This is a genomic window from Bradyrhizobium erythrophlei (genome assembly GCF_042430365.1).
GTDB classification, from domain to species: Bacteria; Pseudomonadota; Alphaproteobacteria; order Rhizobiales; family Xanthobacteraceae; genus Bradyrhizobium; species Bradyrhizobium erythrophlei.
Genome location: NZ_JBHMET010000270.1, coordinates 54127 through 111598, shown reverse-complemented (window position 1 = coordinate 111598; position 57472 = coordinate 54127). Strand labels below are relative to the sequence as shown.

The 57472-nt window shown below is 64.6% G+C and carries 54 protein-coding genes (1 of these 54 cut by a window edge); 15 read left to right on the top strand and 39 right to left on the bottom strand.

The window, feature by feature from the left end:
* From ACFFWD_RS41745 to dnaK, 15 genes are all read right to left on the bottom strand, one after another.
* Positions 1-770, bottom strand: the 5' end (the start) of a protein-coding gene (locus ACFFWD_RS41745) for an FGGY-family carbohydrate kinase (protein ID WP_376975226.1). 886 nt of this gene lie to the left of the window's left edge; only the first 770 of its 1656 coding nucleotides appear in the window; the start codon lies at positions 768-770; the stop codon falls past the left edge of the window.
* A gap of 86 nt (positions 771-856) precedes the next feature.
* Positions 857-1630: an SDR family NAD(P)-dependent oxidoreductase gene (locus ACFFWD_RS41740; RefSeq protein ID WP_376975225.1), complete on the bottom strand. Its 774-nt coding sequence runs from the start codon at positions 1628-1630 to the stop codon at positions 857-859.
* A gap of 86 nt (positions 1631-1716) precedes the next feature.
* Positions 1717-2721, bottom strand: a complete 1005-nt coding sequence (locus ACFFWD_RS41735) for an ABC transporter ATP-binding protein (RefSeq protein WP_376975224.1) — start codon at positions 2719-2721, stop codon at positions 1717-1719.
* 17 nt (positions 2722-2738) lie between these two features.
* The gene (locus tag ACFFWD_RS41730) at positions 2739-3569 is read right to left on the bottom strand and encodes a carbohydrate ABC transporter permease (protein WP_376975223.1); all 831 of its coding nucleotides are present in this window, start codon (positions 3567-3569) and stop codon (positions 2739-2741) included.
* A 4-nt stretch (positions 3570-3573) separates the two neighbouring features.
* Complete coding sequence (locus ACFFWD_RS41725) at positions 3574-4446, bottom strand: carbohydrate ABC transporter permease (protein WP_376975222.1); 873 nt, start codon at positions 4444-4446, stop codon at positions 3574-3576.
* 93 nt (positions 4447-4539) lie between these two features.
* Positions 4540-5853 carry an ABC transporter substrate-binding protein gene (locus ACFFWD_RS41720; protein WP_376975221.1) on the bottom strand — a complete coding sequence of 438 codons (1314 nt, stop codon included), beginning with the start codon at positions 5851-5853 and terminating at the stop codon, positions 4540-4542.
* Positions 5854-6009: 156 nt separating this feature from the next.
* Positions 6010-6963, bottom strand: coding sequence for a sugar-binding transcriptional regulator (locus ACFFWD_RS41715; protein ID WP_376975220.1), 954 nt, complete (start codon positions 6961-6963; stop codon positions 6010-6012).
* A gap of 10 nt (positions 6964-6973) precedes the next feature.
* A complete protein-coding gene (locus ACFFWD_RS41710) occupies positions 6974-7639 on the bottom strand; it encodes an HAD family hydrolase (RefSeq protein WP_376975219.1) in 666 nt (221 codons plus the stop codon).
* Positions 7640-7696: 57 nt separating this feature from the next.
* Entirely contained in the window at positions 7697-8107 is a 411-nt protein-coding gene (locus ACFFWD_RS41705; RefSeq protein ID WP_376975218.1) for a thioesterase family protein, read from the bottom strand.
* Positions 8108-8137: 30 nt separating this feature from the next.
* The gene (locus ACFFWD_RS41700; protein ID WP_376975217.1) at positions 8138-8371 is read right to left on the bottom strand and encodes a hypothetical protein; all 234 of its coding nucleotides are present in this window, start codon (positions 8369-8371) and stop codon (positions 8138-8140) included.
* 157 nt (positions 8372-8528) lie between these two features.
* A complete protein-coding gene (locus ACFFWD_RS41695; protein ID WP_376975216.1) occupies positions 8529-8804 on the bottom strand; it encodes a chaperone modulator CbpM in 276 nt (91 codons plus the stop codon).
* The gene (locus tag ACFFWD_RS41690) at positions 8801-9703 is read right to left on the bottom strand and encodes a DnaJ C-terminal domain-containing protein (protein ID WP_376975215.1); all 903 of its coding nucleotides are present in this window, start codon (positions 9701-9703) and stop codon (positions 8801-8803) included. The genes ACFFWD_RS41695 and ACFFWD_RS41690 overlap by 4 nt, the downstream gene beginning before the upstream one ends.
* 360 nt (positions 9704-10063) lie before the next feature.
* Complete coding sequence (locus ACFFWD_RS41685; RefSeq protein ID WP_376975214.1) at positions 10064-10462, bottom strand: DUF992 domain-containing protein; 399 nt, start codon at positions 10460-10462, stop codon at positions 10064-10066.
* Positions 10463-10578: 116 nt separating this feature from the next.
* Entirely contained in the window at positions 10579-11271 is a 693-nt protein-coding gene (locus ACFFWD_RS41680) for a CDGSH iron-sulfur domain-containing protein (RefSeq protein WP_376975213.1), read from the bottom strand.
* Between the two features lie 127 nt (positions 11272-11398).
* Positions 11399-13291 carry a molecular chaperone DnaK gene (gene dnaK / locus ACFFWD_RS41675; RefSeq protein WP_376975212.1) on the bottom strand — a complete coding sequence of 631 codons (1893 nt, stop codon included), beginning with the start codon at positions 13289-13291 and terminating at the stop codon, positions 11399-11401.
* A 650-nt stretch (positions 13292-13941) separates the two neighbouring features.
* Between dnaK and clpB the strand changes: the two genes are divergently transcribed.
* The 5 genes from clpB (at position 13942) to ACFFWD_RS41650 (ending at position 19109) form a co-directional block, all read left to right on the top strand.
* The gene (clpB, locus tag ACFFWD_RS41670; protein ID WP_376975211.1) at positions 13942-16554 is read left to right on the top strand and encodes an ATP-dependent chaperone ClpB; all 2613 of its coding nucleotides are present in this window, start codon (positions 13942-13944) and stop codon (positions 16552-16554) included.
* A gap of 81 nt (positions 16555-16635) precedes the next feature.
* Positions 16636-16908: a DUF2171 domain-containing protein gene (locus ACFFWD_RS41665; RefSeq protein WP_376975210.1), complete on the top strand. Its 273-nt coding sequence runs from the start codon at positions 16636-16638 to the stop codon at positions 16906-16908.
* Between the two features lie 123 nt (positions 16909-17031).
* A complete protein-coding gene (locus ACFFWD_RS41660; protein ID WP_376975209.1) occupies positions 17032-18087 on the top strand; it encodes a Dyp-type peroxidase in 1056 nt (351 codons plus the stop codon).
* A complete protein-coding gene (locus tag ACFFWD_RS41655; RefSeq protein ID WP_376975208.1) occupies positions 18080-18898 on the top strand; it encodes a family 1 encapsulin nanocompartment shell protein in 819 nt (272 codons plus the stop codon). Before ACFFWD_RS41660 ends, ACFFWD_RS41655 begins: the two co-directional genes overlap by 8 nt.
* Before the next feature lie 16 nt (positions 18899-18914).
* On the top strand, positions 18915-19109 hold the full coding sequence (locus ACFFWD_RS41650; RefSeq protein ID WP_376975207.1) for a hypothetical protein: 195 nt from the start codon (positions 18915-18917) through the stop codon (positions 19107-19109).
* Between the two features lie 81 nt (positions 19110-19190).
* On the opposite strand, the gene ACFFWD_RS41645 is transcribed toward ACFFWD_RS41650, so the two are convergent.
* Positions 19191-19646 (bottom strand): SgcJ/EcaC family oxidoreductase, encoded by a 456-nt coding sequence (locus ACFFWD_RS41645; RefSeq protein WP_376975206.1) that lies wholly within the window; start codon positions 19644-19646, stop codon positions 19191-19193.
* A gap of 379 nt (positions 19647-20025) precedes the next feature.
* Between ACFFWD_RS41645 and ACFFWD_RS41640 the strand changes: the two genes are divergently transcribed.
* Entirely contained in the window at positions 20026-20592 is a 567-nt protein-coding gene (locus ACFFWD_RS41640; RefSeq protein ID WP_376975205.1) for a LabA-like NYN domain-containing protein, read from the top strand.
* A 4-nt stretch (positions 20593-20596) separates the two neighbouring features.
* Here the strand turns inward: ACFFWD_RS41640 and ACFFWD_RS41635 are convergent, their stop codons facing one another.
* On the bottom strand, positions 20597-20932 hold the full coding sequence (locus tag ACFFWD_RS41635) for a DUF1905 domain-containing protein (RefSeq protein ID WP_376975204.1): 336 nt from the start codon (positions 20930-20932) through the stop codon (positions 20597-20599).
* A gap of 43 nt (positions 20933-20975) precedes the next feature.
* Complete coding sequence (locus ACFFWD_RS41630) at positions 20976-21266, bottom strand: hypothetical protein (protein WP_376975203.1); 291 nt, start codon at positions 21264-21266, stop codon at positions 20976-20978.
* Positions 21267-21294: 28 nt separating this feature from the next.
* Between ACFFWD_RS41630 and ACFFWD_RS41625 the strand changes: the two genes are divergently transcribed.
* Complete coding sequence (locus ACFFWD_RS41625; RefSeq protein WP_376975202.1) at positions 21295-21531, top strand: hypothetical protein; 237 nt, start codon at positions 21295-21297, stop codon at positions 21529-21531.
* Here ACFFWD_RS41625 and ACFFWD_RS41620 read toward each other — a convergent pair.
* The gene (locus ACFFWD_RS41620; RefSeq protein ID WP_376975201.1) at positions 21523-22503 is read right to left on the bottom strand and encodes a helix-turn-helix domain-containing protein; all 981 of its coding nucleotides are present in this window, start codon (positions 22501-22503) and stop codon (positions 21523-21525) included. The genes ACFFWD_RS41625 and ACFFWD_RS41620 overlap by 9 nt on opposite strands.
* A 179-nt stretch (positions 22504-22682) precedes the next feature.
* Between ACFFWD_RS41620 and ACFFWD_RS41615 the strand changes: the two genes are divergently transcribed.
* Positions 22683-22964 (top strand): GntR family transcriptional regulator, encoded by a 282-nt coding sequence (locus tag ACFFWD_RS41615; RefSeq protein ID WP_376975200.1) that lies wholly within the window; start codon positions 22683-22685, stop codon positions 22962-22964.
* A complete protein-coding gene (locus tag ACFFWD_RS41610) occupies positions 22961-24259 on the top strand; it encodes an aminotransferase-like domain-containing protein (protein WP_376975199.1) in 1299 nt (432 codons plus the stop codon). Before ACFFWD_RS41615 ends, ACFFWD_RS41610 begins: the two co-directional genes overlap by 4 nt.
* 288 nt (positions 24260-24547) lie before the next feature.
* On the opposite strand, the gene ACFFWD_RS41605 is transcribed toward ACFFWD_RS41610, so the two are convergent.
* A complete protein-coding gene (locus ACFFWD_RS41605) occupies positions 24548-24799 on the bottom strand; it encodes a hypothetical protein (protein ID WP_376975198.1) in 252 nt (83 codons plus the stop codon).
* A gap of 20 nt (positions 24800-24819) precedes the next feature.
* Here ACFFWD_RS41605 and ACFFWD_RS41600 point away from each other — a divergent pair, with 20 nt between their 5' ends.
* The 3 genes from ACFFWD_RS41600 to lon all read left to right on the top strand — a co-directional run bounded on the left by ACFFWD_RS41600 (position 24820) and on the right by lon (position 28665).
* A complete protein-coding gene (locus ACFFWD_RS41600) occupies positions 24820-25563 on the top strand; it encodes an AraC family transcriptional regulator (RefSeq protein ID WP_376975254.1) in 744 nt (247 codons plus the stop codon).
* 319 nt (positions 25564-25882) lie between these two features.
* Positions 25883-26281: an Hsp20/alpha crystallin family protein gene (locus ACFFWD_RS41595; RefSeq protein WP_376975197.1), complete on the top strand. Its 399-nt coding sequence runs from the start codon at positions 25883-25885 to the stop codon at positions 26279-26281.
* Between the two features lie 8 nt (positions 26282-26289).
* On the top strand, positions 26290-28665 hold the full coding sequence (gene lon / locus ACFFWD_RS41590; RefSeq protein WP_376975196.1) for an endopeptidase La: 2376 nt from the start codon (positions 26290-26292) through the stop codon (positions 28663-28665).
* A gap of 958 nt (positions 28666-29623) precedes the next feature.
* Here lon and ACFFWD_RS41585 read toward each other — a convergent pair.
* Both ACFFWD_RS41585 and ACFFWD_RS41580 read right to left on the bottom strand, forming a co-directional pair.
* Positions 29624-30871: a CaiB/BaiF CoA transferase family protein gene (locus tag ACFFWD_RS41585; RefSeq protein ID WP_376975195.1), complete on the bottom strand. Its 1248-nt coding sequence runs from the start codon at positions 30869-30871 to the stop codon at positions 29624-29626.
* Positions 30858-31559, bottom strand: coding sequence for a haloacid dehalogenase type II (locus ACFFWD_RS41580; protein WP_376975194.1), 702 nt, complete (start codon positions 31557-31559; stop codon positions 30858-30860). Before ACFFWD_RS41580 ends, ACFFWD_RS41585 begins: the two co-directional genes overlap by 14 nt.
* Positions 31560-31671: 112 nt before the next feature.
* Here ACFFWD_RS41580 and ACFFWD_RS41575 point away from each other — a divergent pair, with 112 nt between their 5' ends.
* The gene (locus tag ACFFWD_RS41575) at positions 31672-32574 is read left to right on the top strand and encodes a LysR family transcriptional regulator (RefSeq protein ID WP_376975193.1); all 903 of its coding nucleotides are present in this window, start codon (positions 31672-31674) and stop codon (positions 32572-32574) included.
* On the opposite strand, the gene ACFFWD_RS41570 is transcribed toward ACFFWD_RS41575, so the two are convergent.
* The 16 genes from ACFFWD_RS41570 to ACFFWD_RS41495 all read right to left on the bottom strand — a co-directional run bounded on the left by ACFFWD_RS41570 (position 32571) and on the right by ACFFWD_RS41495 (position 52553).
* Positions 32571-33992, bottom strand: a complete 1422-nt coding sequence (locus ACFFWD_RS41570) for an MFS transporter (protein ID WP_376975192.1) — start codon at positions 33990-33992, stop codon at positions 32571-32573. The genes ACFFWD_RS41575 and ACFFWD_RS41570 overlap by 4 nt on opposite strands.
* Positions 33993-34118: 126 nt before the next feature.
* On the bottom strand, positions 34119-34841 hold the full coding sequence (locus ACFFWD_RS41565; RefSeq protein WP_376975253.1) for a cysteine hydrolase family protein: 723 nt from the start codon (positions 34839-34841) through the stop codon (positions 34119-34121).
* 153 nt (positions 34842-34994) lie between these two features.
* Positions 34995-35918 (bottom strand): ABC transporter permease, encoded by a 924-nt coding sequence (locus ACFFWD_RS41560; RefSeq protein ID WP_376975191.1) that lies wholly within the window; start codon positions 35916-35918, stop codon positions 34995-34997.
* Positions 35915-37024, bottom strand: coding sequence for an ABC transporter permease (locus ACFFWD_RS41555; RefSeq protein WP_376975190.1), 1110 nt, complete (start codon positions 37022-37024; stop codon positions 35915-35917). Before ACFFWD_RS41555 ends, ACFFWD_RS41560 begins: the two co-directional genes overlap by 4 nt.
* Positions 37017-38573: an ABC transporter ATP-binding protein gene (locus ACFFWD_RS41550; RefSeq protein ID WP_376975189.1), complete on the bottom strand. Its 1557-nt coding sequence runs from the start codon at positions 38571-38573 to the stop codon at positions 37017-37019. Before ACFFWD_RS41550 ends, ACFFWD_RS41555 begins: the two co-directional genes overlap by 8 nt.
* A gap of 2 nt (positions 38574-38575) precedes the next feature.
* On the bottom strand, positions 38576-39565 hold the full coding sequence (locus ACFFWD_RS41545) for a BMP family protein (RefSeq protein ID WP_376975188.1): 990 nt from the start codon (positions 39563-39565) through the stop codon (positions 38576-38578).
* 112 nt (positions 39566-39677) lie between these two features.
* Positions 39678-41123, bottom strand: a complete 1446-nt coding sequence (locus ACFFWD_RS41540; protein WP_376975187.1) for a YlbE family protein — start codon at positions 41121-41123, stop codon at positions 39678-39680.
* Positions 41120-42718, bottom strand: coding sequence for an acyl-CoA synthetase FdrA (gene fdrA / locus ACFFWD_RS41535; RefSeq protein WP_376975186.1), 1599 nt, complete (start codon positions 42716-42718; stop codon positions 41120-41122). Before fdrA (ACFFWD_RS41535) ends, ACFFWD_RS41540 begins: the two co-directional genes overlap by 4 nt.
* A 211-nt stretch (positions 42719-42929) precedes the next feature.
* Positions 42930-43889: a carbamate kinase gene (gene arcC, locus ACFFWD_RS41530; protein ID WP_376975185.1), complete on the bottom strand. Its 960-nt coding sequence runs from the start codon at positions 43887-43889 to the stop codon at positions 42930-42932.
* 4 nt (positions 43890-43893) lie between these two features.
* Positions 43894-45405 (bottom strand): acyl-CoA synthetase FdrA, encoded by a 1512-nt coding sequence (gene fdrA / locus ACFFWD_RS41525; RefSeq protein WP_376975184.1) that lies wholly within the window; start codon positions 45403-45405, stop codon positions 43894-43896.
* Complete coding sequence (locus ACFFWD_RS41520) at positions 45402-46652, bottom strand: YlbE family protein (RefSeq protein ID WP_376975183.1); 1251 nt, start codon at positions 46650-46652, stop codon at positions 45402-45404. Before ACFFWD_RS41520 ends, fdrA (ACFFWD_RS41525) begins: the two co-directional genes overlap by 4 nt.
* Before the next feature lie 7 nt (positions 46653-46659).
* Positions 46660-46848 (bottom strand): hypothetical protein, encoded by a 189-nt coding sequence (locus tag ACFFWD_RS41515; protein ID WP_376975182.1) that lies wholly within the window; start codon positions 46846-46848, stop codon positions 46660-46662.
* Between the two features lie 191 nt (positions 46849-47039).
* Complete coding sequence (locus ACFFWD_RS41510; RefSeq protein ID WP_376975181.1) at positions 47040-47975, bottom strand: oxamate carbamoyltransferase subunit AllH family protein; 936 nt, start codon at positions 47973-47975, stop codon at positions 47040-47042.
* 15 nt (positions 47976-47990) lie between these two features.
* Complete coding sequence (locus ACFFWD_RS41505) at positions 47991-50525, bottom strand: branched-chain amino acid ABC transporter ATP-binding protein/permease (RefSeq protein ID WP_376975180.1); 2535 nt, start codon at positions 50523-50525, stop codon at positions 47991-47993.
* A complete protein-coding gene (locus ACFFWD_RS41500) occupies positions 50522-51397 on the bottom strand; it encodes a branched-chain amino acid ABC transporter permease (RefSeq protein ID WP_376975179.1) in 876 nt (291 codons plus the stop codon). Before ACFFWD_RS41500 ends, ACFFWD_RS41505 begins: the two co-directional genes overlap by 4 nt.
* A 40-nt stretch (positions 51398-51437) precedes the next feature.
* Positions 51438-52553, bottom strand: a complete 1116-nt coding sequence (locus ACFFWD_RS41495; RefSeq protein WP_376975252.1) for an ABC transporter substrate-binding protein — start codon at positions 52551-52553, stop codon at positions 51438-51440.
* A 351-nt stretch (positions 52554-52904) separates the two neighbouring features.
* On the opposite strand from ACFFWD_RS41495, the gene ACFFWD_RS41490 reads away from it, so the two are divergent.
* Complete coding sequence (locus ACFFWD_RS41490; protein WP_376975178.1) at positions 52905-54116, top strand: amidohydrolase family protein; 1212 nt, start codon at positions 52905-52907, stop codon at positions 54114-54116.
* Positions 54117-54245: 129 nt separating this feature from the next.
* Positions 54246-54986 carry a TetR/AcrR family transcriptional regulator gene (locus ACFFWD_RS41485; protein ID WP_376975177.1) on the top strand — a complete coding sequence of 247 codons (741 nt, stop codon included), beginning with the start codon at positions 54246-54248 and terminating at the stop codon, positions 54984-54986.
* A gap of 279 nt (positions 54987-55265) precedes the next feature.
* On the opposite strand, the gene ACFFWD_RS41480 is transcribed toward ACFFWD_RS41485, so the two are convergent.
* Positions 55266-56858 carry a gamma-glutamyltransferase family protein gene (locus tag ACFFWD_RS41480; RefSeq protein WP_376975176.1) on the bottom strand — a complete coding sequence of 531 codons (1593 nt, stop codon included), beginning with the start codon at positions 56856-56858 and terminating at the stop codon, positions 55266-55268.
* Between the last annotated feature and the right edge of the window lie 614 nt (positions 56859-57472).

Sequence of the window (57472 nt, the reverse complement as noted above, 5' to 3'; positions counted from 1 at the left end):
TGGGCATCGATCAGCGAGGCGCCGACCGCTGTCCCCGGCGTCAAGCCGAGATCGAGCGCGGCGATATCAGACAATCCGCGGCCGAGCGGCGAGCCGGGCGGCACGATCTCGGTGCCGATCCGCGCATAGCGCTCGGTTGCGAAGTCATCCAGCCCGACGCGATTGAAGAAGCGCTCGCTCCAGCCGCCCTCGCCGGCCACATAGGTCCATTTGCAGGTGACGGTGCAGGTCGAGCGCGCCAGTGACCCCGTGGCACGGAACGAGAGATAGTCAGCGAGGTCAAAGAAATGTCCGGCGGCATCGAAGCTCGGGCGCAGGTGCCGCTTCAGCCAGAGGAGCTTCGGGATCTCCATCTCCGGCGAGATCAGGCCGCCGACGTAACGCAGCACGCCGTCGCCGGTCGCGTTGACGAACTGCGTTTCCTCCATCGCGCGGTGGTCCATCCAGACCACGACATTGCGCGCGTGATCGCCCGACGTGCTGACCGTGAGCGGCCGCCCGTCCGTGTCGAGCACCACCAGCGAGCAGGTCGCATCGAAGCCGATGCCTTTGACGTGCTCGGCCGCGACGCCCGCCTCGCGCATGGCGCCGCGCACCGAAGCCACGCAGGCCGCCCAGATATCGTCGGAGGATTGTTCGACAATGTCGCCGGCCTCATGCCAGACGCGGATCGGGTGCCGCACCGTACCAAGAAGCTTTCCGGCCTCGTCGAACACACCCGCGCGGGCGCTGGTGCTCCCGACGTCCACCCCGATATAGGCCTGCTGCATTGCCGCTCCGTCAGAGCGCGACGACGTTTCTTCGAAACGTCAGCGCGCTCCCTCTTGCTGTTTGAGCATGATCTCCCGGCGCGAGCTTACCAGCAAGTGTAGCCGCCATCGACCAAAACGATGCTTCCGGTCATCAGGCTGGCGGCTTCGGAGGCCAGGAACAGGACGACGGAGGCGATCTCGTCGACCTGCCCCATCCGCGCCATCGGGGTTCCGCCGATCCAGGCGTCGTACATCCTGGGGCTGTTCTTCACGAAGGCGTTCAGCGGGGTCTCGATATAGGTCGGCGCCACCGCATTGACGCGGACGCCGCGCGTCGCCCATTCGGCAGCGAGCGACTTGGTCAGATGGTGCACCGCAGCCTTGGACGCGTTGTAGAAGCACTGCTCCTGCGGCTTGTTGACGATGAAGCCGGACATCGAGCCGACATTGACGATGGTTCCAGACTTCGCCTGCAGCATGTGGTTGCCGAAGGCGCGGCAGCACCAGAAGGTGCCGTTCAGATTGACATCGATGACGTTGAGCCAGTGCTCGTCTGTCACGGTCTCGGCCGGCGTCTCGCTGCGCGCGATGCCGGCATTGTTGACGAGGATGTCGACCTTTCCGTACTTGCCGACAAGCTCGTCGGCGACCTCGGAGACGCGCCTGGAATCGGTGACGTCCATCAGCGCGATGTCGGCGTCAAATCCCTTGGCCTTCAGCGCCGCCTGCGCGTCGCTGGCCATTTTCGCATCGCGATCGCCGATGATGACCTTGGCGCCGGCTTCTGCAAGAGCCTCGGCACAGGCCAGTCCGATGCCCTGACCGGCGCCGGTAATGATGGCGGTCTTGCCGCCGAGCTTGAATTTCTCGAGATACATTTTCTTCTTCCTTTGCCTGTGCCCCCTCGATGAGCGGGCGCGTCGCCCCGGCCTGAGCGAGTCCAACCCAGAAGATCGTCCGCGTCTTACGCGCGGATCGCCTTTCCGCTGTCGTCGAAACGATGGATGCGCCCCGGTTCCGGGCTCAGCGACACATGGTCGCCCGGGCTCAGGCCCAGCTCGCCGATGTAGCGCGCCGTGAGCGTCCCGAGCGGTCCGGCTTCGACATAGAGGAAGGTGTCGCTGCCGAGATGCTCGGCGACCGCCACCGTGCCCTGCCAGCCCTGCCCGTTGCGCTCGACCTTGAGATGCTCGGGCCGCACGCCGATGGTTGCGGCGCCCTGCTGTTTTGCCGGAGCGCCGGTGATGAAATTCATCTTCGGCGAGCCGATGAAGCCGGCAACGAACAGGTTCGCCGGCTTCTCGTAGAGCTCGAGCGGCGAGCCGTATTGCTCGATCTTGCCGGCGTTCAGCACCACGATCTTGTCGGCCATGGTCATGGCCTCGACCTGGTCGTGGGTAACGTAGATCGCCGTGGTGCCAAGCTGCTTCTGCAGCCGCGTCACCTCGAGCCGCATCTGGACCCGCAGCGCGGCGTCGAGGTTCGACAGCGGCTCGTCGAACAAGAACGCCTTCGGCTCGCGGACGATGGCGCGCCCGATCGCGACGCGCTGCCGTTGGCCACCGGACAATTCGCGCGGCTTGCGGTCGAGATACGGCGTCAGATTGAGCGTTGCCGCGGCGGCCTCGACCTTACGGCTGATCTCGTCCTTCGGCAGTCTGGCCATCTTCAGGCCGAAGGCGATGTTGCCGCGCACGCTCATATGCGGATAGAGCGCATAGGATTGGAACACCATCGACAGCCCGCGCTTGGCCGGCGGCACGTCGACCACGTTGCGTCCATCGATCAGGATGGCGCCGCCGGTGACGTCCTCAAGCCCTGCGATCAGCCGCAAAAGCGTGGTCTTGCCGCAGCCCGACGGACCGACGAACACGACAAAGGACCCATCGGCGATGTCGAGATCGGCGCCCTTGATGATGTGGACCGGCCCGAACGATTTCTGCACACCCTGCAGCGTAATCTGACCCATGGCAAAAAGCCTTTCTGCTACTTGACCGCGCCGAAGGTCAGGCCGCGGACGAGCTGCCGCTGACTGAACCAGCCGAGCACGAGAATGGGCGCGATCGCGAGCGTCGACGCCGCCGACAGTTTGGCCCAGAACAATCCTTCCGGGCTCGAATAAGATGCGATGAACACGGTGAGCGGCGCGGCCTCGAGCGTCGACAAATTGAGCGTCCAGAACGCCTCGTTCCAGGCCAGGATCAAATTGAGCAACAGGGTCGAGGCGATCCCTGGCACCGCCATCGGCGTCAGCACATAGACGAGCTCGCGCCCGATGGTCGCGCCGTCCATCCGCGCCGCCTCGAGGATGTCCTTCGGGATCTCCTTGAAATAGGTGAACAGCATCCAGATCACGATCGGCAGATTGCCGAGGCACAGGATGAAGATCAGCCCGGTGCGACTGTCGAGCAGGCCGAATGTGCGGTAGATCAGGTAGATCGGCACCAGCACGCCGACCGGCGGCATCATCTTGGTGGACAGCATCCAGAGCAGGACGTCCTTGGTGCGCTTGGTCGGCGAAAACGCCATCGACCAGGCCGCGGGGATCGCGATCAGCATGGCGATCAGGGTCGATCCGCCGGCGATGATGATCGAGTTGATCGCGTGGTGAACGTAGTCGCTGCGCTCCTGGACCGTCGCATAGTTCTCCGTGGTCCAGTGGAAGAACAGGAACGACGGTGGGATCGCGAAGGCTTCGAGTTCGGTCTTGAAGCTTGCCAGAACCATCCAGAGGATCGGAAAGAAGATCACGAAGCCGACCAGCCAGGCGGCGAGCGTCGAGATCACCTTGCGTCGCGTCGTCACTTTCCGTGCCATGGCCTCACGCCTCCAGATTCTTGCCGACGATGCGGACCAGGAAGAAGGCGACGATATTGGCGAGCATGACCGCAACCAGGCCGCCGGCCGAGGCGCTGCCGACGTCGTACTGGATCAGCGCCTGCGAATAGATCAGGAAGGCGATGTTGGTTGTCTGCAGGCCCGGCCCGCCGCCGGTGGTGACGAAGATCTCCGCGAACACCGTCAGCAGGAAGATGGTCTCGATCAGGATCACCACCGTGATCGGCCGCGCCAAATGCGGCAGCGTGATGTAGATGAAGGTCGAGATCGCGCGCGCGCCGTCCATTTCGGCGGCCTCCTTCTGCTCCTCGTCGAGCGACTGCAGCGCGGTGAGCAGGATCAGGGTCGCAAACGGCAGCCACTGCCAGGAAATGATCAGGATCACCGAGAACAACGGAACGTCGTTGAACCAGTCGATCGCCGGGACGCCGAACAATTTAGCGATCCAGGCGAACAGCCCGGACACCGGATGCATCAGAAGGTTCTTCCACACCAGCGCGCTCACGGTCGGCATCACGAAGAACGGCGCGATCACCATCAGGCGGACGATCGAGAGCCCGACCACCTGCTGATCGAGCAACAGCGCCAGCGGCACGCCGAGCACGATTGTGATCGCGAGCACTGAGCCAACCAGCACCAGGGTGTTCTGCAGCGAGGCGAGAAAGGCGGGATCGGTGAGGAAGTAGCGGAAATTCTCCAGGCCGACGAATGATTCGGAGCCGGGGTCGAGCAGGTTGTAGTGCAGTGTCGCGAAATAGATCGTGAGCGCGAGCGGCACGATCATCCAGATGAACAGCAACGCGACGGCAGGCGTGAGCAACGTTCGCGCGAGCAGTTGGGTCTGCTGGGTCGCCATCCCCACCTCCTGTTGGGAAAGGCGACCATCCCGTTGCGGGACAGGATGGTCGCGAGCGGCCAGCTCGGGAGGGTTGAGCTGGTCGGTTGAAGCCTACTTGATATAGCCCGCGCGCTTCATTTCCCGCTCAGTCGAGGACTGCGCAGCCGAGAGCGCGGCGTCGACGGAGGTCGACCCCGAGAGCGCAGCCGAGAACTGCTGGCCCACGCTGGTACCGATGCCCTGGAACTCAGGAATCGCCGCGTACTGCACGCCCACATAGGGCACAGGCTTGACCGTCGGTTTGTTCGGATCCGCCGCATCGATCGAGGCGAGCGTCAGCTTGGCGAAGGGTGCGACCTTCAGATAGTCCGGGTTCTGGTACAGCGAGGTCCGCGTTCCCGGAGGCACGTTGGCCCAGCCTTCCTTGGATGCGACGAGCTTGGTGTAGTCCTTGCTGGTCGCCCAGGCGATGAACTTCGCGGCCGCGTCGACCTTCTTCGAGCCCGCCGGAATCGCGAGATTCCACGCCCACAGCCAGTTGGCGTTCTTGCCGAGCCCGGTATTGGGCGCGAGCGCAAAGCCGACCTTGTCGGCGACCCTGGAGTCCTTCGGGTTGGTCACGAATGAGGCGGCAACGGTCGCGTCGATCCACATCGCGCATTTGCCGGCGTTGAACAGCGCGAGGTTCTCATTGAAGCCGTTGGAGCTCGCGCCGGGAGGACCGGCCTGCTTCATCAGGTCGACATAGGTCGAGAGCGTCTTCTTCCATTCCGGCGAATTGAACTGCGGTTCCCACTTCTCGTCGAACCAGCGGGCGCCGAAGGAATTGGCCATCGCGGTCAGGAACGCCATGTTCTCGCCCCAGCCGGCCTTGCCGCGCAGGCAGATGCCATAGACGCCGGCATCCTTGTCGGTCAGCTTCTTGGCGGCATCGATCACGAAGTCCCAGGTCGGCTTTTCCGGCATGGTGAGGCCCGCCTTCTGGAACAGGTCGGTGCGATACATCACCATCGAGCTCTCGCCATAGAACGGCGCGGCATAGAGCTTGCCGTCGACCGAGACCGCGTCGCGAATCTTCGGCAGGAGGTCGCTGACGTCGTACTCGGCGCCGAGCTTGTCGAGCGGGACCAGCCAGTTCTTCTTGGCCCAGATCGGAACCTCGTAGGTGCCGATGGTGAGCACGTCGAACTGGCCGCCCTTGGTGGCGATGTCGGTCGTGACGCGCTGGCGCAGCACATTCTCCTCCAGCGTCACCCATTTGACGGTGATGTCCGGGTTCTTGGCGGTGAATTCGCTGGTGAGCCCCTGCATGCGGATCATGTCGCCGTTGTTGACGGTCGCAACCGTCAACGTCGTCTGGGCGACGGAGGGGGCGGACATCAAAAGGGCAGCCGCGCCGGTGACGGCGCAAAGGACGTTTTTCAAGGTAACCTCCCATCGTCACGTTGAGCATATGCCCACGTGTTGAGCGTATGTTCAACCTGCCTCGAATCTTTGTCAAGCGCGCGGACGCGACGGCGCACGCGATTTTCGTCGCCGTCGCATTCTGGAATGGAGTTTTTGCAGACGCGAAGAGAGCGCCTAGCGCTCGAGCACTGCCCGTGCGGTGGCTTCGTCGGTGATCAGGCCGTTGATCACGCGGCCGATCAGCGCGGCCTTGATCGCCGGCACCTTGGCCGCACCGACGGCTGCGGCAATCGTGGTGGATTCCGCCGGGATTTGCGGCGGAATGCTCGTCAGCCGCTTGTTGGTGCCGCCCTTGATGATGCGTCCCTTGACGTCATAGGCCCAGCCGGTGACCTCGCCAACCGCGCCGAGGCGCATCATTTCAAGCAGCTCCTCGCGGGTGACAAAGCCGTCGACATGCACCTGGGCCTTCTGGTCCATCTGCCCGATACCGATCAGCCTGAGGTCGGCCTTGGCCGCGACCGCCTTCACCTTCGCGATCGGCTCGATCCGAACCATGCGGTTGCGCTCGTCCTCGCTCGACATCAGGAACGGCAGCGGCATCGGATAATGGCGCGCGCCGGTGCGGTCGGCGAGCCGCCCCACGGTGTCGTAGAAGCTCGCCGAGCCGTCGGCCGAGATGTTGCCGACCAGCGAGACAATCTGGTGATCGGGCCGCTCGATCGGCGAGACCCGCTCGACCGCGGCGCGCACGGCGCGACCAGTGCCCAGCGCCACGATGACCGGCGTTTCCGAGCGCAACGTCGTCTCCAGAAGGTTCGCGCAACGCTCGGCAATACCTGCGGTCGACAGCGGCGCCGACGGATCGGTCGGAACGACCTCGCAATGGACCAGGTCGAATCGCGCCTTCAGCCTGGAGGCCAACTCCATGCAGGCCGCGATCGGATGCTCGAGACGGAAGGTGATCAGGCGCTCGGCGAGGCACAGCGAGACCAGGCGCTGCGCCGATGCGCGCGACACCTGCAGCATCCTGGCGATCTCGTCCTGGGTGTGGCCCGCGATGAAATAGAGCCAGCCGGCGCGCGCCGCATCGTCGAGACGGGACTTTTCGTTGTCGGGCGCCACCATCGTCCTATCGTCAGCCTTCCGTCCAGAATGCCGTCATCGAAGCGAAAACACGATTCGCTCCTGCCCGGCGCAGCAGACCACCACCATCACGCGAGCGATAGTGGGAGCCGCCGACAAATCCCCACACTCTCATGCCCGCCGCCCGCGCCGCCGTCACGCCGCTGACGCTGTCTTCGATCACCAGCGTCCGGCGCGGCTCCGCGCCCATCCGGCCTGCCGCATGCAAGAACAGATCGGGCGCCGGCTTGCCGTGCTTGACCATCTGCGACGTGTAGAGGCGCCGACCGAAATAATTCGCAAGGCCGGTCAGCTCCAGGGAAAACGACACCCGGTCGAGGTCGCTCGAGGACGCGACACAGTGCGGCAGGCGCAAGTCCGCGAGCAGCGCCGCAACCCCGGAGATCGGCTTGAGCTGCGCGCCGAACGTTTCCCGCACCTGCCGCGCCAGATCGGTCAGGAAGTCCGCGGGCAATTGCCGGCCAAGGTCGCGGCAATACGCGATCACGGCCGCGGTGCTGCGGCCGAGGAAAAGTTCGAGCGCCTGCTCGGTGCTCATCTCGATGCCCGCCTGCCCCAGCGCCTCGGACAGGCAGCGACAGCTCAGTTCCTCGCTGTCGACGAGCACGCCGTCGCAGTCGAAGATGACAAGGTCGATCTCGGGAAGCCGGGAGTCCATCCCCGCATGAGATCATATGCTCATGCAATGAGCAATAGTTCAGAATTTGAGACGACCTCAGGGGGCCCGCCGCGGACCCGCCTTGGCATCGAGACGCTGCATGAGGCGGCGCAGATCGATCACCATCCGCTCATGCGTCCCTCTGCCGATCTCCTCGACCTCGTCATGCGCGGTCACGGCAAAGACGATCCGCCGTCCTTCCACATGGGTGACTTCCGCCTCGGCCGTCACGCGATGCCCGACCGGCGTCGCCGCGACGTGGCGAACGTCGACCAGCGTCCCGAGCGCAGTCTCGCCCGGCTCCAGATAGCGTCTGACGGCATCGAGCGCGGCGTTCTCCATCACCAGAACCATGATCGGCGTCGCCAGCACCGGCGGCAATATCGAATGCTTGAACCGGTTCGCCAGATGTTCTGATGCGACGACCAGCGTTGCTCTTCCCTTTGCGCCCGGAGGTATCGCAAGCATGTTTCGCCTCCTGCCGCTCGCGGCGATCCGTCAAGCCGGTGTGCCGGTGCCCAGGAACACGGGAGCCAGATCTTCATGGACGATGATACCGGCCGCTTCCGGCGTCAGTTCGCTGCCGACGAGATCCAGATTCTTTGCCGCTTCGAGCAGCATCGCCCGCACGTCGTCCGGAGACAGCACGCCTTTCATGACGAGCTTGCGCACCAGCGCCTGCAGGATGAGAACGTCGATTTGGCCGTGTGCGAGCGGGGTCGGCTTGTCCATCGTTGTCGTCTCCCGGGTCGTTCGTTCCGTCTTCGGATACGGGATTGAAGGCCTAGAGCAATTTCGGCTCTGATTGAATCAGAACCGAAATTGCTCTAGATTCATTTCCGACGCGTTTTCTTCACGCGAACCGGCATCCACTTCGCTCGAAAACGGTCTAGCGCGACGGCGTCTCGATTTCCTTGTGCAATTGCTCGAACGCCCGGCGCAGGCCATGCAGTTGATCGACGAGATGGAGAATGACGTCGATACCTTCGTCGTTGACGCCGAAATCGCCTTTCAGCTCCCGGATCAGATGCGCTCGTGCGACGTCCTTATCGGAGAACGCCATGTCCGCCGACGTTTGATCGGGAATAAGCCACTGCTGCTCGATCCAGAACTCCAGCGTCTGCACCTGGACGCCCGCGCTGGTCAGGAACTGCTGCTTGTTCATGATGTGCCATCCTCACGCGGATTGAACGCCTTCCTGTCCCACTTGGAAACGAATTCCTCGAGTTCGGGATTCGGCCCCTTGGGCAACACCACTTTCAGCTTGACGAACTCGTCGCCGTTCCCGCCGCCTGGGCGCGGCGCGCCCTTGCCCTTCAGCCGCATGGTCGTGCCGGTGTTCGCCCCTTTCGGGACTGTCATCGTCACGGCACCGGTCGGCGTCGGGACGCGAATCTTTCCGCCGAGCACCGCCTCGGAGAGCGAGATCGGCAGTTCGAGCGTGATGTCGTCGCCGTCGCGCGTGAAGCGGGGATCGGGCCGGACCTCCACCTCGATCAGCGCGTCGCCTGGCCCGCCTTTGCCGGTGCCGGGCGCGCCCTTGCCGCGCAGGCGCAACACCTGCCCGTCCACCAGGCCCGGCGGAATCGTCACGTCGAGGGCGCCGCCGTCGGGCAGTGTCAGGCGCTTGTTCGCGCCCGCGATCGACTCGGCAAAGTCGATCACAAGGCTGTAGTGCAGATCGCGGCCACGCCGGTTGGCGCGCGCCTGCTCGGTGCGTCTCAAGAGCTCGGCAAACGCATCGTCCGAATCCATGTAGTCGGCGTAGCCGGACGCGCTGGCGTAAGGATGCCCCTCGTCTGACGTGGCGAAATCCCGATAGTAACGATGCTGCGGCCGCTCCGCTCCCGACGCATCGATCTCGCCGGCGTCGAAGCGCTTGCGCTTGTCGGAGTCGCCGAGCAGGTCGTAGGCGCCGGCGACTTCCTTGAACTTCTCTTCCGCCGCCTTGTCTCCGGGATTGAGATCCGGATGCAGTTTCTTCGCAAGTTTTCGGTATGCTTTCTGGATATCGACTGAAGAAGCCGTCGGGGCAACGCCGAGAATCTCGTACGGATTTCTCACAACCTACTCCGCAACCAGGTTAGTCCGCCCGGAATCATGAGGGCTCAAAACAGAAGGATTTGCAATACCGTTCGCACCGATCGACCGGTGCCGACCAGCCATGCGAGATTGAGGTCGTGTTTGCGCTACGACGTATGTCCGGGATCCAGATAGGTCGGCATGTTCTTTTCTTGCTGGGGCGTCATCCTGGCGGTGTCCGGCTTACCGGGTACGCCCCGCGGCCCGAGCAAAGCGCGCGTGATGTCATCCTCACTCAAGCGAGCCTTGCCGTCGTCGAGTTGTCCATTGCCTCCGTGACTGGGTCCCATGTCGGACCTCCTCGGCTGGACCGTCTGAAAGTACCGCACTTCGGAAAGCCGGTCACGGTGCCGCGCGGAGCTCAAGGCCTCCGAGGCCCGCGGCAATGGTGAGGCCAGCCTCGTCCTGCGAGCTCACGGGCTGCAGCGCGAACGAACCGGTCGAGCCCCCGGTCAGCACATTGCCGCGGCCGCCCGCGACGCTTTCGCCGCCGGCGTAGGTGCCGGCGAGGTCGCCGCCCCGGCGCCACGGCACCGGCGCAAAGACCTTCCAGGCCACCGCAACTTCCGTGCTGCCGATGTCGATGCCAAGCCCCTGAATGGCTGCGACGTAGCGTTCGTCCGGCACGCCATCGGCGTGCAGCACGCAGTCGAGGTTGATCACCGATCCCAGGATAAAACCCGACGCCGGCACCGCCGCGGCATTCGAGCATGCCCACCTGAACCTGCTGTGCCTGGACATCGGTAGCGCCGATGGACGCGGTGAGCGTGGCCGCGGCAATGGCGGCAGGGACAATCAAATGGCGCATTGAACCACACCCAACATTATCGTCGCCGATTCAGCGGCGTCCGCATGCGCTACTTCGCACGAAACTTGATGGCGGCATGCGTGCCATCGCAGAACGGTTTGTTCTTGGACTCGCCGCAACGGCAAAGCGTCACGCGATTGCGCACCTCATACGCCTCGCCATCGGCTGAGATGATCGCAATGCCGCCGCGCAGCCAGAGCGGCCCGCTGCAAGCCTCGGCCGGATCTTCAATCAGGCCGATCGTCGGCTCGAGGTCCGGCTCGAGCGCGGTCCCGGTCGCCTTGTCCCACGCGACCAGCCGGCCCGACGGGCAGCTGTGGACCTGTCGAACGAACGTCGCGCGCACCTCCGGATCGTCGGTCTGTGCAACCTGGCTCCAGACCTGGCCGTTCGGGTCGCAAAACCGCGCGAACGCGCACAGCTTCTCGGCGTCGAGCAGCGCCAGCGAAGGACCGTCGAACACCTTTGCCTGATCGCGGTATGGGGTCCGGTCTGCAACCTCAGTTCCGTCGAAGCCGACCGTGGCATGGGTGCCGTCGCAAAATGGCTTCTTGTTGGACTGCCCGCACCGGCACAACGCAAATTTCGGCGGAGTTTCCGGCAAGTCCTTCTCGATCCAGGCCTGCGATGATCCATCGGGGCCGGTTGCGATGATCTGCTCCGACAATTTAACACCGCCCGTCACCATGTAGGGACCGTCGCGCGTGACGGTCACACGCACCGCGCTGTCCGATTTCGTCACTGGCCCTCTCCTGACACTGGCCTGCGGATGCCGCGTCACGCCAGAGTCCCGCGCCGCGGTGGCTGTCCGGCATGGACGCGGAAAACCCTGGATGTGGCGCGACATCCGATCTTGCTCGATCGAGACGTCACGCCGACTTCTTCTTGTCTTCGTCGTCGATTTCGGTGAATTCGGCGTCGACGACATTCTCGTTGCCCGACCGAGCGGCGCCGGGCTGAGACTGTGCATAGACCGCCTCACCGAGCTTGATCGATTGCTGCTGCAAGGCGCTCGCCTTGCTCGTGATCAACGCCGCGTCATTGCCCTTCAGCGCCTCGCGCAGATCGGCCATGGCATTCTCGATGCCGCGACGGTCCGTCTCCGACAGCTTCGCGCCGTGCTCGGCCACCGTCTTCTCGGTCGCATGCAGGATCGTCTCGGCGTGATTCTTGGCCTCGACGGCTTCCTTGCGCTTCTTGTCTTCGACAGCGTGCGCTTCGGCGTCCTTGATCATCCGCTCGATGTCCGCCTCGGAGAGCCCGCCGGACGCCTGGATCTGGATGCGCTGCTCCTTGCCGGTCGCCTTGTCCTTGGCCGAGACATTGACGATACCGTTGGCATCAATATCGAACGTCACCTCGATCTGCGGCATGCCGCGCGACGCCGGCGGAATGCCCATCAGGTCGAACTGCCCGAGCATCTTGTTGTCGGCCGCCATTTCACGCTCGCCCTGGAAGACGCGGATGGTGACGGCATTCTGATTGTCTTCAGCGGTCGAGAACACCTGGCTCTTCTTCGCCGGCACCGTGGTGTTCCGCTCGATCAGGCGCGTGAAAACGCCGCCGAGCGTTTCCAGCCCGAGCGACAACGGAGTCACGTCGAGCAACAGCACGTCCTTGACGTCGCCCTGCAGCACGCCGGCCTGGATCGCCGCGCCGATGGCGACGACCTCGTCCGGGTTGACGCCCTTGTGCGGCTCCTTGCCGAACAGTTGCTTCACCACGTCCTGGACCTTCGGCATCCGGGTCATGCCGCCGACCAGCACCACCTCGCTGATTTCAGCGGCAGTGAGGCCGGCATCCTTCAGCGCCTTGCGGCAGGGCTCGATGGTCTTCTGGATCAGATCGTCAACCAGCGATTCGAACTTGGCGCGGGTCAGCTTGATCACCAGATGCTTCGGACCGCTCGCATCCGCCGTGATGAACGGCAGGTTGATCTCGGTCTGCATGGCGGTCGACAGCTCGATCTTGGCTTTCTCCGCAGCCTCCTTCAGGCGCTGCAAAGCGAGATTGTCGTTGCGCAGGTTGATGCCCTGCTCCCTCTGGAACTCGTCGGCCAGATAGTTCACGAGGCGCATGTCGAAGTCCTCGCCGCCAAGGAATGTATCGCCGTTGGTGGATTTGACCTCGAACACGCCGTCGCCAATATCGAGAATGGAGATGTCGAACGTGCCGCCGCCGAGGTCGTAGACCGCGATCTTGCTGTGCTTCTTCTTCTCGAGCCCATAGGCCAGCGCGGCGGCGGTCGGCTCATTGATGATGCGCAGGACTTCGAGGCCGGCGATCTTGCCGGCGTCCTTGGTCGCCTGTCGCTGCGCGTCGTTGAAATAGGCGGGGACCGTGATGACCGCCTGCGTCACCTTCTCGCCGAGATTGGCCTCCGCGGTGTCCTTCATCTTCTGCAGGATGAAGGCGGAGATCTGCGAGGGTGAATAGGTCTTGCCGTCGGCCTCGACCCAGGCATCGCCGTTCGAGGCCTTGACGATCTTGTAAGGAACAAGCGTTTTGTCCTTCTCGACCATCGGGTCGTCATAACGCCGGCCGATCAGCCGCTTCACGGCGAAGATCGTATTGGTGGGATTGGTCACCGCCTGCCGCCTCGCCGGCTGCCCGACCAGCCGTTCGCCATCGCTCGTGAAGGCGACGACCGACGGCGTCGTGCGCATGCCCTCGGCATTCTCGATAATGCGGGCGTTCTTGCCGTCCATGACGGCGACGCAGGAGTTCGTCGTTCCCAGGTCGATTCCAATAACTTTACCCATTGCGCACTCCCCTGATTCTGGTTTCGTTGCTGGGCCTTCCGCCAACACTTGACGCGCAGCGCCGGGATTTGGTTCCCGGGCGCTGCGATTGTCGAGCCACAAGGACAGCGGCACTCTCCCATTATGCGTGGTAACTAATGTTGGCCGATGGCTGGCTGCCGGGCACCTTGTGCGCGCCTTCGGCGTGGGCACCGCTGATTTGCGTACAATTGTAACGATCCGGGCGAGGCGCTCAGCGGTCGATCTCCCGACCCCTGCTCTTCCGGTTACCGTTCGCGTCCTTCGCGGGCCGCCCGGTTCATCCGGACAAACCGATCATCGTCACGCGCTGCTTGCGTCGTATCATCGCTAAACCGGTCGTCGCGTTTCAGAGTCCGCGATCCGCCTCATCCCCGCGCGATGACATGAGCGCTTTGCCTGTCGCCGCTCCCGACACGTCATGTCCCTGCACGCTGCTCTCGGACATTGACACTCCCTCGAAACGATCACACGATACGAGAGAGAACGGAACAGCCACGTCCGCTTGCTCGGCCGGCGTAGCCGCAAGCGAATATACCAAATGATAGATGTCATCGTTCCGCCATCCATCGACGGCGTGAATGCGTGGCACATGGACTTCTCGACGAGCGTTGTTGCCCTGAGGTGCCACGATGGACATAGAAAAATATACCGATCGCGTACGGGGTTTCATCCAGTCAGCACAATCGCTCGCGATGCGCGAGGGCAATCAGCAGTTCACACCGCTGCATATCCTGAAGGTTCTGCTCGACGACAATGAAGGCCTCGCGGCGGGCCTGATCGATCGCTCCGGAGGCAACTCCCGCGCGATCCTCAAGGCCACTGAGGAAGCCCTGGCCAAACTACCCAAGGTGAGCGGCGCCGGCTCGGGACAAATCTATCTCGCGCCGGAGACCGCGCGCGCCTTCACCGCGGCGGAGCAGGCTGCCGAGAAGGCCGGCGACAGCTTCGTGACCGTCAAGCGTTTGTTGCAAGCGCTGGCGGCCGACAAGGACAGCGACGCCGGCAAGCTGCTCGCCAAGGGCGGTGTCACCCCGCAGAACCTCAACGCCGCGATCAACGCGCTGCGCAAGGGTCGCACCGCCGACAGCGCCTCCGCCGAAAACGCCTATGACGCGCTGAAGAAATATGCCCGTGACCTCACGGCGGCCGCACGCGAAGGCAAGCTCGATCCGGTCATTGGCCGCGACGAGGAGATCCGCCGCACCATCCAGGTGCTGTCGCGCCGGACCAAGAACAATCCGGTCCTGATCGGCGAACCCGGCGTCGGCAAGACCGCGATCGTCGAAGGGCTGGCGCTGCGCATCGTCAACGGCGACGTGCCGGAGAGCCTGCAGGACAAGGCCTTGCTGGCGCTCGACCTTGGCGCCCTGATCGCCGGAGCAAAATACCGCGGCGAGTTCGAGGAGCGGCTCAAGGCCGTGCTGCAAGAGGTGACGTCGGCCGAAGGCGGCATCATCCTGTTCATCGACGAGATGCACACGCTGATCGGCGCCGGCAAGGCCGACGGCGCCATGGATGCATCGAACCTGCTGAAACCTGCGCTCGCCCGCGGCGAACTGCACTGCATCGGCGCGACCACGCTTGACGAATACCGCAAGCATGTCGAGAAGGACCCGGCGCTCGCCCGACGCTTCCAGCCGGTGTTCGTGTCGGAGCCGACGGTCGAGGACACGATTTCGATCCTGCGCGGCCTGAAGGACAAATACGAGCAGCATCACGGCGTCCGCATCGCGGACTCGGCGCTGGTCGCGGCCGCGACGCTGTCGAACCGCTACATCACCGACCGCTTCCTGCCCGACAAGGCGATCGACCTGATGGACGAGGCCGCGGCACGACTGAAGATGCAGGTCGATTCCAAGCCGGAAGAGCTCGACTCGCTTGATCGGGAGATCATCCGCCTGAAGATCGAGCAGGAGGCGCTCAAGAAGGAGACTGACCGCGGCTCCCGGAGCCGGCTGGAAACGCTGGAGAAGGATCTCGCCGATCTGGAGAAGAAATCGGCCGACCTGACGTCGAAATGGCGGGCGGAAAAGAGCAAGCTCTCGGACGCGCAGAAGATGAAGGGCGAGCTCGAGCAGCTTCGCACCGAACTCGCCAACGCGCAGCGCAAGGGCGAATTCCAGAAAGCCGGCGAGCTGGCCTATAGCCGGATTCCCGAGCTCGAGAAAAAGCTCGCCGCGGTCGAGGCCAGCGAGACCTCGTCGATGAGCGAAACGGTGACCGCCGACAACATCGCGCAGGTGGTCTCGCGCTGGACCGGCGTGCCGGTCGACAAGATGCTGGAGGGCGAGAAGGACAAGCTGCTGCGGATGGAGGAGATGCTCGGCAAGCGCGTCGTCGGCCAGGCGCAGGCCGTTCGCGCGGTGTCGACGGCAGTGCGCCGGGCGCGCGCCGGACTGCAGGACCCCAACCGGCCGATCGGCTCGTTCATGTTCTTGGGTCCCACCGGCGTCGGCAAGACCGAGCTTGCCAAGGCGCTCGCCGAATATCTGTTCGACGATGAAACCGCGATGATCCGCCTCGACATGTCCGAATACATGGAGAAGCATTCGGTGGCGCGGTTGATCGGCGCGCCTCCCGGCTATGTCGGCTATGACGAAGGCGGCGCGCTCACCGAAGCCGTGCGCCGGCGGCCGTATCAGGTGGTGCTGTTCGACGAGATCGAGAAGGCACATCCCGACGTCTTCAACGTGCTGCTTCAGGTGCTGGACGACGGGCGCCTGACCGACGGCCAGGGCCGCACCGTCGACTTCCGCAACACGCTGATCATCATGACCTCGAACATCGGCGCGGAATATCTCGTCAACCAGCCGGAGGGCCAGGATACCAGCGCGGTCGGCGAGCAGGTGATGAACATGGTGCGGGCGCACTTCCGCCCCGAATTCCTCAACCGCATCGACGAGATCATCCTGTTCCACCGCTTGCAGAAGAACGAGATGGGCCGGATCGTGGAGATCCAGTTCGCCCGCCTGCGGAAGCTGCTCGAGGATCGCAAGATCGAACTCGAGCTCGACCCGAAGGCGCGCGACTGGCTCGCCGACAAGGGCTGGGATCCCGCCTATGGCGCGCGGCCGCTGAAACGCGTGATCCAGCGCAGTATGCAGGACCCGCTGGCCGAAATGATCCTCGCCGGCGACGTGCGCGACGGCTCGGAGGTCAAGATCTCCGCGACCAAGGGAGGCCTCACCTTCAACGGCAAGAAGCCGGAGACCGCCGCGGCGGACGAGTTCGAATCGGTCTGATCGCATCGACGACGCTCAATGTCATCGCCACGTCGTCGGCCAGCATCATAGCCATGCAGGACCTCAACCAGGGAGGAAGCCATGTCGGAGCAGAGGATCAAGGAAGACATGGAGATCATCGGCGCCGATGGCGTGCATGTCGGCACCGTCGATCGCGTCGTCGGCAATCGCATCAAGCTCAAGCAGCCCGATAGTGGCGAAGGGCTTCACAAGGGTCACCATCACTATATCGAGCTCGGCTTCGTCGCGGGCGTCGAAGGCGCGAAGGTTCGCTTGTCCGCCGTTGCCGCGATCGCCGTGACGCTGGAGGAGGAGAGGTCCGGAAAGCCGACCGGTCCCGCTGCGGAAGCCTAGCCATTGGTGCTCTTGTAGAGGCAACATTTGCGTGCTCCTCTCCTTGTCGCTTGATCATCCACCGGGCGTATTGCCCTTGCTCTCTGCAGTCGTGGACTAACGGTTCTAGTTAAGGAGAGACGCGTGCCATCAGCCGTTCCGCAACCGGTCGCTGCGAAGCTGACGCGCGCCGCCATCTTTCTCGTCGTCACGATCAAGCCTGGGCCTGAACATGATGCCGTTGTGCGCTCGCTGTGCGGCGAACTGGCTGCGCTCTTGCGTGCCGTGGGCTTCCGCGATCTCGAGGGCCGGCTGTCATGCGTCATGGGGATCGGCTCCGACGCATGGGATCGCCTGTTCGGCGCGCCGAGGCCAAAGGAGTTGCATCTGTTCCGCGAGATCCACGGCATTCACCACGCCGTCGCGACGCCCGGCGATCTCATATTTCACATCCGCGCGGTAAGCATGGACCTCTGCTTCGAGCTTGCGACACAGATCATGGCCCGGCTCGGCGATGCGATCGTCTCGTCGGACGAGGTCCACGGCTTCAAATATTTCGACGAACGCGACCTGCTCGGCTTCGTCGACGGCACGGAGAATCCGGACGACCAGGCGGCCATCGACGCGACCATCATCGGCGAGGAGGATGCGGCGTTTGCCGGCGGCAGCTACGTGATCGTGCAGAAATACCTGCACGACCTGAAACGCTGGAACGAGCTGCCGGTGGAGATGCAGGAGAAGATCATCGGCCGGACCAAACTATCTGATATCGAGCTGGACGACGCGGTGAAGCCGACCTCGGCGCACAACGCGCTGACGACGATCGTGGAGAACGGCGAGGAGCTCGACATCCTGCGCGACAACATGCCGTTCGGCGACACCGGCAAGGGCGAGTTCGGCACCTATTTCATAGGCTACGCGAAGTCACCGCACCGGATCGAGCAGATGCTTCTGAACATGTTCGTCGGCCGGCCGCCGGGCAACTATGATCGCCTGCTCGACTTCAGCCGCGCCGTCACCGGCACGCTGTTCTTCGTGCCGTCGGCGACATTCCTCGAGAATGCCGCGAGCGCGGCTCCCGCGCCCGCCGAACCGTCCACCAACAATGTCGAGACCGACCAGGCGCCCACAGCAAGAATGCCGCCGTCCGACGGCTCGCTCGGGATCGGCTCACTGAAAGGAGAGGCTGGACATGAATAACCTTCATCGGGGACTCGCCCCCATCTCAGACGCGGCATGGGCCCAGATTGAAGAGGAAGCCTCCCGCACCCTGAAGCGCCATCTGGCGGCGCGGCGGCTCGTGGATGTGGATGGCCCGAAGGGGACCGATTTCTCCGCGGTCGGCACCGGTCATCAGCGGCAGATCCAGACCCCGGGCGACGGCGTCGAAGCCGCGCAGCGCGACGTCAAGGCGCTCGTCGAATTGCGCGTACCGTTCGAGCTCTCGCGCCAGGCGATCGACGATGTCGAGCGCGGCGCCAATGATTCCGACTGGGATCCGCTCAAGGACGCAGCGCGCAAGATCGCCTTCGCCGAGGATCGCGCGGTGTTCGACGGCTACGCCGCCGCCGGCATTCAGGGCATCCGCCCGGGCAGCAGCAATCCGGTGCTGACGCTGCCGCCCAGCGTGAAGAACTATCCCGCCGTGGTCGCGCAGGCGGTAAGCCAGCTCCGGCTGGCCGGCGTCAACGGCCCCTATACGCTCCTGCTCGGCACCGAGCCCTACACCGCGATCGGCGGCGCGACCGATGACGGCTATCCGGTCCTGCAACACATCCAGCGTCTGGTCGACGGCAAGATCATCTGGGCGCCGGCGATCGAGGGCGGCGTCGTGCTCTCAACCCGCGGCGGCGATTTTCAGCTCAGCGTCGGCCAGGACCTCTCGATCGGCTATCTCAGCCATTCGGCGACCAGCGTCCGCCTGTATTTTCAGGAGTCCATCACGTTCCTGTTGCTGACGTCAGAGGCGTCGGTGGTGCTCGCGCCGGAAGCGAAGAAGAAGTCAGGCTAGGAGGAGGAGGCACGCAATGCAGGAATACGATCTCTACATCAATCCGAAGAGGGCATCGGTGGGCCTCTATGTCCGCAAAGGCGCAGGCCTGCCCGATCTCGCCGATTCCAAGGACTGGGTCTTTGACGGCACCGCGGCGCAGGCCAATCTGCCGGCCGAGCTTGTGAAGCAGATCGAGGCCAACGGTCACGCCTTCCGCAACATGGATTGAGCCCGAGGCAGCGGCGCACCTGCCCGCTTGCGCGAGGCGCCGCGCCGTCCTCCGGCATCATCGTCCGGCACGCCCCGCGATTCAGAACAGAGACCAGGCGGCGCGCGCCGCGCGTGCGGTCGCCAGCACGCGGCCCTTGTCCGCGCAGAGCGTGTTGTGAAACGCGGTGATGCGCCAGCCCGCCTCGGTCTTCACCAGGATCAGCGAGGGCCGCGCCCGATAGACACCCGCGGCGGGGCCGGTCGCCACATCGAGGCGTGACTCCAGGTGCACGAGCGCAATGTCCGGCGCTAGGAACCGCAGCTGCTCGATCATCGAAACGATAACGCTGTCCCGATAGATGCCCGTGAATATCTCGCGATGACCCTCGGCGATGGCATGCCGGCCGCGCTGGTGATCGCCGTTGATGATGACCGCGTTCGCGTCATTGGTGAACAGCGCGGCATAGCCGTCAGCATCATGCGCGTTCCACTCGAGACTCATCCATTCGATGATCCCGGCGATATCGGCCCTTGCCCGTCCCGCTTCGGCAGTCAAGACACGCTCCCTGTATCGTGATCGAAGAACGTCCGGCAGGCTAGCCGCAGCACCGCGACATGTCGTTAGCTGACCGCGAAGGCGCTTGACGGCCGGCGCACACGGCCCGTCATTGTCAACTGGTGTGGCCGGCCCGCACTGAAGGCGTCGCCCTGCCGGTTTGTCGTCGGGCGAACCGGCGTTGACCGGACACGAATTCTCACGCTGATGTGAAACGCGAATTGCCGCCTGCGGCGACAGAAAACATGCGTGCCGGTGTTTACCAGCGAGACCCGTCCAGGACCCGAATCCATTCACAGACCATCATGCGGATATCTGACGAACGCGAGTTTGCCGGCTCGGATCATGCTTTGGTGAAGACGTTTGCTATGGAGTTTTCATGTCGAGTTTCGCAAGCAGGATTGCCCTGTTCATCGACGGCCCCAATCTCGAAGCCACGTCGAAGGCGCTCGGCTTCCATATCGACTATCGCAGGCTGTTGGGCGAGTTTCGCACGATCGGCACCGTCGTCAGGGCCTTCTACTACACGCCGATCTCCGACGATCCCGAGCATCGCTCGGCAAGTGCACGCGCGGACTGGCTTTCCTATAACGGCTACACCGTCGTGGCCAAGCGGGCCACCGAGTTCAGCGACGGCCCGGGCCACCGGGGGATCAAGTGCAGGATCGAGATCGATCTCGCCGTTCAGGCCATGGAGATCTGCCCGCACGTCGACGAGATCATGCTGTTCTCGGGAAACGGCAAGTTCCGCGCCCTCGTCGAGGCGATCCAGCGCCGCGGCGTCCGCGTGACCGCGGTCTCCACCATGGCGAGCCGCACGCCGATGATTGCGGACGATCTGCGTCGCCAGGTCGACGCGTTTCTCGACCTGGTCCGGCTGCAACAAAGGCTGAGCCACATGCCGGTGGCGGCAACCGATGCCGAGGTCCTGCAATATGTCGAGTGAGCCGTCAGACGTCGAGCGTCAGCATGATCCGGTCACCCGCCTTGATCCCCTCGGCCTTGAGAACCGCGCGCTTCAGCGGAAGGAGATACGATTTGCGCTTCCGGTCCGGAAACAGCGAGGTCTGCCATCTGACGTCACCGATCGTGGCCACGACCCTGATTGAGCCCCAACGCGTTGCGAGGCCCGCGGTGTGGGCCCTGATCTCCCGGGCTTCGTTCTGAGGAAGGGTGACGAAATGCCAGCCCGCCGGACCATCATGAAGCCAGATCATCGCCTTGATCTCATATCTGCGGCGGTGTCGCAGTGACTGCATCGTGCTGCCCATTTCGTACTTCTTCATGTCGTCTTGTCGACGTCCGCGATCTCGCATCCTCAAGGGACCATCAGCTCGTTTGCGTCATGTCCCCTTCAACGCATTTGCCCTCGAAGCACAAGGTCTGCAAGCCATGTCGACACGCCTGCCGCGCGCTCTCGCAATGCTTGGGTTTGGGCTTGGGCTGGTCGCGATCGGACCGCAGGCCACGGCCGAAAACATGAACGCCGCGTGTCGGCGCGCGGTCGACGTCGCGGCGCTCAAGCAGATCTCGGGGGCCGACTGGTTCTCCTCCGGGCGCGGTCGGACAACAGCCGAACGACAGGCTGAATTGCAGCTTCTTCACGTCGAAGCCGATCAACAATGCGATCGGCGCCCTCTTCATCTACGTGCGTCCGGATCCCGACCTCAAATCATGGACGATCGAAAAGGAACAGCATGCGAGCATCGCAAAGCCTGTCGCCGGGCTCGGAGACGAGTCGTTCTTCCTCGCACAAGGCAACTTTCAGCTCCTGGTTCGCGCAAACAAATCCGTCTACGCCTTCATCCTGACCCCGGTGCAGAGCGAAGCCGCGGCCAGGGACTATCTCGGCACGCTCGCGAAATCGATCCTGGCGTCATTCTAGCGGCGGCCGGTGCGCCGCGATCCATTGGCGGCGAAACTCGCTCGGTGACACACCATAGGCCTGACGGAAACGGCGGGAAAAATGCGCAACATCATTGAAGCCCCAATTGAAGGCGATCTCGGTGATCGAGGCGCCCGCGCGCCGGGGATTAGCCAGATCGCGCCTGATGGCGGCGAGGCGATGGCTCCAGATCGTCCGTTCCGGCGTCGTGCCGTGCGCCGCGAACAGCCGTGTAAGGCCGCGCAGCGACACGCCGATGCCTTCCGCGATCGCCGTTCGATCGAGCATCGGGTCCTTCAGGTTCGCCGCGATCATCGACAGGGCCTGCCGATACCGTTGCTGCGATGCGGGGCCTGGTGCGTCATCGTCGACCGCTCGTCCGAGCGCCGGTTGCATCAGCGCAAGCAGCGCCTGCTCGATGCCATCCTCCGCATCGCTCGCCGGCGCCCGGGCGGCATCGTCGAGCACCGACAGCGCGATCTGGCGCAGCACGCCGATCACGCGCGGCAACAGAAGCGAGGATTGCCGCAATGCGGCCGAGCGGGGTTCGGCATCGGACGGGAGAACAGACAGGCTCTCGCGCGAGACCTTGAAGACGACGCGATGGACCGTCGATCCGAAGTCGAACGTGTAGGGCGTGTCTGTCGCGATGGCGATGGCGGTGCCCGGAGACATCCGTCCCTCGACCATATCATTGCAATAGCCGCAGGAGCCGCACAGATGCAGCGCGACCATCATGTCGTCGCTCGGCGCACTGCTCAGGAGCGCATGATTGCGCTCGATGCGATGCGGCCCCGCCAAGACCTCGGAGATGCTCACGCTGCCGATGCGGCAGGTCCTGATCCGGGCGTGAAACGTCGCGCGTTCCCGCGCGTCACAGTCGACCGGAACGAAGGTTTTCGCGACGACATCCGCCCAGAACGGAAACCGATCGCGCTGCCGAACCAGGTGTGTCGACCATATCTGTGCCACGGGCAATGTGGGTCCTTCCGAGCCAAGCCAGAATCGCGTGAGTTCGCCTTGGGACAATTCAATGCGACGGCGCCGGATTACCAAGCTCCATTTTCGGATTTTTCATTGGGCCATTTTCAGGCCGCCGCTACGCGCCGCCGGCTTGCTGCCGTCCGTGCGATCAACTAGCGAGGCCACACATGCGCCGCGCCGGCGACGTCGAAATCATCATCGCTTCCAGGCCTCCGGGCGCTTCGCAGCAGCGCTGGCTCTACGAGGAGATCCGCGCGTCGATCCTGGCGGGCCGGCTTGCGCCGGGAGCCAGATTGCCGGCCACGCGCGATCTCGCCGAGCGGCTCGACGTGTCACGCGGCACTGTGGTCGCGGTCTTCGCCCAGCTCGGTGCCGAGGGTTACCTGGCGGGCGCCGTGGGGCGCGGCACCTTCGTGGCCAGGACCTGCCGGACGAGGCGTTCGGCATGATGCGAAGCATGCGTCACCGCAACAGGCCTGCGGCAGGCACGGTGCGGTTGTCGTCCCGTGGGCGCGCACTTGCGCGCACGCCGTTTCCGACTGTCGGACGCGCCGGGCCGGTTCGCGCATTCCGTCCCTGCCAGCCCGACCTCTCGATATTTCCCGTCGACATCTGGCGGCGGATCGCCGCCAAGCGATCGCGATTGTCGCATCGCAACCTGCTTGCGGATGCCGATGTATGCGGCTTCAAGCCGCTTCGCGTCGTAATCGCGGCGCACTTGCGATCCACCCGCGGCATCGCCTGCTCCGCGGAGAACGTGGCGGTGCTCGGAAGCTTTCAACAGATCCTCGATTTGTCGGCGCGTCTTCTCATCGACCCCGGCGATGAGGTCTGGATGGAAGATCCCGGTTATCCGGGCGCTCGCCTCGTGCTCGAGGCGGCAGGCGCCAAGGTCGTCGGCGTCCCGGTGGACGATGCCGGACTCAATGTCGAGGCCGGGCGGGCGCGCGCGCCCACAGCGCGCCTCGCTTACGTGACGGCCGGTCGACAGGCGCCGCTCGGCATGCCGCTGGCGCTCGCGCGCAGGCAGGCTTTGCTAGAATGGGCCAACGAGGCGGATGCGATCGTCATCGAGGACGGCTATGACCGCGAATATCGTTTCGAGGGCCGGCCGCTGTCGGCGCTCAAGAGCCTCGATACCAGCGATCGCGTTCTCTACACCGGCACCTTCAGCAAGCTGCTGTTTTCATCGCTGCGGCTGGCCTTCGTGATACTGCCCGACACGCTGGTCGAACCGTTCACCGCGGCGGTCTCGCTCACATGCCGGAACGTCTCACTCTTCCCGCAGGTCGTGCTGCATGACTTCATGGCCGAGGGGCATTTCGGCCGCCACGTCCGGCACATGCGCATGCTCTACGGCGAACGCGCCAAGGTGTTGCAGGAAGCCGCGGTGACTCATCTCGGCGGCCTGATCAGGATTCCGCCGGCCGTGGTCGGCCTCGACGTACCGGCCTTTCTGCCCGAGGGAAGCGACGACAGCGCGGTAGCCCGCCTTGCCGCCGACGCAGGGATCGAGACCCGGCCATTGTCGATCTATGCCGTCGAGGCCCAAGCGCCAGCCGGGCTCGAGCTCGGCTTTGCCGCCGTCAAGCCGGCCGACATCAAGGCCGGCGTCGTGACGCTCGCGCGCGTCCTCGCCACCGCTGGCAAACGCAGCTCCGCGGCAGCCCAGCGATCGCGAAAGCTCCATTCGGGTCGGCGCCGGCGGCGTCCCGCTCATGGTCGCTCGGCGACGCGACAATGACGCGATGCGATGCCGGCAACGCATTCAATCTATGTTGATGAAAGGCGGCCATGGCCACGCACGATCACCGCGCGCTCGCGATCGCGTTCAATCGCCGAACCTGGGAGCTCATCGACAACAAGAACCGCTCCGGTACGGCTTCAGGGCCTGACTTGCGGAACGACGGTCCGTGCGGGTGCACCGCGACGCGCGCTGGCCCTTTCAGTCAACGTAACGGCCCGCACAGGCAAGCCGCAGCGCAACGGCAGCACTAGGATTACCTCATGCCGTTCGCTCTCGGCTCGCATTTCAGGCCTGGTGATGCCCGACATGGTTGATGACTTCAGCTCGCATCGCGTTTCGACCATCATGGCGACGGATACCGAGCAATCGTCCATTTGGCGCACCTTTTATGCGCAACAGGGACTGCACGTTGACAGCCAGCATGGCGCGGAGCTGTCGGTCGATATCGAGGCGACGACGCGCGCGCTTCCCGATTTGCGGACGGCGATCTTCACCATTTCGCCGGCGCAGGCCTCGATCAAGGCCACCGACCAGCATGCCGTGATCCTGCTGACAATATCGACGGCACCGGCGAGGTGTCGCAGTGCGGGCGCCGGGTCGCGCTGGAACCGGGCGATGCTACGCTACTCTCCAGCAAGGATGACGGCTGGTTCGTCAAATCATGCAGCCGGTGGATGTCGGTCGCCGTTCCCGCGGAAGCGCTCAGCCGGCGCACCGTGATGTACCCTCGACACGCCGTGGCACGGCGAATTCCCCGCGACACGGCACCGTTGCGGTTGCTGTCGGGATATCTGCAGACCGCGATGCATCAGCTGACCTTCGTTGCGCCTCACCTGCAGCATTGCTTCACCGACCATATCCACGAGTTGATCGCGCTGACCGTTGGCGCGGTCGATGAGGATTGCCGCCTTGGACCGGCGAAAGGACCGCGCGCGGCGAACCTGCGGCGGCTGCTCGCGGAGATGGAGGTGAGCTTCACAAATCCGGCGTTCTCGCCGATCATGGCGGCAACCCGCCTGAAGCTATCAGTGCGCTACATCCAATATCTGATGAAGGAGGCGGGCACGAGCTTCACCAGGCGCCTGCTCGAGCTTCGACTGCAGGAGGCGCGCAGGATCCTCGCAAGCCTGACCGGGGAGCGGCGATCGATCAGCGATATTTCCCGCACCTGTGGCTTCAATGACGTATCGACCTTCAGCCGCAGCTTCCGGCGGCGTTTCGGTGGCGCGCCGACGTCGTTTCGGCCCGCCATGGTCAAGTCCCCCGAACGTAACGACCCGGCCATTCACGCCGGCGGTTGAACGGCGCGGTGGACGGCGTCGTCCGCGACGCAGACAAAATGTCTGCCGGTATTTCGTTCGGGTCTCCGGACGACTAGAGCATTTTCGGTTCTGATTGCATCAGAACCGAAGCTCTAGATTCTTGTTTTGCCGCGTTTTCTTCACGCGAACCGGTATCCACTTCGCTCGAAAACACTCTAACGACATCCGCGCTCCGCAAAGGAGTGAACACCCATTCATCATTCGGCCCGAGTCCAGGCGTCACTGCGATGTGCCACGTTGAACCTCGTTGGTTTGGGAGTAAGTTGAGCGGGGCAATTGTCTTGAGAGGCCGGAGCGCATGGCGACAAGAGATCCCTTCAACTGGATGCTGTCCGAGGCTATCGAATCGCTCACCCGTGCGGAGCGCCTTCACAAGAGACTGTTCACCCTGAAGCAAAGTGGCGGCCCTGCGTGGGAGCCTCCGATCGATGTGCTCGAGACCGAGCGCGAACTTTTGATTTTCGTCGCGCTGCCCGGCGTCGATCCCGACGACGTCGTCGCGGCCATCGATGGCGACACATTGATCATCACCGGACAACGGGTCTTGCCGCCGGAACTGCAGGACGCCCTGATCCGCCGGCTCGAGCTTCCCCAAGGGAGATTTGAACGCCGCATAGCCTTGCCTGCCGGCCGCTATGCCGTCAGCCGCCACGCCTCGAACGGGTGCGTCGTGCTGCGTCTGGCGAAATCTGTGTGAGGCGCGTCATGGCATCCGAAAACGATACACTCACTGCGGCCCCCGCCGGCTCGAAAACGGAAGCGGTTGCGATCCCCGCGGATGCGCTGATCATTATCCCGGTACGCAACGTCGTGCTGTTTCCCGGCGTGATCGCGCCCGTCACCATAGCCCGCGCAAAATCGATCGCCGCCGCCCAGCAGGCGCTGCGCGAGCAGCGGCCGGTCGGGATCCTGCTGCAACGAAATCCCGACATCGAGGACCCCACTCCCGACGACCTCTATCGGATCTGCACTGTCTCCAGCATCGTCCGCTACATCACCGCACCGGATGAAAGCCATCACATCGTCTGCCAGGGCGTCCAGCGCGCCCGCATCCTGGACTTTATTCCCGGCACGCCGTTTCTCGCCGCACGCGTGCTTCATATTCCGGAGCCATCGACGACGTCTCCCGAAATCGAGGCACGCTTCCTCAACCTGCAGCGACAGGCCGTCGAGGCGATTCAGCTGCTCCCGCAAGCGCCGCCGGAGCTCGTCAACGTGTTCCAGTCGAGCACGTCGCCGGGCGCGCTCGCCGATCTGACGGCGTCCTACATGGACATCAAGCCTCAGGAGAAGCAGGAGATCCTCGAGACGGTCGACCTCTCATCCAGGATGGAGAAGGTCTCGCGCTATCTGGCCGAGCGGCTCGAGGTGCTCCGGTTGACCAACGAGATCGGCCAGAAGACCAAGGCGGTCTTCGACGAGCGCCAGCGCGAGGCGATCTTGCGCGAGCAGATGGCCACGATTCAGCGCCAATTGGGCGAGGGCGACGGCAAGGGCCAGGAGGTCACTGAACTGACCGCGGCGATCGCCAAAGCGAACATGCCGCCCGAGGCGGAAGCCCAGGCCAAGCGAGAGCTGCGCAGGTACGAGCGGATGCCTGAATCGGCCGCGGAGGCCGGGATGGTGCGCAGCTATCTCGACTGGCTGGTCGAGCTGCCCTGGGCGCTGCCGGCGGAAAAGCCGATCGACATCCGCGAGGCCAGGCGCATCCTCGATGAGGACCATTTCGGCCTCGAGAAGATCAAGTCGCGCATCATCGAGTATCTTGCGGTCCGCAAGCTGGCGCCCCACGGCAAGGCGCCGATCCTCTGCTTTGTCGGTCCGCCCGGCGTCGGCAAGACCTCGCTCGGACAGTCGATCGCGCGCGCCATGGACCGCCCCTTCGTGCGCGTCAGCCTCGGCGGCGTGCACGACGAGGCGGAGATCCGCGGTCATCGCCGCACCTATATCGGCGCCCTGCCCGGCAACATCATCCAGGGCATCAAGAAGGCCGGCTCACGCGCCTGCGTCATGATGCTCGACGAGATCGACAAGATGGGACGCGGCATCCAGGGCGACCCGTCGGCCGCGATGCTGGAAGTGCTCGACCCCGAGCAGAACGCGACCTTTCGCGACAACTATCTCGGCGTTCCCTTCGACCTCTCGCGCGTGGCGTTCATCGCAACCGCGAACATGCTCGATACGATCCCGGGGCCGCTCCGCGACCGCATGGAGATCATTAGTCTTCCCGGCTACACCGAGGACGAAAAGCTCGAGATCGCGCGCCGCTATCTGGTGCGCCGCCAGCTTGAGGCCAACGGCCTCAAGGCCGACCAGGTCGAGATCGAGAACGAGGCCCTGAGGCTGATCATCAACGGCTATACCCGCGAGGCCGGCGTCCGTTCGCTCGAACGGGAGATCGGCAAGGCGCTCCGCTTTGCAGCGGTGCAGATCGCCGAAGGCACCGCGACGAAGGTCGCGATCGCGCCGAAGGATCTCACCAAAATGCTGGGACAACCGCGCTTCGAGGGCGAGATCGCCTTGCGCACCAGCATTCCCGGCGTCGCCACCGGCCTGGCCTGGACACCCGTCGGCGGCGACATCCTGTTCATCGAGGCCACGCGCGTGCCCGGCCGGGGCGGGCTGATCCTCACCGGACAGCTTGGCGACGTCATGCGGGAGAGCGTGCAGGCAGCCTTGACCCTTGTGAAGAGCCGCGCCGCACAGATCGGGATCGATCCGGCGGTGTTCGAGAAGAACGATATCCACGTCCATGTGCCTGCGGGCGCGACGCCGAAGGACGGTCCGAGCGCCGGCGTCGCGATGTTCACCGCGCTCTCGTCGCTGCTGACCAACCGCACCGTCAGGAACGATACGGCCATGACGGGCGAGATATCGCTGCGCGGCCTGGTGCTGCCGGTCGGCGGCATCAAGGAGAAGGTCGTCGCGGCCGCGGCCGCCGGCCTCACCCGCGTCATGCTGCCGGCGCGCAATCGGCGCGACTTCGACGACATTCCGCAGGGCGCGCGCGAGAAGCTGGAGTTCATCTGGCTCGAGAACGTGGACGAGGCGATCGCCAACGCGTTGGACGCGAAGAGCTAGGCCGGGTCTCGTCTTGCATCAGGCTCTGGGCGCGCGGCGTCGCCGCTCGATCAGCGCCCTCGCTGCGCGCTCTGCGGCGCGGGCAGAGCCGAAATGACCGCCGTCAAGGCGGTCGAAGGCGCGTTCAGATGAAAAGAAGCGAACGCCACGCGCCTCGCTGACGACGATCCCTGCGGTTCGGTTCGATACTTCGATGATATAGGCTTCGGACATGTGTGCGCGTTCGCCGGCTTGCGGCGCTCCTGTCTGATCGTCGATGCGTTCGGATTCTTGAGGCGGTCAACAACAGACGCCGGTCGCCGCCGAGACGCAGCGATGCGGCATGCGGCTTCGCATGTCGCGCATCACAATTCCGTCCCTGGCTTTCATTGCGGTGACCTCGGGCAGCACAACCTGCCGGCGGTCAATATCCGACGTTGACGCGCGTGGGTCAATGAAATGGGTATCCAAAGATGGAGCGCCGGCGCAACGTCGCGTTCGCGTCGGCCTGAAAAAGAGCAAGGTCCTAGCGATGCCGACGACGAAGCGCTGTGTGCAGCAGTGCGCCGAGCTCGATTCGTGTCAAACCCGGACGCGATACTGGCTGCGTTCCCGCTTGTCAGGAAACATCGAATAGGACCGCTCCTCGCGCGGAAGAATTTCCTCGCTGCGCTCCTGCGATCGAATGAATCTCCTGCAGGATGATTGGGCGAACGCAGAAGATTCCAAAGTTGCCGCGCCGCCGACATTCTCGATCGATCAGAACGGCGTCGTGGTATTCATCGCAGCGAGACCAACGCGAAGGAGAGCAGATGCAGCCGACATCTTCCAGGTCCTTCACCCTTGGCCGGATGATGAGACGGCTGAGGCGGCTGCGCCGGCGGTTTGTGCGCTCCGCGTCCATTGATGGAGGAGACGACTTCTACGACATCTTCATGTTCGGTCCGCACGGCTAGCTGCGCCCAACGGCACAGTGGGTTCACGCCGCCGGATTGTCTGACATGAGGCCCTGCCGCTTGCTTGTGCTTCCCGACGGGCCCGCATGATGATCAGCGTGCGCGTCACCACCCCAACCCAGCCAATCGGACAGGATCTCGGAGGTGTGCTGGCCGAGCGTCGGCGGCGGCGTGGACGGGGCCGGCGGCCGGTCGTCGAAGCGAATGGGCCTCGCGATGAAGCGGACGGCGCCGGAGACGGGATGGTCCGCCGTCTGCACCATGCCGCGCTCGACGAGCTGCGGCGCCTCGCACACCTCTTTCACCGTATTGATCGCACCGCACGGAATGCCTGCCTGACCCAACGTCGCGAGCCAGTCCGCGCGCGTCCTTTGCGCGAACACCGGCGCGAGGATGCGCACAAGATCATCTCTGTTGCTCGCACGTCTGGGTGCGGTCGCGAAGCGCTGGTCGCCGAGGAGAGCGGCTCGCCCGATCACCTCGCAGAAGATCGACCAGAACTTGTCGTTGGCGACGCCGACGTTGATCCAGCCGTCGCTGACACGAAACGGCTCATAGGGGCTGATGGTCGGATGGACGTTGCCGCGCCGCGTCGGACTTTCGCCGGACGCAAAGAACATTCCGGCGTTGAAGGTGAGCAGCGACGCCATCGCGTCAAGCATTGATACGCCGACGCGACCGCCTTCGCCGGTGCGCTGCCGCCGCATCAGCGCGGCCAGCACCGCCTGCGAGGCGTAGAGGCCGGTGACGAGGTCGGCAATCGAGGTGCCGACCTTCATCGGGGCGCCGTCGGGATCACCGGTGATGTCCATCACCCCGGACTCCCCCTGCAGGATCAGGTCGTATCCCGGCCGATCGGCGTCGGGGCCGGTCTGTCCGAAGCCGGAGATGCTGCACAGGATGATCCGCGGATTGCTGTTACGAAGGGCTTCGAAGCCGAGGCCCCATTTCTCCAGGGTTCCCGGCCTGAAATTCTCGATCACGACGTCAGCCACGCCGGCGAGCGCAAGCACGGTGTCGCGGCCGGCGCTCGATTTGAGATCGATCGCGCAGCTCCGCTTGTTGCGGTTGACCGACAGAAAATAGGCACTCTCGCCTGCGATGAACGGCGGGCCGTAACGGCGGCTTTCGTCGCCGTGACGAGGCTCCTCGATCTTCACCACGTCGGCACCGAGATCGCCGAGATGCATTGTGGCGAAGGGTCCGGACACCACCCGACAGAGGTCGAGGACCTTGACGCCGGACAGCGGCTCGCGATCAGACGATCGCATCGGCGAGATCCTTCATGCTCGGCACCAGGATATCCGGCTGATGCGGCGTGATACCGAACGGACGGCTCCTGCGGTCGATGAAGGCCGAGCGCATGCCGGCGGATTTCGCACCGATGCAATCGAAGGCGTGATTGGCGACGAACAGGATCTGGTCGGGCCGCAATGCCATGATCTCCGCGGCCTTGGTGTAGGTGGCCACGTGCGGCTTGAACGAGTTCGCTTCAGCGACCGAGATCACGCGGTCGAACGGAATCTGGTGATGCGCCTTGGCGGTCTCGAGCATATCGGGATCGCCATTGGAGAGTACGACGAGCTGGTATTTCGTCTGCAGGCGAGCCAGCGCCTCCGGCACTTCTGGAAACGGCTTCAGCTTCTCGATCTCGCCGACGAGGGTGCGCACCTCGTCCATGGTGTAGTCGATCCCTGCGCGGTCCATGACGTGGGCGACCGAACGATGGCCGATCTCGCGATACGGCGTGTGCTGGCGGTGCAGCAGCGCGTCGATCATGGAGTTTTCGAAATGCGTCCGCCGCCACCAGGTGACGAATGCATTCGGATCGCCCTTCCAACCCTTTGCCTTGAGGAACGGCGTGGCGATCTGGGTCAGGCCGCCCTGCATGTCGACGACCGTGCCGTACTGGTCGAACATGCAGACCTTCACTTCGTTCTTGATCGCTTCGTCGTTCATGTCGGCCTCCCGTCTTGCTTGACGAGATCAAGGTTAGTTCGACCGGCCACATTCGTGAAATGGATTTGTCATCTATCATTATTTGTCATATGAATGTGCTGGGGAGACGCCCATGCACCTTCGCTCGATCGATCTCAACCTGCTCGTCGCGTTGGATGCGCTCTTGTCCGAGCGCCACGTCACCAAGGCGGCCGACCGCGTCGGGCTCAGTCAGCCCGCGATGAGCAACGCGCTCAGCCGTCTGCGCGGAATGTTTTCCGACGAGCTGCTGGTCAGGACGGCAACCGGGATGCAACCGACGCCGCGCGCGACGGAGCTCGTCGTGCCGCTGCGCCAGCTGCTACGCCAGGTCGAGCGGGTGCTGGAGAGCGATTCCAGCTTCGATTCCGAAAGGTCGGAGCGCACCTTCTCGGTCCGCATGTCCGACATCCTCGCCTGCCTGATCCTGCCCAAGCTCGTCGCACGGAGACCGCAGGCGGCGCGGATCGGCTACAGCATCCTCCACCTTCCCCCGGCGCTGACGGTCGACGCGCTCGAACGCGACGAAATCGACGTGGCGGTCAGCATGGGCCTCGAGCACACCCACTCGATCCGCTCGCAAAAGGTGATGGACGACCGCATGGTCTGCATCATGCGCAAAGGCCATCCGGCGGCGCGCAAGGGATTGACGTTCGAGACCTTCATTGCCCAGGAGCACATGAAGGTGTCGATGAGCCCAACCGACGTCCGTTTCGTGGACGACGTGCTTGCCGGGCTGGGACATCAGCGGAAGATCGCCCTGAACGTGCCGCATTGGCTCGTCGTGCCGCACGTCTTGCAGGAGACCGATCTCTTCGCAGTGATGCCGGGACGCCTCGCCGCCGCGTTGATGAACGACGGGTTGCGGATGGCAGACCTGCCGTTCAAATCCGCGCCCTTCAGCTGGATGATGTATTGGCATCGGCGCTACGATCAAAGCAAGGCGAACCGCTGGTTGCGCAAGGAAGTCAGCGAGGTCTGTGCTGAGCTGGACTAGGCACCCAGGCCGGCGGCCCCCTGGCTCGCCGCCGGAACGGCGGCCGGCGCCGGCGCGTTCGCCGCTTCGCAAACATCCTCCAACCGGCGCCCCTTGGTTTCGATGCCGAACATCAGGAACATGATCGCCTGGAACACGAGGACGCCGGCAAGTGTCATCAGCACCCCCGTCAGTCCCTGCCAGGCGAAGATCGCGACGACGACGAACTGAACCAACGCCGTCGCGATGCGTCCGGCGGTGGCGCAGATCGCCGTTCCACGCATCCTGTATCGGGTCGGGAACAGCTCCGGCACATGCATGGCGAAGCCGGTTGCCAGCATCACGTAGATCGACGTCACGAGGAGGAATCCAACTGCGACGAGCGGCGCGCCGTCGGGCACGAAGGGATAGGCGACGCCGAAGACCGCCGCCGCGATCGACGAACCGACGATCGAGGCTCTTCTGCCGACAACGTCGGCGATCGCCAGGCCGATCAACGACCCCACCGGACCGCCCAGCGCCATCAGGGTCGTGTAGCCGAGCGATGACACGACGCTGTGGCCTCCCTTGATCAGAAAGGTCGGCAGCCAGCCGATGAAGCCGTACAGGCTGAACCCGACGACGACGTGCAGGAGACTGCCGAGCAAGGTCCGCCCGAGATAGGGCGGCTGAAACAGACGCCAGACCGATCCGTCCTCCTGCGCGCGCTGGACGTCCTGCAGCGCCGGCGAGAGCGGCCCCTTCCGCGCTGCCTCGGCTTCAATTGTCCGCAGGACCTGTTCAGCTTCATCGGCGCGTCCCTGGGCGGCCAGCCAGCGCGGCGACTCCGGCATCGATTTCCTCAAGATCCAGACGACCATGGCGAGGACGCCGACGATGGCGAACATGTACCGCCATCCGAGTGTCGGGATGACCCACAATCCCACCATGGAGGATACGAACAGCGAAAAATTCGTGATCACCGCCAACAACCCGATCCAGCGGCCGCGCGAGCCGGCCGGAACGAACTCGGTCAAGGTCGCGTAACCGACGACGATCTCCGCCCCGAGACCGATGCCGATCACGAAACGCGCCGCGATCAGCGCAGGCATCGACGGCGCCAGCGCGGCGGCGATCGAGGCAAGACCGAAGATCGCGAGATTGAGCTGATACGAAAACCGCCGGCCGAACCGATCGCCCAGGATTCCAGAGAACCAGGCGCCGATGGTCATGCCGACGAACGTCGCCGAGACGAACGCCGCGTTCAGCTCGAGCGTGGACCATCCCTCCTTCAGGACGGCGCCGAGCACGCCGCCGGCCAGATAGATGTCGAACGCATCGAGGAACATTCCAGCGCCGATCAGCGCGAGAATCCGCCAGTGAAAGCCGCAGATCGGCAAGCGATCGAGGCGCGCCCCTGCATTCACCTGCGCGGTGTGTCGTCCCGGTTGCGCCTGCATGCATCCCTCCCCCTAAGCGGTCGCGTAAAGCCGACCTTGCTTCCGGGAGACAGAATGATGACGCCGGCGCCCCAGTCTAATCGAAATACTCAATCCGCATATTCGGCGGCGTGATGACGCGCGCGCCTATGATATGCGGCCGGGTGCCTGCTTCTGCACGGCATCAATCACGTCCGACGAGTGCGTGACGAACCCGAAGCATTTCTTGACATTGAAGATCGTCGCCTCAACGCAGTAGTCCGGCGATGTCGTTGCGCAGCAGTCCTCGACCAGGAGGCAGCCGTAGCCCAGGAAATTGGCGTCCGTCAGCGAGTGCAGCACGCACTGATCGGTGTTGACGCCGGCAAACAGGATCGTCCTGGTGCCGAGGTTGCGCAAAATGCTGTCCAGCGGCGTATCCCAGAAGCCGCTGATCCGGTATTTGTCGACGTGAATGTCCCCCGGCTCCTGCTTCAACTCGTCGACGACGGCCGCGGCCCAGCTGTCCTTCTGCAAAACGCGCGCACCGCTGCCGGGCAAAGGCTCGCCAAGGCCGATCCCAACCCCCTTCGGCTTGTACAGATGGAGCTGATTGGGCGGCATGTTCTTCAGATCCGGCCGATTGCCCCAGTTCAGCCAGACGACGTGCACCCCGGCCGCTCTCAGTACCGGGAGAAGCTTCTGTAGCGGCTCGATCGGCGCCCGATCCGGCGTGTGATCGACACCGAGGTGATCGACCCAGCCCCCTTTCGCACAGAAGTCGTTCTGCATGTCCACGACGATGAGAGCGGTGCGATGCAGATCCACGGTCACGGTCTGGGGCTGAGCGTTGATCGTGACGGCGATCGGCGGCGGCGCCGCCAATGCCATGTTGACGTTATTGTCATCGACCAGCCATTTGTAGCCTGGAGCGGATCCAAGGGGATTGGCTGAGTTTGGCGCGCCTGACGCTGTGGCTTTTGCAGCAGTGGAACTCGTCATCGGACCTTCCTCCCTCGATGCTTTGTTGAACTATCTTCGCGATCACGCGCCACGTTCGAACGGAATGGTCAATGCCGCAGGCTGCCTGCTCCTTCCGACAAAGCCTGCAATCGCGACCAGCGCCAGCAGATAGGGCAGCAGCAAGAGGAGCGCCACGGGCACGTCGAGCTGCAGCGCAGGGACCAGGAACTGCAGCGCGGTCGCGAAGCCAAACAGGAGACACGCCGCCAGTGTGTACCAGGGATTCCAGCCGCCAAAGATGACGGCCGTGATCGCGAGATAGCCTGCGCCCTTGGTCATGTTCTCGGTGAACGTATTGCTGTCCGCAACCGACATGAACGCCCCGCCCAGGCCCGCGAGAACACCTGCATAGAGCACGCCGAGATAGCGTGTCCTGGCAACGCTGATGCCGGCCTTGTCGGCTGCGCGCGGATCCTCACCGACTGCGCGCACGGCCAGCCCGAAGGAGGTGTACTTCAGGAGTAACCACGTTACGACGACCATCAGGATGCTGACATAGGCAAGTCCGGTCTGGTTCGATAGTGCCGGCCCGATCACAGGGATGGCGGCGAGCCATGGCAGATTGAGTTGGGCAAAGCCGGGGATCGGATCACGCGACAGCGGCCCGAAGATCTCGCGATACAGGAAAGTGGTCGCGCCCAACGACAGGATATTGAACCCTATGCCCACCACCAGCTGATTTGCGCGCAGCGTGACGCTCAGCACGGCCTGCACCGCGGCCACCACTGTTGCCACCAATACGCCGGCCGCCACGCCGGCGAGCGGCGAGCCGGTCGCCCACGACGTCAGCGCCGCCGCGAAGGCCGACATCAGCATCATGCCGTCGAGGCTGAGATTGAGAACGCCGGCGCGTTCGCTCAGCATTTCGCCCGTCGCCGCGAAAATGATCGGAACCGCAAGACGCAGCCCGGAGCCGATAAACACCGCCATCTGTTCGTCGATCATCGGGTTGCCTTTCGGTTGGTGAGGATCGCTGAGCCCGCGATGATGATGACGATCAGGCCCTGGCAGATCAGGACGACGGCAGACGGGACATGCGCCGATATCTCCATGTTGATGGATCCCGATCGCAGGAATCCGAACAGCAGCGCACCGATCACCACGCCCATCGCCGAGCCTCGCGACAGCAGACCGACCACCAGGCCGTCAAATCCATAGCCGGACGAAAAATCGCTCGTCAGATAGAATTGCTGGCCGAGGATCATGATCGCGCCGCCGAGGCCGCCAAGGCCACCGGACACCGTCATGGCCAGGATCACGTAGAAGCTGGTCCGCATGCCGGCGCGGCGGGAGGCCGTCACGTTCAAGCCGACGGCGCGCAACCGCAGGCCGAGCGTGCTGTGCTTGAGCACCAACCACACGACGACGACCGCGATTGCAGCTATCAGCAACCCGATATGAAGGGGAGAGCCACTGTCGGGGAAGAGCTGCGGCAGCTTGGTTGAATCCGGAATCTCAGGTGATTCCGGCAGCGACGACACATCGCTGATAGGCTTGCGCAGCAAGTGAAAGGATTCGACCGACCAATACACCAACGGCAGCGCAATGAAGCTCAACAGCAACGTGCTGATGACTTCATTTGTACCACGCGCCGCCTTGAGAAAGCCTGCCAGCGCGCCCCAAAGAGCGCCGGCAGCGGTTCCCACGACGAGCGGCGTGACAAACGCCAGCCCAAAGGGCAGGCCGCCGGCGCCATGCAGCGCGGCTGCGGTCGCGAACATGCCGCCCATCGCGATCTGTCCTTCGCCGCCGACATTCGTCAGATTGGCGCGGCTGGCAAAGATGAAGCCAAGACCGACCAGTCCGAGGCTGATCGCGCGGTTGAGCGACGCGCCGATATTGAAATCGCTCCCCGCCATGCCGTCCCAGAACGCTTCGATCGCGTCCACGACCGATGCGCCCGTGGCAGCAATGATGAGCAGACCGATCCCGAGCGCAACAACAGTCGACACCACCGGTACCAGCACCTGCAACGGCACAAGATCGAATTTGGCGCCCTGCGCGACCCGGGCAAACTTCGGATTCTTCATGACCATGGCCAATCTAGACATGCGCGTGCCCCGACATCATCGCGCCGATCGCCTCACGACTGAACGATCCGGCCGCGAGCTCGCCAACCAGCCTTCCGCGGTAGATCACCGCGATCCGATCCGACACCGCCATCAACTCCTCGAGCTCACTGGAGATCAGGAGTACCCCGAGACCGTCGTCGCGCGCCGCACGAATGCGATTGTAGACCGCCTCGATCGCACCGACGTCGAGCCCCCGGGTCGGCTGGGCGGCGAGCAGAAACACCAGCGGATCGAGCGAGAGCTCGCGTGCAAGCACCGCTTTCTGCTGGTTTCCTCCGGACAGACTCGCCATCGATACGTCCGGGCTGCTCGCGCGGACATCGAATTCACGCATCATCGCTTCCGCGGCCTTGCGGCGCGCCGGCTTGTCGAGCAGGCCGAAGCGGCTGAATTTTCCGATCGCGCCGAGAAAGAGATTCTCTGCGACAGACAATTCCTTGATGCAGGCCACGGCATGGCGATCCTCAGGAACAATGCCGACGCCTGCGTCCGTGATCTGCTGTGGCGTGCTACCATCCACCGATGTGCCGCCGACGACGATGGAGCCTGCACTCGGCGAGCCGAGACCGGCGAGGATCAGGCCCAGTTCGGTCTGGCCGTTGCCTTCGACACCGGCGATCCCGACGATCTCCCCGGCACCGACCGCAAGGCTCAAGCCGTCGAGCCTCGCCACGCCGTGCGCGTCGCGATAAACGAGGTCGGATATCTGAAGCACCGTTTCGCCCGGAGATGGCCGACCTTCCCGGCCCGCTGCCGGCCGTGCCGGCGTCTTGCCCTCGATATCGACCGCCGCAGCCAGCACCGAACCGGCCGACTGTACATCGCGCCCCACCATCGAGCGCACCAGCGACCGGATGTCCGCGCCGGCCATCGCCACCGTCTCGATGATGCGCCCCTGCCGCAGCACCGTGGTGCGGTCGGCGACCCGATTGATCTCGCCGAGCTTGTGGGTGACCAGGATCACGGACTTACCGCGCAGCGCGACCTGGCGGCAGATCGCCAGCAACGCATCGATCTCGTCCGGCTGCAGCACCGCGGTCGGCTCGTCGAGCACGAGCAGTTGCGGATCACCTAGCAGGCACTTGATGATCTCGACGCGCTGCCGCTCGCCGACCGAAAGATCTTCAATCAACGCGTCGGGGTCGATTTCGAGCCCGTATTCCGCGGCGAGCTGCTCCATCCGCACGATGATGTCTTGCGGCTTCAGCACCGCGTTCGCGCGGCCGAGCATCAGGTTCTCGGCCACGCTCATGTTGGGCACCAGGCTGAAATGCTGGTGCACCATCACGATGCCGCGCTGGAGCGCTTCCGCCGGTCCGCGGGGCTGAAACGAATGCCCGTTCAGTGTCATCGTGCCGGCATCGGGCCGGTGCACCCCGAAGACCAGATTGCACAATGTCGATTTTCCGGCGCCGTTCTCGCCAAGCAGGCAGTGCACCTCACCACGCTCGACGCCCAACGAGATGTCGTCGAGCGCGGTGAAAGTGCCGAACCGCTTGGTCAGACCAGACAGTTCGAGAACAGCCACGGTCAGCCCACCTTTACCTTGATCTTGCTCGACAGCAGATCGTCCTTGAGCTCCTTGATCTTCGCCTGGATTTCCGGCGTCGCTCCCGTGCAGATCTCGATATCGGCCGACTGCGGCCCCATCGCGAGACCGAACTGCTTGTATTCCGGGTGCCACGTTCCGGCGACGGCCTGATCGATGGCATATTCGACCATGAACCCGATGCCGCTGACCGTGTAGGCAATGTAGAGCGGATTTTTGTCGGAGCAGTAGTTGGTATAGCTCCCGATCATCCTGGTGCCTTTCTCGCGCGCCGCCTGCTCCATTCCGCGCACGCCGAGATTGAGAATGTTGTAGTGGATGTCGGCGCCTTGTGCGATCGCGGCCAGCGTCGCTTCCTTCGCCTTGGCGACGTCGTCGAAGTCACCGGTATAGGTCACGAAGCATTTCGTATCCGGCTTGACGTATTTGGCGCCGTTCGCGAATTCCGTTCCCGTGTTGACGATGGCCGGAATTTCAAGCCCGCCGACATAGCTCACCGCGCCGTTCTTCGACATCATGGCGGCAACTGCCCCGGCGATGAAGCCGATCTGGGCCTGCAGCACGTCATATTGCGCGACGTTATCCGTCGGCTGCCCCGTGGGCCCCGCGATGGAAAACTTCACCTTCGGAAACCGCTTGGCGACCTTCAGAACCGACGCCTGGGTCTGCCCCGCAGCGCCGATGACCATGTCGTTCTTGCTCGCGAGAGTCACGAGCGCCTGCTCCATGTCGGCGAACTTGACGTTCTCGATGGACGTGATCGCAACCTTCTTGCCATGGCGCTGCTCGGCCGCCTTCATGCCGTTGTAGGCCGACTCCATCCAGCCATGGTCGGCTCTCGACCCCGGGATGAGAATGCCGATGCGGAGCGGCTTTGCCGTATCGTCGGCGAGGACAAGCCGGGTTGATGAACCGATCCAGGCCGCCGAGAGCAGGCCGGTTTGCAGAAATGCTCGACGCGTAGCGTTCATATCGTTTCCTCCTCTTTGTTTCCCGGTGTTGCCGCATTTCTTATCGCGGCTCTTTGTCATGGGCGGCAGCGCATCATCAGGCCGCGCCACCGTTTTCAGAACTGTAGCCGGATCACCTCACAGCCATCTCCGCGAACGCACCGACCGCCTCGACAAAGCACTTCATCGGAGCCTGCACGACGCCAGCGCCGATGATTCCCATCCCCGGCTCCTTGTGCGCCGTCGCGGTGTTGATCACGGGCCTCATACCTTCATCCACGACCTTGCGGATGTCGATGCCGACCGGAGCGCCGATGAAATCGAGCATCGGCAGCGTGAAGCCGGGATTGCGGCCGATCGTGATGTGCGCCATCTCGCGCGAATAGCGCAGGGCATCCTGGGGCGTGCCGCCGACGAACTGGACCATCGCGGGAGCAGCGGCCATCGCAAACGCGCCCAGTCCAGCGGTCTCGGTGATCGCGCTGTCGCCGATATCGGGATTGGCGTCGGCCTCGCTGAAACCCGGCAAGAACAGACCGACAGGGATGTCGGCGGGGGCGACAAACCATTGTCCGTCCAGCCCGCTCACCCTGATGCCGACATTGACGCCGTTGCGCGCCATCGCGGTGACGATGCTGCTGAACGGCACGCCGTGGGCGGCATCCATCGTCGCCTTGCACGCCGCCATGGACAGGCTGAGGAAGAACATGTCGTCCGCTCCGATCGTCCGCAGCGTCTCGTGAACGATGTCGCGCGAGATCGACGACTTGAGCAGCGATTCCGTGACGGCGCGATACAGTAGCAGCGTCGCGGCCGTGTTGCGGTTGTGAACGTCGTCACCCATATGCAGCGACTGCGACATCAACGGCTTCAGCGGCAACCCGCCGTCGATGTCGGCGACGGCCGCCTTCAGGCACGGCGCCAGGACATTCTCGATCAGCTTGAGGCCCTCGATCACCTCCGGAGCGAAGGCGCCGAACCGCAATGTCTTGGCGCCGCCGGATTCCATCATCGGCGCATAGGCGCGGTTTCCGGCTGCCTTGTTCATCACCACAAAGAGCGGCATCGAGGGCGAGATGATCCCGGTCATCGGCCCCACCGCGCCGAATTCATGGCATGGCGCAAAGCGGATGCCGCCGCCCGCAGCGAGGTGCTCCGCCTCCGCCGGGGTCGCGGCCCATCTCTCGTAGAGAATTGCGCCAACCACGGCCCCTTTCATCGGGCCGCACATATCCTTCCAGGCGATCGGCGGGCCGGCGTGCAGCAGGGTCCGGCCCATATCGGGCCAGACGTCGGAGGCACGCGCGGCGACGTCGACCCACACCGGTTGCCCAGCCAGGATTCGCTGCAGCACTTCCGCATTGGCGCGGTCGATCCGCGATCCCAGGCAGTCCGCGTCATCAGCGTCGCCGATCAGTTGCGCTAGATTCCAGGCGACTTCCGGACTTCCGTCTCCGACCGGCTGCCATTGCAGGCGCGTCAGCGGCGCACCGCTGCTCTCGACGCCCCGATCGAGATCGGAGGCGCCAAGGCTGACGACCGATGTCTTGCTGTTCCGCAGAGCCGAAACTGGGTTCATCGTCGTTCTCCACCTTGCGGCGCGCGACGGGTTGCAGCGCTTTCGCCCGCCATCCGGCTGGCAATGGCCTGCGCGCACCGCGCCGCGCTGGTGCTGCTGGCCACGAGCTCCGCGCCGGCGTCTTTCAACAAGGCTTTCTGCGCCGCGAAGGGCTGTGGGTCCTGGTCCGTGCCGCACACAAAGCAGATGACGGGAAGTTCGCGCCCTTTCGCTTTTGCGGCCGCCTTCGCTTGACGAATGGCGGGAGCGAGAACTTCCGCCGGATTTGAATGGCTGCCGTGGCCAAGCACCACGTCCAGCACGATGCAGGCCACATTCGGATCGTCCGCCTCTTTCAGAAGGCGGTCGATCCGCACGCTGTAGTCGATCATCGGATGCGGACGTCCCACCGTGAATTCGTCGCTGCCCAGATCGATCGCCGCATGCTCGAGGCTCTTGTCCCCGTCGGGTAGACGGTCGGCGTCGGCGAGCGGCGCGTTCGACCGGACCCGCATGCCGGCCCCGCGCCAGATCGTCTGCGCCTCCGAGCAGAACGTGCCGCCCGAATAGAGACCGCGCAGATAGCGCTGCGATCGCGCCAGCGACGAACAAACCCGGTCCGCCAATGCCTCGACGGCCTTCTTGTCGCTCCCGAGACTGGCCGTTCCCGCTAGGGAGACGGCTTGCGCTGCGGTCTCCTGCAGCGACGAGGTGCGATGGACGTTTCCGGTGGAGGCGACCGGTTCGCCGCCCAGGAAGCAGATCACGACCGGCTTGCCGATCGTCGCCGCTCGCTCGATCACGCGATTCTCCACGTCGCGCGCCGGCGGCTTGGAGACAATGACGATGACCTTGGTTTCTTCATCCGCGGCCAGCAGGTCCAGGCCTTGCACCATGGTGATGCCGCCGACCAGGCTGGAAACATCATGGCTGCCGGTGCCGATCGCCTGCGATATGCCCTGGCCATGGTGATGGATCTGGCACATCACTTCCTGCAGCCCTGTGCCCGACGCTCCGACGAGCCCGATGACGCCGCGCCGAACGACGTTGGCAAAGCCGAGCGGGACGCCGTTGATGATCGCGGTGCCGCAATCCGGCCCCATGACCAGCAATCCCTTCTGCGCGGCAACCCGCTTGATGGCCTGCTCCTGCCCGATCGGCACGTTGTCGCTGAACAGCAGCACGTTCAGACCGTGGCGCAGCGCCTTCAAGGCTTCGGCCGCCGCATAGGGGCCCGGCACCGAGATCAACGCGAGGTTGGCATGATCGGCAACCGCGACGCCGCGCGCGATCGAGCGCGGCGCTGCGTCCGCAACCGCCTCGGTCGCCCCCTGTTTCGAATCATCGCCGACGATCAGAGCGTGAATTTCGCGCGCCGCGGCTTCCAGTCTGTCGAGCTGTTCGTCCACCACGACGATCATGATATCGCCGGGCTTGGCCTCTTCGAGCGCCGGACCCATCAGGCCGGCCTGTTGCAGGAACTCCTTGTTGCTGCGTGTTCCCATCAGCAGCGTCACCCGCTGCACGCCGCTCCGCGCCACCGCGAGCTGCGAAATCCGCATCAACGAGACGGAATCCTTGTACAGGTTCGCCCGTACGCTTGACTGGATAGCCATAGCCTTGTCGTTCCCTCGAATTCCTTCGGCCCGCTCGTTCTCTAATCCGTGAGCTTCGGCCGACCACAGCGATAGCCAGATCAAAAGGCGAAACGCCGGTCATGCGGTCCGGCCGCTTCAACTCGGTGAATCCAGACGTCATAACGGTCCTTCGAACTTGGACCGACGACCGGCGCAGGCGGATGATCCGCGGCCGCGCCGGTCGGATCAGCTATTGAACGACGTGCGTCCCCGTCTCGCCTCGCAGCGCCGCCATGGCGCAATCGAGGTGGCTGATGATCGCGCGCTTGCCGCCGCCCTCGAGAAAGCGGATGGCCGCATCGACCTTCGGCCCCATGCTCCCCGGCGGAAAGTGTCCTTCACGGTGATAGGCCTTGATCTCCTCGAGGCTGACCTGATCCAATTCCTTCTTGTTCGGCTTTCCGAAATTCACCGCCACGCGCGGCACTGCCGTCAGGATCAGCAACTCTTCAATGCCGAGGACGTTCGCGATATGAGCTGACGTCAGATCCTTGTCGATAACCGCCGGCACGCCGGTGCGCACGCCCTTCGCATCGCGAACGACCGGAACGCCGCCACCGCCTCCCGCAATGACGATGGTCCCGCGTTTGACCAATGCATCGACCAGCGAGATGTCGCAGACATGCCTGGGCTTCGGCGAGGGAACGACGTGGCGCCAGCCGCGTCCCGAATCCTCGCGCATCGCCCAGTTGAGCTCGGCGCTGATCTTCTTCGCCTCCTCTTCCGAGAAGAACGGGCCGACGAACTTGGTGGGATTCTTGAACGCCGGATCGTCCTTGTCGACCTCGACTTGGGTCAGCAGACTTGCCACGTGCCGCTGGTTACCCTGCTCGCGCAGGGCATTCTCGATCGCCTGCATCAAGAGATAGCCGATGCCGCCCTGGCTGTGCGCGACGCAGATATCCATGTCCATCGGCGGAATGCGGCTCATCGTCAACATCTGCCGCATCATGATCTTGCCGACGACCGGGCCGTTGCCATGCGTGATGACAAGCTCATTGTCGAGTTGCGCAAGCGGCAGCAAGGCTTCCGCGGTTTTCTGCGCGACCGACTTCTGCTCCTGGGAGGTCCCGCGGATGTCCTCGGGATGAACCGCATTGCCGCCGATCGCGACCACAAGGCGACGCGGCACGTCACTGAGCGTACGCATATCCCTACCTCCCGGCATTGCTGGCGATGGCGACAGCGAGTTCACACGCCTGAGCGTTCGACGGCGCGACGACGATTCCGGCGCGCTCCAGCGTCCTGACCTGCGCCGAGCGGCCTTGCGGATCCTGCTCGGTGCCGACGACGGAGGCGATCAGCACGGGCGCATCCTGGCCACGATCGGCAACGAGCCCCGCCAAATGCCCGGCGGGATCGGCATGCGCGCCATAGCCGAGCACGAGGTCGAGCAGGATCACCGCGAGGTCCGGATTCCTGAGCGCGACACGCAATGCTTCATCGCGCACGGAGGGATCGATCATCGGATGCGGCCGGCCACGGGTGTATTCGTCGTCGCCGAGGTCGATCAGCCGGTCGCGTCCCTCGTTCGGCTCGACGCCGAGTTTGGGTACACCGGGAATTGCGGCGTTCGACGCCACCTTGCGGCCCGCGGCCGCAAGGATCACCTGCGCCTCCGCGCACAGCGTTCCGCCCGCGAACAGTCCTTCGATCCTGTCCTGACCACTCCGTCGCTCGAACCGCGATGCGACCGTGCCCGCGTCGAAATCGGCCCCGATCCGGGCGCCTTCCAGCGCCAGTTCGGCGGCGCCTTTGAGCGTCGGCGAAAAGCGCGCATTCGGCGGAAGCTCGATTCCGGACGCACCGATGAAGGAGACCGTGAACGATTTCCTGCTTTTGCCGATCCGCTCAAGGACGGACCTCGCGACATCGGGATGCGGCGGCTTCGAGATCAGCACCACGTGGTTCGTTTCCGGATCGGAATCGAACGCGTCGATCGCCATCAATGTCGTGATGCCGCCGATATCCTTCTTGAGATCGCGCCCGCCGACCCCGATGGCATGGGAGATTCCCTGGCCGGCTTCCGAGATCAGGCACGAGACCTCCTGCGTTCCGGTGCCCGACGCGCCGATAATTCCGATCCTGCCGCGCCTGATCTTGTTGGCGAACGCCAGCGGCGCCCCACCGATCACGGCCGTTCCGCAGTCCGGTCCCATCATCAGGAGGCCGGCCGCGCGCGCCTGCAGCTTGAGCGACAACTCGTCCTCGAGGGACACATTGTCGCTGAACATCAGGACGTGCAGGCCGCGATTGAGCGCCTTCCGGGCCTCGGCGGCGGCGAACTCGCCGGGAACGGAAATCAGCGCGAGGTTGATCTCCGGCCTGAGCTTCACTGCGGCGGCGATCGAATGTGGCCGCCATGCGGCCTGCGCCTCGCTTTGGCTCTTCGGCTTGTCGAGCGACCTGATCGCGCTGTCGAGCGCTTCGCGCGCGGCGGGCTCGGACTCGGCCTTGACCGCGATCACGAGGTCATTGCCCTTGACGGCAGTGCCCTCCTCCAGCAGTCCGGCATTGCGCATGATCGCAGCGTTCGATGGTGTCCCCATCATCAGCGCCGCCTCGATCACGCCGGGCGACGCCGCCACCTCGCGCGACAGCCGCATCAGCGCGACCGAATCGAGATAGAATCCCTTGCGGATTTCGTTCAGGACAACGACGTTCATGACACCCCCAAATCCTTGGCGATGGCGACGACCGCCTGCTGGAAGCACGCCAACGGCGCCTTGACCACGCCGGCCCCGACCTGGCCGATGCCGGGCTCGCGATGCGCGATGCCGGTGTTGATGACGGGCACGACGCCGGAATCGACGACGAGGCGAATATCGATGCCGGTCGGCACACCCGCGAAGTCCATCGCGGCGATCGTCCATTCCGGATTCTGCGCGACCGTGATCTCGCCCATCGAGCGGGTGAAGTTGCCGGCCTCGGACGGCGCGCCGGCGCCGACAAAGCCTGCGACCGCCGGTGCCGCCGCCATCGCAAATCCACCCAGGCCGATCGTCTCGACGATGGCGGAATCGCCCATGTCCGGATTGGCGTCCTTCTCGGAATAGCCAGCAAAATACAGCCCTTCCGGCATTTCGACCGGCGCCGTGAACCACCGTTCGCCGAGTCCGCTGACGCGGATGCCGAAGTCGGTGCCGTTGCGGCACATCGTGGTGACGATGGTCGAACCGCGAATGCCGTTCGCGGGATCGGTGATCGCTTTGCCCATCGCCATGGCGATGTTGAGGAAGAACTGATCGTTCTGCCCGATGAACGCCAGGCACTCGGCGAGAACAGCATTGTCGGTCGACGTCCGCGCCATCCAGGGCGCGATTTCACGGAGAAAAACGCTCGAGCAGGCGAGATTGCGCTGATGCAGCTCGTCGCCCATCGACAGTCCGCGGGCGACGATCGACTTCAGGTCGACGCCGCCTGCAGCGCGGATCGCCTTGCCGAGAACCGGCCCGAACACGTCGCGCAGCCAGGCGAGACGCTTCAGCACGCTGGCGTCGTTACCGCCGAAGCGCATCACCTTGCCGAGCCCCTCGTTGATCGCGCAATAGGCACGGTTGGAGAAGCGCGCGTTCTCGACCACGAACAACGGCATCGACATCGTCGTCATACCGGTCATCGGGCCGACCGCGCCGAAGTGATGGTTCGGGTGAAATTCGATCTCGCCACTGGCGGCGAGCTTGGTCGCGGACGCGAGATCCTTCGCCCATCCCTCGAAGACGATGGCGCCCGCGACGGCGCCGCGCATCGGACCGCACATCCGCTCCCAGGCGATCGGTGGTCCGGCGTGGAGGACCATCCGCTCGCGCAGGCCCTTGATCAATTGGCCGGCGGGAATGATGTCGATCAGCCTCGGCTCCCCCTCGAGGATCCGGGTGAGCGCCTGTTGGTTTGCGTCTTCGATCAGCTTCATCGGCGCCTCACACACCGAGCTTCGCGAGCAGCGCGGCCATCTCTGGATCTCCGCCCGCCGACGGCTTCCAGTCGACGTGAACGACGTCGATGGCGCAGTCGCGAAGGTCCTTCACGAACCCTTCGAGCCCGACGTTTACGACCTCGACCTTGCTCGCCAGCAACTGCTGGTACCGCGGCGTTTCCTGATCTGTCATGTCTCCTGCCCTAACACGCTCGTCTTCGTTCTCATCAACTAATAAGAAAACACTTACTTAGTCAAGCGCGGAATCTCTCGAAAGCGAATTTGTTTGTCGCGGGCTTGGCCGGAGTTGTTGCCGATAAAAAAATGCTCCGAACTTCGTTCGGAGCAGTCTGGGAGAACTCGAAATCTCGGGCAGAAACCGCGTCACTGCTTTCGAATGGCGTGGCGGAGAACGATGAGACTGCCCGCGAATGCGTCCAGTCCGGATGAATGCCCGATCGCCGTCAGCGCGCTGACCGCCTGACGAAGCTTTGCGACCTCGCCGCCCATCGTCGCATGGATGGCGGCGTGCAATGCAGCCGCACCATAACCGCGCGCCGCGGCCTGCAGATGGGCGCGACTGATATCATTGGTGTGCTCGACCAGCGGGCGACAATGATTCCACAACGCGTCACGACGTTCGGTGTGGCCAAGTGCAGCCAGCGCGATCAGCGCGCCGCCGATCAGGTCGTCGCCGGACGGCGTCAGGCCAGGCCCGAGGCCGATCAAGCCGGCCAGCCCGGACGCGACGCGCGGATCGCTGGCCGCATCAACGAGGATGCGCTCCAACGCAGCAACGCCGGGCATCGCGGCCTGAACAAGGGGAGATGCCGCGATCGGCGCGTGATCGGCCCCGAGAACCGCCAGCCCGGCCGTCGTGATCTCCTCGCTCCACACCTCGTCGATGGCACGCAAACCGCGCCGCAGCGTGTCCTTTGACCAGCGCGGCGCGGCGGCAGGCGTCCATACCGACGCCGAGGTCAGTTTTGCGAACGGCCGGCCCGCAATCCAGAGACTGGACTCCGCAACCCGCACGGCCGCACCGATCGTGGGCCGTGACAGATCGAACTTGCCGAGCAGATGCAGGGGTCCCGACCCGATGTCGGGCTGTCCGACGCAGATCCAGGTCCCGTCGAGCGTCAGGTAGAACGACCGCTCGAACCTCGCCATGACGTGGCCCGCGGCGCCATCGCGGAGCGCCGTCCGGGCGAGCAGCCCGACTTCCACGGCGGCAGCGACCCTCACGGCGTCGCCGCACCGATCGTTCGGCACGTCGCCATCGCGCTGCCTGTCGCTGCAATCGTGGTCGCCGAGGAACATCCGCCTTCTCCTCCCTCAGGATGCCTGGGCCGCAAAGCGCTGCGGCGCGCCGGCCTGGGCTTCACCGCCGAGATAGGCCGCTTCGAGCAGCGGATCCTCGGCGATGATGCCGGCGGCGCCGCTCTTCAGGATCGCGCCGGTTTCCAGCAGATAGGCCCGATCGGCGAGAGCGAGCGCTTGGCCTGCCATCTGGTCGACCACGATGATGGTCATGCCCTCGCTGCGCAACCGTTCAAACGACGCGAACAGCTCATCGACGACGAGCGGCGCCAGTCCGAGTGACGGCTCGTCGAGCATGAAGATCTTCGGCGCGGTGAGCAGCCCGCGGGCGACCGCGAGCATCTGCTGCTCGCCGCCCGACAACAGGCCGGCACGCTGGTCGATGCGCTCCTTCAGGCGCGGGAAGCGCACGAACATCGCCTCGATCTCGGCATCGAGGTCGAGGCCCTTGCGCGCATAGGCGCCGAGCTGGAGGTTCTGCTTCACCGTCAATTCCGGAAACACCTGCCGTCCTTCCGGCACCAGGACGACGCCGGAGCGGGCGCGGATATGCGCAGGCAGCCTGTCGATGCGCAGATCGCCGAGCCGGACTTCGCCGGTCGATCGCGGCGGTTCGAGACCGGCAATCGACCGCATCAAGGTGGTCTTCCCCGCGCCGTTCGCGCCGAGCACGGCCACCGCCTCGCCCGGCGCGACCACAAGGTCGATGCCGTTCAACGCGCGCGACAGGCCATAGAACGAATCGAGCGCCTTGACTTCGAGCGCCGTGCCCTGCCGCGTCGGCCGTGGCGCGCGGCTGCGTTCGCCCGGCGTGGCGTCGCCGAGATAGGCCTTGCGGACCAGCGGATCGTTACGGATCGCCGCCGCATCGCCGATCGCGATGCGCTTGCCGCCGTCGAGCACGACGATGAGGTCGCTGAGCGACATGATCATCGGCATGTCATGTTCGACGATGATGACCGCGATCCCGAGATCGGCGATCCGGCGCAAAAGCGCGGTCAGGCGCTGCTTGTCGCCCTTGGAGAGACCCGCCGCGGGCTCGTCGAGCAGCAGGATACGCGGACGCAATGCGAGCGCGCGCGCGATCTCGACCAGCCGCTTCTCGCCATGCGACAGCGAATCGGCGAGACGATCGACGTCGCCGTCGACCCCGGCAAAGCGCAGCAGGAAGCGGGCGAAGCCCTCCGTCTCCTCGTTGCGCAGCGCGGAGACGATGCCGCCGAGCCGGCCGACCCGCTCGGCCAGCAGGATGTTCTCCAGGATGGTGAGCGAGCCGAACAATTGCGTCGTCTGGAACGTGCGCGCCACGCCGACGCGTGCAAGCAGATGCGACGTCATGCCCGTGACGTCGCGATCGCCGAGCTTCACCGTCCCCGCCTGCGGCCGATAGAAGCCGCAGAGCAAGTTGAGCGCGCTGGTCTTGCCGGCGCCGTTGGGGCCGATGATGCTGGTGACCGCACCGGGCGCTGCCTCGAACGATACATCCTGGACCGCGCGGACGCCGCCGAACGAGATCGAGAGATTCTTCACGTCGAGCCCTGCCGCGCTGTGCGTCTCGAGGATCGCCGCATCGACATTCGCCGCCGCGATCGCAGGCTCGGCCGCGTGCTGCTGCGCCGGCAGGAATTTCGCGGCGAGCTGCTCCAGCAGTCCGACGACGCCTGAGGGGGCGGCGCGCAGCACAACGAACAGCAGCACGCCGAATGCCAGCAGGCGATACTCCGCGAGGTCCGACAGCAATTCCGGCAGCAGCACGACCAGCGCCGCGCCGATCACCGGACCGAGCACCGAGCCGGCGCCGCCGACCATCACGCCGAACAGCAGCAGCACCGATTGCAGGAACGGAAACGAGCTCGGGCTGATATAGCCCTGCAGCGGCGCGAACAGCGCGCCGGCCAGCGCCATCGCGGCCGCCGAGATCACGAAGGCCACGGCGCGAACATGCACCAGATCGATGCCGAGCGAGCGCGTCGCGACCTCGGTATCGCGGGCGGCCCGCATGGCATAGCCCCAGCCGCTGCGCTTCAGCCGCGCGAACAGGATCAGGCCGGCAAACACCAGCACGATGCCTGCGATGGCGAGCGAGCGCTCCGACAACGCATAACCGAAAACGGTCGGCGGCGTGCTCAACACCAGGCCGTTGCCGCCGCCGGTGAGATCGCGCCACTCGATCGTGACATGCTCGACGATGAATCCAAACGCAATGGTCACCATCGCCAGATACGGCCCGCGCACGCGCAGGGCCGGCATCGCGAGCAGGCCGCCGACGATGCTGACCAGGACGATGGCCCCTGCCGTGGCGGCGAGGTAGGGCCAGCCGGCCTTCTCCATCAGCAGCACGGTCGCGTACGAACCGATGGCCATGAACCCGATATGCCCGAGCGAGATCTGGCCCGCGAGGCCGAGCAGGACGTTGAGGCCGATACAGGCGATCGCCGTCAGCGAAATCGTCGCGATCAGGAACACCGCATAGCTGTCCGCAACCGCGGCATAGCCGACGACAATCGCGAACGCTGCGATCGCGACGAGAAGGGAGGCGCGAGAGGTCATACCTTCTTAACTCCAGCTCGGCCGAGCAGCCCGTGCGGCATGACGACGAGAATGACGATGACGGAAGCGAACGTGATGATCTGGGTGTAGACCGACCCGAGATAGTTGGTCGCGAACACCTCGATCAGGCCAAGACACAATCCGGCCAGCATGACGCCCCAGGCGCTGGCGAGGCCGCCGATGATCGCGGCGGCGAACGCCTTGATGCCGAACAGCGTGCCCATCTCGGACGAGACGTTGAACAGCGGCGCGATCAGCAACGCGGCGACGCCAGCCAACATCGCCGACACCGCGTAGCTCGCGGCAATGGCGCCGCTGACATTGATACCCATCAGCCGCGCGGCGTTGGGGTTCTGCACCACCGCAAGCATCGCGACGCCATGGCGCGTCCGGCGGCTGACGAGGTGCAGCGCCAGCGCGAGCAAGAGGCCGACCACGGGGATCAGGAGCTGCAGGGGATAGACCCCTGCGCCCTCCACGATCTGGATCGGCTTGGCCGCGAGCATCGACGGGAAGCTGCGCGGTTCCTTGCCGAACACGAACAGCATCAGATTGTCGACGATGATGCCGACGGCAACGGTCGCCATCAGCCAGTTGTCCGATCCGCGCTGCACGAACGGACGAACCGCGAAGCGTTCGATGAGAACGCCGTAGACCGCGCAGACCAAGAGCACGGCGGGGATGCCGATCGCGGCCGGCCAGCCCCACACGACGAGGAAGAAGTACCCGGCAACGGCCCCGAGGGTCATCGAGCTGCCCTGCGAGAAGTTGACCGTGCCGGATACCGCGTAGGTGACATGAAAGCCGAGCGCAAGCAGGCCGTACATGCTTCCCAGCGCCATACCGGTGATTATCGCTGATAGAAATGACATCGATGATGACCCTGATCCGCTTGCCGGCCAATCGCGCTTGTCAGTTGCGCGAGAACGGCATGATGTGGTTGTCCTCGAAGCGCGCCCAGATGTAGTCCTGCGCCGTCAGCGCATCGTGCTTGTCCTGCGCGAACGGCTTCTCGTAGGTCTTGATCAGCCCCTCCACGCGGTCGATCGCGTAGAAGCCGTCGCGAACGGCGGTCGGATCCGTGCTGCCGGCCTTTTCCATCGCGCGCGCGATCACCATGACGCTGTCATAGGCGTTCGCGTAGCCGACCGCCGGCGTCACATCCGCAGGCCCCTTGATATCCGGATACTTCGCCTGCAACTCGGCGAGCACGCGCTTGCCGACCGGCGAGAGATTGCCGAAGAAGCTGTAGGTCTGGACGAAGATGACGCTCTCGGCGCTCGGCCCGGCGAGCTCGGTGAAGCGACCGCCCGCCGGTCCCCAATGCGACACAATCGGCGGCGCCCAGCCCATCCGGTCGAGCGATTTCACCACCTGCGAGGACGGGCCGACATTGCCGACCAGGAACAGGGTGTCGGCGCCCCCCTGCTTGAGCCGGGACAACTGCGCGACGACGTCGACATCATTCGGCTCGAACTTCTCGACACCCGCCGGTTCGATCCCGGCCGCCTTCAGGGCGGCACGCAGGCCGTGCTCGTTCGACTCGCCCCAGGGATTGTTGACGAGGATGAGGCCCGGCTTCTTGGCTGCGTAGGTCTTGCGCGCGAACTGAACGATCGCCTTGTCGACCTCGTCGTCCATGGCGGAGACGCGGAACACATAGTTGGACGCGGCGCCGTTCAGTGTGATGTTGGTTCCGGCGGCCCATGGCACGACGAACGGGATCTTGGTGTTGTTGACGAAAGGCACGATCGCAAGCTCGACCGGCGTATCGAGGCCGCCGAGCAGCGCCGCGACCTTCTCGCGCTGGATCAATTCGCGCGCGGCAATCAGCCCCTTGGCGGGATTGCTTTCATCGTCGCGGCGAATGAGCTCGAGCGGACGGCCAAGCACGCCGCCCTTGGCGTTGATGTTCTCGATCGCGATCGTGGCGCCGCGCGTCAGCGCTTCGCCGGCGCGCGCGGACTGGCCCGACAGCGCCGTGACCAACCCGATCTTGATCGGGTCGGCGGCCTCTGCGCGTTCCATGAACGGCAGCGAGCCAAGGACGATGGCGAGCGCGCCCTGCAAGACGACGCGACGACGGAATCCGGTCAAAGCGATAGATGCGTAGTTCATTTCTGAAAATCCTCCCGCTCCTGGCGGCTGCTCCCCAGCCACCTCTCGTCCGCTGCCGCCGTTTCCGCGGTCTTGACGGAAGTAAAAACTTTCTTCACAAATTGACGAATGTCAAGCGGCGATCGCCGACGATATGGAGATTCCCATGATGCGGGAGATCGACGCAGCGCCGGAAGCGACCATCCCGCGCGACGTGCTCGGCACTGCAACATACGAACGGGCAATGGCATTGACCAAACTTAGCCAGACTGGAGACCTCCCGTGACCGCAATCGACACACTGTTTCAGAACGCGCGGCTGGCGGACGGCCGGATTGTCGAGATCGCCGTCAGCGGCGGCAAGATCGCCGCAATCGCACCGACCCCGCAAAGCTATGGCTCGGTCGGCGATGTCAGTGATCTCGGCCGGCGCCTGGTGCTGCCCGGCATGGTCGAGGGACATATTCATCTCGACAAGTGCTTCATCGGCGACGACTGGAAGCCGCATCGCCCCTGCACCGCCGGGTTCAGCGTGCGCGAGCGCGTGAAGTTCGAGAAGGAATACCTTGCCACGGCCAAGCCGATGGCGGAGCGGGCAGCGGCGCTGATCGACCTCTGCGTCTCGCACGGCACGACGCGGATGCGCAGCCATGTCGACGTGGATGCGGAGGTCGGCTTGCGGCATTTCGAAGAGATCGCTGCGGCACGGGAAATTCACCGCGACAAGGTCTCGGTTCAGATCGTCGCATTCCCGCAGAGCGGCATCCTGACCTCGCGCGGAACCGCTGATCTGCTCGAACAGGCCGTTCGCGCCGGCGCCGATCTCGTCGGCGGACTGGATCCCGCGGGCCACGACGGCGACGCCGCCGGACATCTCGATATCGTCTTCGGGATCGCCGAGCGACACGGCGTCGGCATCGACATTCATCTCCATGATGGCGGCCTGCAGGGCGTTTCGGAGATCGAGGAGATCGCGCGACGCACCAAGGCCATGGGCCTCGGAGGCAAGGTCACGATCAGTCACGCCTATGCGCTCGGCGAGGTCACCCGCGACGTGGTCGAGCGCACCGCGCATCGGCTGGCCGAGGCCGGCGTTGCGATCCTGACCAACGCGCCGGGAGCGCGCCTCTTCCCGCCGGTGCTGCTGCTGCGCGACGCCGGCGTCAATGTGTTCTCCGGCAACGACAACATCCGCGATTCCTGGTGGCCCTATGGCGACGGCGACCTGCTCGAACGCGCGATGCTGGTCGGCTATCGCTCCGGCTTCAACACCGACGAGCAGTTGGCTGCGGCCTTCGACATGGTCTCAGTCAATGCGGCACGCGCGCTCGGCGTCACGGACTACGGCCTGACCGTCGGCGGGACGGCGGATTTCGTGGTGCTCGACGCCCGCCATGTCCAGGAAGCGGTGGTCGCTCGCCCGAAGCCGCGCGATGTCTACAAGAACGGCCGTCTCGTCGCGCGCGGCGGCACGATCCTGGCGGCGGCCGCGTGACGGCAACGAACATGGAGGAAACGTTTCCCTTGACGAACCGCCATAATGACGATCTCAATCCGAACAGATTGCGCAGGAACCGCTCCGTTGGATGCATCTGCGCGGAAACTCGGAAGCCCAGGCAACGCCGTGACTGACACAACAGCAGCACAGACCAGCCCTCCCCGCAGCTCCGGGCGCGGAAAGCGGCCACGGGATTCCGCGCTCACCAAGGAAGCGATCCTGCGCGCCGCAACGTTCGAGTTCTGCCACAACGGCCTCGGCGGGGCCCGCGTCGAGGCCATTGCGCAGCGCGCCAAGGCCAACATGCGCCTGCTGTATGCCTATTTCGGCGACAAGAACGGGCTCTACATCGCGGTTCTGGAGGACGTCTACACCGAGATCCGCGCGGCCGAGCAGCAGCTCAAGCTGGATGACCTGGATCCTGTCGCGGCGATGAGCGAGTTGATCAACTTCACCTTCACGTTCTTTGGCGAGCACCAGAACTACATCGCCCTGATCAACAACGAGAACCTGCAGCGCGGGCGCAACCTGCGAAAGTCGCGCAAGATCGCCGAGCTCACCCTGCCGTTGGTCGCGAGCATCGAAAGCATTCTTCGCCGCGGCATGGCGGAAGGCCTGTTTCGCGGCGACGTCGACCCGATCCAGCTCTACGTGTCGATCACGGCCATGAGCTATTTCCACGTCTCCAACCGCTACACGCTGTCGGCGATGTTCGACAAGGACCTCGGCTCGCCGGACTGGCTCACGCAGCGCCGCGAGCACGCGCAGGACATGATCCTGACCTGGTTGACCGCGCCGATCGGCGAGCGGAAGCACAAGGCCGCCGCATCAAAGCCAACGGCCCGCTCCGGCAAGACATCCCGGTAGGTCGGCATTCTGCAAAGCGAGCGCCGGCGCGGCTCACGACAGCGCGCAGGGCAACAGCGGGTCTTTGCGCTGACGCTTCCGCATCGTCATGGCCGGGCTTGACCCGGCCATCCACGGTTTTGCGCATCGGGAAAACGAGACGTGGATGCCCGGCAGCCGGCTACGCCAAGGCTTCGCCGGGCTTTGCTGTCAGTCTCGCCGAAGCTTCAGCGAAGGCGGGCACAAGGCCGGGCATGACGAGTGTGTGGGACGACCGAGCGGTATACGCGACAACGCCCCTTAGCGCGCGGCCACGACGCCGTCGCTGCGCGGATCGCTGGCTCCTTCGAGCAGGCCGTCCGGGTGCCAGACGATCGCACCGGCGTGTCCCATGAACTCCTCGAACGGCCCGGACACCTGGATGTCGTGGCCGAGCGCACGCAGCCGGTCGATGACGGTGGGATCGAAGCGGGATTCGATCTTGAGGTTGTTGTTTTCCTCGCCCCAGGTGCGGCCGAGCAGCCAGCGCGGCGCGGTGATCGCCGATTGCAGCTCCTGGCCGTGCAGCGCGTAGCGCGTGAAGATCGCGGCCTGGGTCTGCGGCTGTCCCTCCCCGCCCATCGTGCCGAACGCGATCAGCCGGCCGTCGTCGAGCTCGGCCATTGCAGGCTGGATCGTGTGGAACGGCAGGCGACCCGGGTCCAGCCGGTTGGTATCGGTCTCGCCGAGGCTGAAGCTCGTGCCGCGGTTCTGCCAGGTGACGCCGCTCTCTGGCAGGATGACGCCCGAGCCGAACTCCCAGTAGACGCTCTGGATGAAGCTGACGCTGAGCCCGGTGCGATCGGTTGCGGCGAGCCACACGGTGTCGCCCTGCCGCGGCCGATCGGGCCACGGCGCGGCACGGGTATTGGAGATCGTGTCATGCAGCGCGGCCAGCGAGGCCTCGGACAGATAGTCGGCCGCAGCGCGCGTCATGTAGTCAGGATCGGTCACATGGCGATTGCGGACGCGGAACGCGGCCTTGGTGCATTCGACCAGCCGGTGCAGATGATCGGCGCCATCGGCCTCGCCGGCCATGCGGCGGGCATAAAGCGCCAGGATCAGGAGCGACGCCAGGCCCTGCGTCGGCGGCGGCATGTTGAACACCTTGTGCCCGGCCACCCCGACCGACAGCGGCGTCACGAGCGAGGCCTGATGTCGCTCCAGATCGGCGAGACGCAGCGGGCTGCCGACCCGCTCGAGATCGGAGGCCATCGCGCGCGCGAGATCACCGCGATAGAAATCGGACAGGCCCGCCTTCGCCAGCCGCCGCAGCGTCTCGGCGACGCGGGTCTGGCGCAGCCGCGCACCAACCGGCGGCGGGGCACCCTGCGGCAGATAGACCTCCGCAAAGCCCGGCACATCCTGAAGCTCAGGCCGCTTGTTGACGATGTTGTCATGCAGCGTCCGCGTGACGGCAACGCCGTCCTCGGCGTAGTGAATTGCCGGCTCCAGCAGCCGCGCCAGCGGCAACCGCCCGCCATGACTGTTACGGCTGAGCTCGTAGGCCTTTTGCCAGCCGTCGACGGTGCCCGCGACGGTGAGCGCGGCCAGTGGGCCGCGGCTTGGAATGCTGCTGCATCCCCGCTCGCGATACCAGGCGCGATACGCCGCCATCGCGGCGCGGCCGCAGGCCTGGATTCCGACCGGCGCCGAACCGGCGCGGCCGACCAGCCAGAAGCTGTCGCCGCCGAGGCCGTTCATGTGCGGATAGACCACGGCGATCGTCGCAGCCGACGCGATCATGGCCTCGATGGCATTGCCGCCTTCCGCCAGCACGGCCAGCCCGGCCTGTGCCGCAAGGTGGTGCGGCGCAGTCACCATGCCGCCATAGCTTCGTTTCGTCTGCAACATCGCCAAACTCCGTGAACGTCTTTAGTAATAATATTCTTACTTATTTGTCAATCGACCTGGGACGGCCGAACGAGATGTCGTCGGCCGATTTCCCGGCCGGCCCTTGCCACTGATTTGCCCGACGGCGCAAGGGGCGCCGCGAAAAATATTTCGGTTTTTCGGAAGCTAAAATCGGTGTATGAATCCGCCCGTCTCACCCGCTTGAGGGGCGCTTCGCGATCGTCACGAGTGTTGGGTCGAGATGCGGTGGACGCCGAGCACGCAACTGACGAGTGCGTGCCAGGCGGACGGCGAAGTCGTGTGGTCCTGACACCAGTGGCAGGTGTCTCCTCGCAAGACGCGCGAAACGTCCTGCGAAGACGGTGACAAACAAGCCCGGTCTCGCCGGGGAGAGCACGAGATAAGCCGTAAAACCATCGCGCAGGGAAAGCCGGCGTGTTTACCGGTTTCACCTGTGGTCCTACCCCCGTGCTTTCTGTTGCACGGGACCCATGGGTGCAATCGGCACCCGGCTTTCCCTGCGCCCTCTGCTTGAAAGAGGGCGGAACGAGACGCAAAGACTCGGGCGATTCACGTCGCGAGAACGAGGTTTGTTGCGCAAATGCCAAACACGA

Coding starts and splice junctions, on each gene's coding strand:
- fdrA (WP_376975186.1), bottom strand. CDS start 42,718: ATGGCTATCCAGTCAAGCGTACGGGCGAACCTGTACAAGGATTCCGTC.
- ACFFWD_RS41705 (WP_376975218.1), bottom strand. CDS start 8,107: ATGCTTGCGATACCTCCGGGCGCAAAGGGAAGAGCAACGCTGGTCGTC.
- arcC (WP_376975185.1), bottom strand. CDS start 43,889: ATGCGTACGCTCAGTGACGTGCCGCGTCGCCTTGTGGTCGCGATCGGC.
- ACFFWD_RS41585 (WP_376975195.1), bottom strand. CDS start 30,871: ATGCGATCGTCTGATCGCGAGCCGCTGTCCGGCGTCAAGGTCCTCGAC.
- ACFFWD_RS41710 (WP_376975219.1), bottom strand. CDS start 7,639: ATGGACTCCCGGCTTCCCGAGATCGACCTTGTCATCTTCGACTGCGAC.
- lon (WP_376975196.1), top strand. CDS start 26,290: ATGGCATCCGAAAACGATACACTCACTGCGGCCCCCGCCGGCTCGAAA.
- ACFFWD_RS41615 (WP_376975200.1), top strand. CDS start 22,683: ATGCGCCGCGCCGGCGACGTCGAAATCATCATCGCTTCCAGGCCTCCG.
- ACFFWD_RS41575 (WP_376975193.1), top strand. CDS start 31,672: ATGCACCTTCGCTCGATCGATCTCAACCTGCTCGTCGCGTTGGATGCG.
- ACFFWD_RS41510 (WP_376975181.1), bottom strand. CDS start 47,975: ATGTTCCTCGGCGACCACGATTGCAGCGACAGGCAGCGCGATGGCGAC.
- ACFFWD_RS41610 (WP_376975199.1), top strand. CDS start 22,961: ATGATGCGAAGCATGCGTCACCGCAACAGGCCTGCGGCAGGCACGGTG.
- ACFFWD_RS41595 (WP_376975197.1), top strand. CDS start 25,883: ATGGCGACAAGAGATCCCTTCAACTGGATGCTGTCCGAGGCTATCGAA.
- ACFFWD_RS41480 (WP_376975176.1), bottom strand. CDS start 56,858: ATGTTGCAGACGAAACGAAGCTATGGCGGCATGGTGACTGCGCCGCAC.
- ACFFWD_RS41515 (WP_376975182.1), bottom strand. CDS start 46,848: ATGACAGATCAGGAAACGCCGCGGTACCAGCAGTTGCTGGCGAGCAAG.
- ACFFWD_RS41605 (WP_376975198.1), bottom strand. CDS start 24,799: ATGCTGGTCGGTGGCCTTGATCGAGGCCTGCGCCGGCGAAATGGTGAA.
- ACFFWD_RS41650 (WP_376975207.1), top strand. CDS start 18,915: ATGCAGGAATACGATCTCTACATCAATCCGAAGAGGGCATCGGTGGGC.
- ACFFWD_RS41495 (WP_376975252.1), bottom strand. CDS start 52,553: ATGGAACGCGCAGAGGCCGCCGACCCGATCAAGATCGGGTTGGTCACG.
- clpB (WP_376975211.1), top strand. CDS start 13,942: ATGGACATAGAAAAATATACCGATCGCGTACGGGGTTTCATCCAGTCA.
- ACFFWD_RS41735 (WP_376975224.1), bottom strand. CDS start 2,721: ATGGGTCAGATTACGCTGCAGGGTGTGCAGAAATCGTTCGGGCCGGTC.
- ACFFWD_RS41580 (WP_376975194.1), bottom strand. CDS start 31,559: ATGAACGACGAAGCGATCAAGAACGAAGTGAAGGTCTGCATGTTCGAC.
- ACFFWD_RS41655 (WP_376975208.1), top strand. CDS start 18,080: ATGAATAACCTTCATCGGGGACTCGCCCCCATCTCAGACGCGGCATGG.
- ACFFWD_RS41740 (WP_376975225.1), bottom strand. CDS start 1,630: ATGTATCTCGAGAAATTCAAGCTCGGCGGCAAGACCGCCATCATTACC.
- ACFFWD_RS41505 (WP_376975180.1), bottom strand. CDS start 50,525: ATGACCTCTCGCGCCTCCCTTCTCGTCGCGATCGCAGCGTTCGCGATT.
- ACFFWD_RS41665 (WP_376975210.1), top strand. CDS start 16,636: ATGTCGGAGCAGAGGATCAAGGAAGACATGGAGATCATCGGCGCCGAT.
- ACFFWD_RS41715 (WP_376975220.1), bottom strand. CDS start 6,963: ATGGTGGCGCCCGACAACGAAAAGTCCCGTCTCGACGATGCGGCGCGC.
- ACFFWD_RS41695 (WP_376975216.1), bottom strand. CDS start 8,804: ATGAACAAGCAGCAGTTCCTGACCAGCGCGGGCGTCCAGGTGCAGACG.
- ACFFWD_RS41640 (WP_376975205.1), top strand. CDS start 20,026: ATGTCGAGTTTCGCAAGCAGGATTGCCCTGTTCATCGACGGCCCCAAT.
- ACFFWD_RS41520 (WP_376975183.1), bottom strand. CDS start 46,652: ATGAAGCTGATCGAAGACGCAAACCAACAGGCGCTCACCCGGATCCTC.
- ACFFWD_RS41725 (WP_376975222.1), bottom strand. CDS start 4,446: ATGGCGACCCAGCAGACCCAACTGCTCGCGCGAACGTTGCTCACGCCT.
- ACFFWD_RS41555 (WP_376975190.1), bottom strand. CDS start 37,024: ATGTCTAGATTGGCCATGGTCATGAAGAATCCGAAGTTTGCCCGGGTC.
- ACFFWD_RS41540 (WP_376975187.1), bottom strand. CDS start 41,123: ATGAACCCAGTTTCGGCTCTGCGGAACAGCAAGACATCGGTCGTCAGC.
- fdrA (WP_376975184.1), bottom strand. CDS start 45,405: ATGAACGTCGTTGTCCTGAACGAAATCCGCAAGGGATTCTATCTCGAT.
- ACFFWD_RS41700 (WP_376975217.1), bottom strand. CDS start 8,371: ATGGACAAGCCGACCCCGCTCGCACACGGCCAAATCGACGTTCTCATC.
- ACFFWD_RS41500 (WP_376975179.1), bottom strand. CDS start 51,397: ATGTCATTTCTATCAGCGATAATCACCGGTATGGCGCTGGGAAGCATG.
- ACFFWD_RS41545 (WP_376975188.1), bottom strand. CDS start 39,565: ATGAACGCTACGCGTCGAGCATTTCTGCAAACCGGCCTGCTCTCGGCG.
- ACFFWD_RS41730 (WP_376975223.1), bottom strand. CDS start 3,569: ATGGCACGGAAAGTGACGACGCGACGCAAGGTGATCTCGACGCTCGCC.
- ACFFWD_RS41570 (WP_376975192.1), bottom strand. CDS start 33,992: ATGCAGGCGCAACCGGGACGACACACCGCGCAGGTGAATGCAGGGGCG.
- ACFFWD_RS41565 (WP_376975253.1), bottom strand. CDS start 34,841: ATGGCATTGGCGGCGCCGCCGCCGATCGCCGTCACGATCAACGCTCAG.
- ACFFWD_RS41635 (WP_376975204.1), bottom strand. CDS start 20,932: ATGAAGAAGTACGAAATGGGCAGCACGATGCAGTCACTGCGACACCGC.
- ACFFWD_RS41560 (WP_376975191.1), bottom strand. CDS start 35,918: ATGATCGACGAACAGATGGCGGTGTTTATCGGCTCCGGGCTGCGTCTT.
- dnaK (WP_376975212.1), bottom strand. CDS start 13,291: ATGGGTAAAGTTATTGGAATCGACCTGGGAACGACGAACTCCTGCGTC.
- ACFFWD_RS41685 (WP_376975214.1), bottom strand. CDS start 10,462: ATGTCCAGGCACAGCAGGTTCAGGTGGGCATGCTCGAATGCCGCGGCG.